General features: G+C 41.0%; 60 protein-coding genes and 1 pseudogene (1 of these 61 cut by a window edge). 35 read left to right on the top strand and 26 right to left on the bottom strand.

The window, feature by feature from the left end; all coding sequences use genetic code 11:
• Positions 1-799, bottom strand: the 5' portion of a protein-coding gene (locus U3A58_RS14775; RefSeq protein WP_323824580.1) for an efflux RND transporter periplasmic adaptor subunit. The gene continues 272 nt to the left of window position 1, outside the view; only the first 799 of its 1,071 coding nucleotides appear in the window; the start codon lies at positions 797-799; its stop codon lies off the left edge, out of view.
• 304 nt (positions 800-1,103) lie between these two features.
• Here U3A58_RS14775 and U3A58_RS14770 point away from each other — a divergent pair, with 304 nt between their 5' ends.
• The 6 genes from U3A58_RS14770 (at position 1,104) to U3A58_RS14745 (ending at position 7,972) form a co-directional block, all read left to right on the top strand.
• The gene (locus tag U3A58_RS14770; RefSeq protein ID WP_416377308.1) at positions 1,104-1,796 is read left to right on the top strand and encodes an arylesterase; all 693 of its coding nucleotides are present in this window, start codon (positions 1,104-1,106) and stop codon (positions 1,794-1,796) included.
• Between the two features lie 138 nt (positions 1,797-1,934).
• Positions 1,935-3,677 (top strand): GMC family oxidoreductase, encoded by a 1,743-nt coding sequence (locus U3A58_RS14765; RefSeq protein WP_323824576.1) that lies wholly within the window; start codon positions 1,935-1,937, stop codon positions 3,675-3,677.
• A gap of 3 nt (positions 3,678-3,680) precedes the next feature.
• Positions 3,681-4,388, top strand: a complete 708-nt coding sequence (locus tag U3A58_RS14760) for a gluconate 2-dehydrogenase subunit 3 family protein (RefSeq protein ID WP_323824574.1) — start codon at positions 3,681-3,683, stop codon at positions 4,386-4,388.
• 88 nt (positions 4,389-4,476) lie between these two features.
• Positions 4,477-5,661: a hypothetical protein gene (locus U3A58_RS14755; RefSeq protein ID WP_323824572.1), complete on the top strand. Its 1,185-nt coding sequence runs from the start codon at positions 4,477-4,479 to the stop codon at positions 5,659-5,661.
• On the top strand, positions 5,658-6,797 hold the full coding sequence (locus U3A58_RS14750; RefSeq protein ID WP_323824570.1) for a hypothetical protein: 1,140 nt from the start codon (positions 5,658-5,660) through the stop codon (positions 6,795-6,797). Before U3A58_RS14755 ends, U3A58_RS14750 begins: the two co-directional genes overlap by 4 nt.
• Positions 6,794-7,972 carry a hypothetical protein gene (locus tag U3A58_RS14745; protein WP_323824568.1) on the top strand — a complete coding sequence of 393 codons (1,179 nt, stop codon included), beginning with the start codon at positions 6,794-6,796 and terminating at the stop codon, positions 7,970-7,972. The genes U3A58_RS14750 and U3A58_RS14745 overlap by 4 nt, the downstream gene beginning before the upstream one ends.
• Before the next feature lie 63 nt (positions 7,973-8,035).
• Here U3A58_RS14745 and U3A58_RS14740 read toward each other — a convergent pair whose 3' ends face one another.
• The 10 genes from U3A58_RS14740 to U3A58_RS14695 all read right to left on the bottom strand — a co-directional run bounded on the left by U3A58_RS14740 (position 8,036) and on the right by U3A58_RS14695 (position 17,210).
• Entirely contained in the window at positions 8,036-8,626 is a 591-nt protein-coding gene (locus U3A58_RS14740) for a porin family protein (protein ID WP_323824565.1), read from the bottom strand.
• Positions 8,627-8,773: 147 nt separating this feature from the next.
• Complete coding sequence (locus tag U3A58_RS14735; RefSeq protein WP_323824562.1) at positions 8,774-10,159, bottom strand: sodium-dependent transporter; 1,386 nt, start codon at positions 10,157-10,159, stop codon at positions 8,774-8,776.
• 41 nt (positions 10,160-10,200) lie between these two features.
• Entirely contained in the window at positions 10,201-11,136 is a 936-nt protein-coding gene (locus U3A58_RS14730; protein WP_323824560.1) for an SDR family oxidoreductase, read from the bottom strand.
• Positions 11,108-11,953 (bottom strand): peptidylprolyl isomerase, encoded by an 846-nt coding sequence (locus U3A58_RS14725; RefSeq protein ID WP_323824558.1) that lies wholly within the window; start codon positions 11,951-11,953, stop codon positions 11,108-11,110. Before U3A58_RS14725 ends, U3A58_RS14730 begins: the two co-directional genes overlap by 29 nt.
• Entirely contained in the window at positions 11,950-12,879 is a 930-nt protein-coding gene (gene hemC, locus U3A58_RS14720; protein ID WP_323824556.1) for a hydroxymethylbilane synthase, read from the bottom strand. The genes U3A58_RS14725 and hemC overlap by 4 nt, the downstream gene beginning before the upstream one ends.
• The gene (gene rimK, locus U3A58_RS14715; protein ID WP_323824553.1) at positions 12,876-13,781 is read right to left on the bottom strand and encodes a 30S ribosomal protein S6--L-glutamate ligase; all 906 of its coding nucleotides are present in this window, start codon (positions 13,779-13,781) and stop codon (positions 12,876-12,878) included. Before rimK ends, hemC begins: the two co-directional genes overlap by 4 nt.
• Before the next feature lie 321 nt (positions 13,782-14,102).
• Positions 14,103-14,540, bottom strand: a complete 438-nt coding sequence (locus U3A58_RS14710; RefSeq protein WP_323824551.1) for an ATP-dependent zinc protease family protein — start codon at positions 14,538-14,540, stop codon at positions 14,103-14,105.
• 1 nt (position 14,541) lies between these two features.
• Complete coding sequence (locus U3A58_RS14705) at positions 14,542-15,684, bottom strand: DNA polymerase III subunit (RefSeq protein ID WP_323824549.1); 1,143 nt, start codon at positions 15,682-15,684, stop codon at positions 14,542-14,544.
• 11 nt (positions 15,685-15,695) lie between these two features.
• Positions 15,696-16,892 (bottom strand): GlmU family protein, encoded by a 1,197-nt coding sequence (locus U3A58_RS14700; protein ID WP_323824547.1) that lies wholly within the window; start codon positions 16,890-16,892, stop codon positions 15,696-15,698.
• 69 nt (positions 16,893-16,961) lie between these two features.
• Complete coding sequence (locus U3A58_RS14695) at positions 16,962-17,210, bottom strand: type B 50S ribosomal protein L31 (RefSeq protein ID WP_323824544.1); 249 nt, start codon at positions 17,208-17,210, stop codon at positions 16,962-16,964.
• A gap of 285 nt (positions 17,211-17,495) precedes the next feature.
• Between U3A58_RS14695 and U3A58_RS14690 the strand changes: the two genes are divergently transcribed.
• The 8 genes and pseudogenes from U3A58_RS14690 to U3A58_RS14650 all read left to right on the top strand — a co-directional run bounded on the left by U3A58_RS14690 (position 17,496) and on the right by U3A58_RS14650 (position 25,624).
• Entirely contained in the window at positions 17,496-19,196 is a 1,701-nt protein-coding gene (locus tag U3A58_RS14690; RefSeq protein ID WP_323824542.1) for a hypothetical protein, read from the top strand.
• A 60-nt stretch (positions 19,197-19,256) separates the two neighbouring features.
• Complete coding sequence (locus U3A58_RS14685) at positions 19,257-21,089, top strand: ABC transporter ATP-binding protein (protein ID WP_323824540.1); 1,833 nt, start codon at positions 19,257-19,259, stop codon at positions 21,087-21,089.
• A gap of 29 nt (positions 21,090-21,118) precedes the next feature.
• Entirely contained in the window at positions 21,119-21,487 is a 369-nt protein-coding gene (locus U3A58_RS14680; RefSeq protein ID WP_323824538.1) for a hypothetical protein, read from the top strand.
• Between the two features lie 61 nt (positions 21,488-21,548).
• Complete coding sequence (locus U3A58_RS14675) at positions 21,549-23,087, top strand: YifB family Mg chelatase-like AAA ATPase (RefSeq protein ID WP_323824536.1); 1,539 nt, start codon at positions 21,549-21,551, stop codon at positions 23,085-23,087.
• Between the two features lie 36 nt (positions 23,088-23,123).
• Positions 23,124-24,011 carry a restriction endonuclease gene (locus U3A58_RS14670; protein ID WP_323824534.1) on the top strand — a complete coding sequence of 296 codons (888 nt, stop codon included), beginning with the start codon at positions 23,124-23,126 and terminating at the stop codon, positions 24,009-24,011.
• Positions 24,012-24,029: 18 nt separating this feature from the next.
• Positions 24,030-24,469: pseudogene (locus U3A58_RS21860) on the top strand (DUF2214 family protein).
• Between the two features lie 42 nt (positions 24,470-24,511).
• Positions 24,512-24,661 carry a hypothetical protein gene (locus U3A58_RS14655; protein WP_323824530.1) on the top strand — a complete coding sequence of 50 codons (150 nt, stop codon included), beginning with the start codon at positions 24,512-24,514 and terminating at the stop codon, positions 24,659-24,661.
• A 228-nt stretch (positions 24,662-24,889) separates the two neighbouring features.
• Entirely contained in the window at positions 24,890-25,624 is a 735-nt protein-coding gene (locus U3A58_RS14650; protein WP_323824528.1) for an MBL fold metallo-hydrolase, read from the top strand.
• 57 nt (positions 25,625-25,681) lie between these two features.
• On the opposite strand, the gene U3A58_RS14645 is transcribed toward U3A58_RS14650, so the two are convergent.
• Entirely contained in the window at positions 25,682-26,782 is a 1,101-nt protein-coding gene (locus U3A58_RS14645; protein WP_323824526.1) for a trans-sulfuration enzyme family protein, read from the bottom strand.
• Positions 26,783-27,035: 253 nt separating this feature from the next.
• Here U3A58_RS14645 and U3A58_RS14640 point away from each other — a divergent pair, with 253 nt between their 5' ends.
• Genes U3A58_RS14640 through U3A58_RS14630 form a run of 3 tightly spaced genes read left to right on the top strand, consistent with a single transcriptional unit; the run spans position 27,036 to position 29,033 of the window.
• Entirely contained in the window at positions 27,036-27,566 is a 531-nt protein-coding gene (locus U3A58_RS14640) for an RNA polymerase sigma factor (protein WP_323824524.1), read from the top strand.
• Positions 27,563-28,246 carry a hypothetical protein gene (locus tag U3A58_RS14635; protein ID WP_323824522.1) on the top strand — a complete coding sequence of 228 codons (684 nt, stop codon included), beginning with the start codon at positions 27,563-27,565 and terminating at the stop codon, positions 28,244-28,246. Before U3A58_RS14640 ends, U3A58_RS14635 begins: the two co-directional genes overlap by 4 nt.
• 28 nt (positions 28,247-28,274) lie before the next feature.
• Positions 28,275-29,033, top strand: a complete 759-nt coding sequence (locus U3A58_RS14630; RefSeq protein WP_323824520.1) for a hypothetical protein — start codon at positions 28,275-28,277, stop codon at positions 29,031-29,033.
• 126 nt (positions 29,034-29,159) lie between these two features.
• Here the strand turns inward: U3A58_RS14630 and U3A58_RS14625 are convergent, their stop codons facing one another.
• Positions 29,160-29,636 carry a DUF4293 domain-containing protein gene (locus tag U3A58_RS14625; protein WP_323824518.1) on the bottom strand — a complete coding sequence of 159 codons (477 nt, stop codon included), beginning with the start codon at positions 29,634-29,636 and terminating at the stop codon, positions 29,160-29,162.
• 102 nt (positions 29,637-29,738) lie between these two features.
• Between U3A58_RS14625 and truA the strand changes: the two genes are divergently transcribed.
• The 6 genes from truA to hemE all read left to right on the top strand — a co-directional run bounded on the left by truA (position 29,739) and on the right by hemE (position 35,177).
• Positions 29,739-30,497, top strand: a complete 759-nt coding sequence (truA, locus tag U3A58_RS14620) for a tRNA pseudouridine(38-40) synthase TruA (RefSeq protein WP_323824516.1) — start codon at positions 29,739-29,741, stop codon at positions 30,495-30,497.
• A 6-nt stretch (positions 30,498-30,503) separates the two neighbouring features.
• Positions 30,504-32,276 (top strand): ABC transporter ATP-binding protein, encoded by a 1,773-nt coding sequence (locus U3A58_RS14615; protein ID WP_323824514.1) that lies wholly within the window; start codon positions 30,504-30,506, stop codon positions 32,274-32,276.
• Between the two features lie 38 nt (positions 32,277-32,314).
• Entirely contained in the window at positions 32,315-32,896 is a 582-nt protein-coding gene (locus tag U3A58_RS14610; protein WP_323824512.1) for a hypothetical protein, read from the top strand.
• 2 nt (positions 32,897-32,898) lie between these two features.
• Positions 32,899-33,414 (top strand): hypothetical protein, encoded by a 516-nt coding sequence (locus tag U3A58_RS14605; RefSeq protein WP_323824510.1) that lies wholly within the window; start codon positions 32,899-32,901, stop codon positions 33,412-33,414.
• Between the two features lie 80 nt (positions 33,415-33,494).
• The gene (locus U3A58_RS14600; RefSeq protein WP_323824508.1) at positions 33,495-34,031 is read left to right on the top strand and encodes a hypothetical protein; all 537 of its coding nucleotides are present in this window, start codon (positions 33,495-33,497) and stop codon (positions 34,029-34,031) included.
• A 123-nt stretch (positions 34,032-34,154) separates the two neighbouring features.
• Positions 34,155-35,177, top strand: coding sequence for a uroporphyrinogen decarboxylase (gene hemE, locus U3A58_RS14595; protein WP_323824506.1), 1,023 nt, complete (start codon positions 34,155-34,157; stop codon positions 35,175-35,177).
• Between the two features lie 31 nt (positions 35,178-35,208).
• Here the strand turns inward: hemE and U3A58_RS14590 are convergent, their stop codons facing one another.
• On the bottom strand, positions 35,209-36,015 hold the full coding sequence (locus tag U3A58_RS14590; RefSeq protein ID WP_323824504.1) for an MOSC domain-containing protein: 807 nt from the start codon (positions 36,013-36,015) through the stop codon (positions 35,209-35,211).
• 437 nt (positions 36,016-36,452) lie between these two features.
• On the opposite strand from U3A58_RS14590, the gene dnaK reads away from it, so the two are divergent.
• Together dnaK and U3A58_RS14580 are read left to right on the top strand one after the other, a co-directional pair.
• Positions 36,453-38,378 (top strand): molecular chaperone DnaK, encoded by a 1,926-nt coding sequence (gene dnaK / locus U3A58_RS14585; RefSeq protein ID WP_323824502.1) that lies wholly within the window; start codon positions 36,453-36,455, stop codon positions 38,376-38,378.
• A 127-nt stretch (positions 38,379-38,505) separates the two neighbouring features.
• Entirely contained in the window at positions 38,506-38,880 is a 375-nt protein-coding gene (locus tag U3A58_RS14580) for a co-chaperone GroES (RefSeq protein ID WP_323824499.1), read from the top strand.
• Positions 38,881-38,933: 53 nt separating this feature from the next.
• On the opposite strand, the gene U3A58_RS14575 is transcribed toward U3A58_RS14580, so the two are convergent.
• The 6 genes from U3A58_RS14575 to rocD form a co-directional block, all read right to left on the bottom strand.
• The gene (locus U3A58_RS14575) at positions 38,934-39,299 is read right to left on the bottom strand and encodes a hypothetical protein (RefSeq protein ID WP_323824497.1); all 366 of its coding nucleotides are present in this window, start codon (positions 39,297-39,299) and stop codon (positions 38,934-38,936) included.
• 293 nt (positions 39,300-39,592) lie between these two features.
• Positions 39,593-40,777, bottom strand: a complete 1,185-nt coding sequence (locus U3A58_RS14570; protein ID WP_323824495.1) for a porin — start codon at positions 40,775-40,777, stop codon at positions 39,593-39,595.
• A gap of 92 nt (positions 40,778-40,869) precedes the next feature.
• Positions 40,870-42,168 (bottom strand): ammonium transporter, encoded by a 1,299-nt coding sequence (locus U3A58_RS14565; RefSeq protein ID WP_323824493.1) that lies wholly within the window; start codon positions 42,166-42,168, stop codon positions 40,870-40,872.
• Positions 42,169-42,688: 520 nt separating this feature from the next.
• Positions 42,689-43,657: a porphobilinogen synthase gene (hemB, locus tag U3A58_RS14560; protein ID WP_323824491.1), complete on the bottom strand. Its 969-nt coding sequence runs from the start codon at positions 43,655-43,657 to the stop codon at positions 42,689-42,691.
• Positions 43,658-43,660: 3 nt separating this feature from the next.
• Positions 43,661-44,314 carry an HAD family hydrolase gene (locus U3A58_RS14555; protein WP_323824488.1) on the bottom strand — a complete coding sequence of 218 codons (654 nt, stop codon included), beginning with the start codon at positions 44,312-44,314 and terminating at the stop codon, positions 43,661-43,663.
• A 104-nt stretch (positions 44,315-44,418) separates the two neighbouring features.
• Complete coding sequence (gene rocD / locus U3A58_RS14550) at positions 44,419-45,654, bottom strand: ornithine--oxo-acid transaminase (RefSeq protein WP_323824486.1); 1,236 nt, start codon at positions 45,652-45,654, stop codon at positions 44,419-44,421.
• Positions 45,655-45,729: 75 nt separating this feature from the next.
• On the opposite strand from rocD, the gene U3A58_RS14545 reads away from it, so the two are divergent.
• The 9 genes from U3A58_RS14545 (at position 45,730) to U3A58_RS14505 (ending at position 49,903) form a co-directional block, all read left to right on the top strand.
• Positions 45,730-45,891, top strand: a complete 162-nt coding sequence (locus U3A58_RS14545) for a DUF5522 domain-containing protein (RefSeq protein ID WP_416377307.1) — start codon at positions 45,730-45,732, stop codon at positions 45,889-45,891.
• 99 nt (positions 45,892-45,990) lie between these two features.
• Positions 45,991-46,233, top strand: a complete 243-nt coding sequence (gene rpmB, locus U3A58_RS14540; protein WP_323824484.1) for a 50S ribosomal protein L28 — start codon at positions 45,991-45,993, stop codon at positions 46,231-46,233.
• A 31-nt stretch (positions 46,234-46,264) separates the two neighbouring features.
• Positions 46,265-46,447: a 50S ribosomal protein L33 gene (gene rpmG / locus U3A58_RS14535; protein ID WP_057939355.1), complete on the top strand. Its 183-nt coding sequence runs from the start codon at positions 46,265-46,267 to the stop codon at positions 46,445-46,447.
• A gap of 37 nt (positions 46,448-46,484) precedes the next feature.
• Positions 46,485-46,637: a DUF4295 domain-containing protein gene (locus U3A58_RS14530; RefSeq protein ID WP_323824482.1), complete on the top strand. Its 153-nt coding sequence runs from the start codon at positions 46,485-46,487 to the stop codon at positions 46,635-46,637.
• Between the two features lie 91 nt (positions 46,638-46,728).
• On the top strand, positions 46,729-47,688 hold the full coding sequence (gene ftsY / locus U3A58_RS14525) for a signal recognition particle-docking protein FtsY (protein ID WP_323824480.1): 960 nt from the start codon (positions 46,729-46,731) through the stop codon (positions 47,686-47,688).
• A 117-nt stretch (positions 47,689-47,805) separates the two neighbouring features.
• On the top strand, positions 47,806-48,657 hold the full coding sequence (locus tag U3A58_RS14520) for an SPFH domain-containing protein (RefSeq protein WP_323824477.1): 852 nt from the start codon (positions 47,806-47,808) through the stop codon (positions 48,655-48,657).
• Between the two features lie 5 nt (positions 48,658-48,662).
• The gene (locus U3A58_RS14515) at positions 48,663-49,151 is read left to right on the top strand and encodes a hypothetical protein (RefSeq protein WP_323824476.1); all 489 of its coding nucleotides are present in this window, start codon (positions 48,663-48,665) and stop codon (positions 49,149-49,151) included.
• 3 nt (positions 49,152-49,154) lie between these two features.
• Positions 49,155-49,334 (top strand): type II toxin-antitoxin system antitoxin, encoded by a 180-nt coding sequence (locus tag U3A58_RS14510; protein ID WP_323824474.1) that lies wholly within the window; start codon positions 49,155-49,157, stop codon positions 49,332-49,334.
• A 218-nt stretch (positions 49,335-49,552) separates the two neighbouring features.
• Positions 49,553-49,903, top strand: coding sequence for a hypothetical protein (locus tag U3A58_RS14505; RefSeq protein ID WP_323824472.1), 351 nt, complete (start codon positions 49,553-49,555; stop codon positions 49,901-49,903).
• 9 nt (positions 49,904-49,912) lie between these two features.
• On the opposite strand, the gene U3A58_RS14500 is transcribed toward U3A58_RS14505, so the two are convergent.
• Positions 49,913-51,406, bottom strand: a complete 1,494-nt coding sequence (locus U3A58_RS14500) for a TolC family protein (RefSeq protein WP_323824470.1) — start codon at positions 51,404-51,406, stop codon at positions 49,913-49,915.
• A gap of 182 nt (positions 51,407-51,588) precedes the next feature.
• On the opposite strand from U3A58_RS14500, the gene U3A58_RS14495 reads away from it, so the two are divergent.
• Entirely contained in the window at positions 51,589-52,353 is a 765-nt protein-coding gene (locus U3A58_RS14495) for a class I SAM-dependent methyltransferase (protein ID WP_323824468.1), read from the top strand.
• Here U3A58_RS14495 and U3A58_RS14490 read toward each other — a convergent pair.
• The 5 genes from U3A58_RS14490 to U3A58_RS14470 are packed head-to-tail and all read right to left on the bottom strand — an operon-like array spanning position 52,350 to position 56,583.
• The gene (locus U3A58_RS14490) at positions 52,350-53,312 is read right to left on the bottom strand and encodes a glycosyltransferase family 2 protein (protein WP_323824466.1); all 963 of its coding nucleotides are present in this window, start codon (positions 53,310-53,312) and stop codon (positions 52,350-52,352) included. The two genes, U3A58_RS14495 and U3A58_RS14490, sit on opposite strands and share 4 nt — an antisense overlap.
• Complete coding sequence (locus U3A58_RS14485) at positions 53,312-54,274, bottom strand: glycosyltransferase family 2 protein (protein ID WP_323824463.1); 963 nt, start codon at positions 54,272-54,274, stop codon at positions 53,312-53,314. The genes U3A58_RS14490 and U3A58_RS14485 overlap by 1 nt, the downstream gene beginning before the upstream one ends.
• Positions 54,275-54,277: 3 nt before the next feature.
• Positions 54,278-54,826, bottom strand: coding sequence for a DUF4199 domain-containing protein (locus U3A58_RS14480; protein ID WP_323824461.1), 549 nt, complete (start codon positions 54,824-54,826; stop codon positions 54,278-54,280).
• A gap of 7 nt (positions 54,827-54,833) precedes the next feature.
• On the bottom strand, positions 54,834-55,346 hold the full coding sequence (locus U3A58_RS14475) for a DUF4199 domain-containing protein (protein ID WP_323824459.1): 513 nt from the start codon (positions 55,344-55,346) through the stop codon (positions 54,834-54,836).
• A complete protein-coding gene (locus U3A58_RS14470; RefSeq protein WP_323824456.1) occupies positions 55,339-56,583 on the bottom strand; it encodes a dihydroorotase in 1,245 nt (414 codons plus the stop codon). The genes U3A58_RS14475 and U3A58_RS14470 overlap by 8 nt, the downstream gene beginning before the upstream one ends.
• Positions 56,584-56,692 lie beyond the last annotated feature (109 nt).

Below are 56,692 nucleotides of genomic sequence, written 5' to 3'. Positions count from 1 at the left end.
TTTTATTTGCAGCCAACGTAATAGAAACTTGCACGAGTCCGCTTTCATCTACTTTTGGATTGATTCCGGTGACTCTGCCGGTCAAGGCTGTTTGCGTATCAGAAATCGGATAAACTTCCGCTTTTTGGTTAATGGCTATTAGGCTTATATCTGATTCCAGCACCTTTACTTTAAGAATAAATTCACTGGTGCCCAAAATCTGGCAAAGCTCTGTATTTGCAGCGACCAAACTTCCAGCCTTATACTTGAGGTCAGCCACTTGGCCTGAAATTGGTGCCTTCACCACACTTCGGTCAAAACTCATCTGGGCTTCTTTGAGTTCTACCTCGCTTAGAAAAAGACCTGATTTGGCACGGAGCTGCTCATCCACCACAGCTTTTTGATCAGAATTATCTGACTCGAACAAAGTCCCAAAACCCATCTTCATGGATTCATATTCTGCATTTGCATTGCGGAGAGAAATCTTTGCTTTTTCTAGCCTAAACTCCGCTTCAGTAGGATCTAGTCTGGCAATGATATCACCTTTCTTGACGTACTGTCCTTCCCTGACATTTACCTCAAGTAGATAGCCAGCTTGCTCTATCACAGCTAGGACTTCAGCGCCAGCTTCAAGTTTGCCTGTGGCGGGGATCAAATAATCGAAGGTTTTGCGCTCAGCAGTAGCAATATTTACTTCTGTGGCGGTAACTTCATTTCGAAAGGATTCAGTGGGAGCTTCTTCGACCTTTACCTTATCTTCTTGACAGGCAGAGAATAGCACTATTAAAAAACCGAAAAGTAAGAGAGTAGATTTTTTCATTTAAATAGTAGTTTCAGACATTAAGAAACTAATTAATTCTTCAATGTCAAAATCTTTATTTTCTAATGGTTGTTAAAAAAAGTCAATTTTAGAAAAACGTAATGTGTTGTCGGTCAACAGCTACGAATTTTGGATAATTTGAAAATTTACAAATACGCACTTACTTTCAAGGATTTTACCAGCTTCTTTCGATAATTGCCTGAGTGATTTTAATCTAAGCAGACTAAAACTCTACTTATTCCTGAACCTTTTCCCTTAAAATCCTTTTGGGTATATAGTTTTACATTTCACCTCAATTAAGATGATGAACTTGAATTTCAAAGCTCTTATTACCCCCGCATTCCTTTTTATTTTCGCCTTTATAGTGGCCTCTTGCTCTGAGAAAAAAGCGGAAACTTCCCAAAGAGAGGCTGTCGCTGAAAAAACTTCAGAATCGAAATCTGATCAAAAAATCATTCTTTTCTTTGGCAATAGCTTGACTGCTGCCTATGGGATCGACCCAGAAGATGGGTTTGCAGGTTTGACCCAAGATAGAATAGATAGCCTGGGGCTAAACTATAGCGTAATCAATGGTGGACTTTCGGGCGAAACTACCGCGGGCGGTCTTAGTAGATTGGATTGGTTTCTTGAGGACAAGCCGGATGTTTTCATACTCGAGCTTGGAGGAAATGACGGTCTGCGTGGGATCAAACTGACTGAGACAAAAAGCAACCTGCTCAAAATCATCGATAAAGTCAGAGCAAAATTCCCTGAAACCAAAATCATCTTGGCAGGTATGCAAATTCCGCCTAATATGGGTCAGGAATACGCCAGTGAATTCTCTGCCATGTACCCTGCTGTTGCCAAGGAAAAAGAGGTAACCTTGATCCCTTTCCTCTTGGAAGATGTAGGCGGAATCCCTGAATTAAATCTCCCTGATGGAATACACCCTACTGAAGAGGGACATGAGATCGTATTCAAAACGATCTGGCCATATATTGAAAATAGCATCAATTAATTAGTAGGAATGCTTTCATAAAGAAGATCTTGCTAGAATAATTACAGATAGCGAGTTTATAGTCGAGGTTGTAGCGGTTGAGTTTCATTGATCAAATTTTTTGCGCTATATTTTAACCTTCATTAAAATTTTTAGAAAATGAGCTTTCAAATCAAATCTTCCGGGGATACTTACGATGTGATAATTGTAGGGTCTGGGGCTGGTGGCGGAATGGCCTCCAAAATCCTATCTGAGGCCGGACTCTCAGTAGCAGTAGTAGAAGCTGGAGGGGATTTCGACCCAGCCAAAGAAGAAGATCGAACCCAGCTTAGACCCCCTTGGGAATCTCCACGAAGAGGTGCCGGCACTCAAATCCGCCCTTTTGGAGATTTTGATGCTGCTATTGGAGGTTGGGAAATTGACGGTGAGCCTTACACTAGAAAAGACGGCTCAGAGTTCGACTGGTTCCGATCCAGAATGGTAGGCGGTAGAACCAATCACTGGGGTAGGATTTCTCTACGTTTTGGGCCCAATGATTTCAAAAGAGCAAGCATAGATGGCTTAGGTGATGATTGGCCTATTGGCTATGATGATGTCAAACCATACTATGATAAAGTCGACAAGCTGATTGGCGTTTATGGCACCAAAGAAGGCATGTATAATGAACCGGATGGTTTTTTTCTTCCCCCTCCTAAACCAAGGCTTCATGAACTTTACCTGAAAAAAGGAGCTACAAGCGCGAGCATCCCAATGATTCCATCAAGGCTTTCCATACTCACGAGGCCAATCAACAAAGACAGGGGGGTTTGTTTTTTCTGTCGCCAATGCAATCGTGCCTGTCAAGTATACGCGGATTTCTCTGCAGGAACATGCCTGGTGCATCCCGCAATGAAGCAGGGAAAAGTCGATCTTTTCACCCACAGCATGGTAAGGAAAGTCACTACGGATGACTCTGGCAAAGCAACAGGAGTTTCTTTTGTCAACGTAAAGGACATGAAAGAATATAAACTCAAATCCAGAGTAGTTGTACTGGGCGCTTCTGCCTGTGAGACTTCTAGGATTATGCTAAATTCTAAATCAAAGACGCATCCAAATGGAATAGGTAATAGCTCAGGTGTATTGGGTCATTATTTGCACGATTCTACCGGAGCAAGTAGATCAGGTATTATTCCAGATATGATGGGCCGCGAGCGATACAATGAAGATGGCACAGGTGGTATGCACATGTATACTCCTTGGTGGTTGGATAACAAGAAACTGGATTTTGCGAGAGGCTATCATATAGAATATGGCGGCGGCATGGGGCAGCCTGGTTATGGAGCTGGAGGAAATATGGACTCCATGAGAAAATACATTACTGATGAATTCGGCAAGCCAAGTCCAAATGGGGGCTATGGTGAAGGCTTGAAAAAAGACATTCGCCAAATCTATGGCTCCACGGTCGGTATGTCTGGACGTGGAGAAAGCGTCCCAAGATTTGACAATTACTGCGAGATCGATCCAAATGTGGTGGACAAATTCGGTATTCCTGTCCTTCGATTTAATTACAAATGGACTGATCAGGAAATCAACCAAGCCAAACACATGCAGGATACTTTCGAAGAAATCCTGACAGGAGCAGGGGCACAATTATTTGGCTCAAAACCTGGCGCAGATACGCTTTACGGTCTTGCTGCTCCGGGAAGAATCATTCATGAAGTGGGCACGGCCAGAATGGGTAACGACCCTAAAACTTCTGTGCTTAATTCCAATTCTCAAGCCCATGACTGCAAAAACCTATTTGTGGTGGATGCGGGATCTTTCGTGTCTCAAGCTGATAAAAACCCAACTTGGACAATTTTAGCTTTGAGTTGGAGAACCTCAGATTACATCGTTTCAGAACTAATAAAGAAAAATATTTAAGCCATGAATAGAAGAGAAAACCTCAAACTACTCTTTACTGGTTCAGTCGGTACAGGTTTACTATTAACAGGATGTTCACCGGAAGAGCAAGCCTTACCAGAAAATGCGCTGTTGGCTGGGGGCACTATCGGCGGGAGAACTCAAGAAGAAAAACTACGCGATCAGGAATTGCTTTCAGAGACATTTTTCACCGACGATGAGCGTAAGAAGTTAAGCACTTTGGTGGATATCATTATGCCAAAAGACAATGAATCACCCGCAGCCACTGAAATTGGAGTAGTAGATTTCATGGAGTTTATGATGAAAGACCAGCCTAGGAATCAAACGCCAATGAGAGGTGGACTGATGTGGCTGGATTTCGAAGCAGACGAGAAATTCGCCAAAGGATTCAATGAACTGAGTGAATCAGAAGTGATGCAAATTGTGGATGAAGTGGCTTGGCCCGACACTGCAAAACCAGAATATGAAGGTGCGGTTCGCTGGTTCAACATGCTTAGAAACCTGACCTGCTCGGGCTATTTCTCCACCGAAGCCGGCTGGAAATACATGGGCTATGTAGGCAATACGCCCAATGCTTGGGATGGAGTTCCACAAGAAGTAATGGCGAAACATGGATTCAAACTTGAGGAAAAATACCTACCCCTTTATCTCAAACCTGAAGATCGAGGTACGGTCATCCAATGGGATGACGAAGGGAATGTCACCGGATAAAAAAACTTAAAACTCAGTCTTTCGGGCTGAGTTTTTTTGTTTAAAAATATTAACTACTATCTTATTACCTTTTCCCAACTTACTGTTTATGAAAGCCTTTTCAACTTTACTGTGCTCTGTACTATTTATTAGTTCATGTTCAGAAAAATCTGAGCAAGTTGCAGAAGAACCCTTATCCTACGAATGGGAGCTGGTAGATTCTCTGGATTTGGAATTTCTTGGAAATCCCATGCTTTCGGATGTAAACAAAGATGGGACGTCATTACTCTTCTTTGATTATCCGAGTCAAAAAATCATTACATCCGACGCTATAGGAAATATAAAGCACAGTTTCTCTAAGGGCGAAGACACTCCAGATTCTTATGGGTTCATGTTAGAAAGACCAGGTTTTTATGGGGAAGATCAACTGGCAATCTATGGAAGAAATGGTTTGTTCCTTTTTGACTTGGATGGGAATATGCAGAAGAAAATCCCTCACCCTGAATCTTTGGGAGCATCTGGGTCAAACACTGAAATAGGGAAATCAACAGAATCAGTGAGATTGAAAGGAAAAGATTATTTACTTCCCAAATCTGTTCGCCCGAGGAATTCATATCCAGGAGAGCAGGAATTCTATGATACTTATAGAGCTCTGGAATTGGTGGACATAGAAAGTGGAGCTATGACTGAACTAATCCCTTTTGAAGAAGGTAGTCAATTCTTGAACGGCAAAGGATATATTCAAAGCGACTATACTCCCGCTTTGGAGGCACTAAACGACAAATTGTTTTGTGTTCACGGAGGGGATCCCCAACTCTATGTATATCAGTTAAATGCTAATGGTGCGCGTTTGGATACAGTGATCCATCTAGAAATACCCTCATTTATTATTCCCGAAGGCCGAGCAAGAGGCGAATTTCAGCAAGGTCATGTTGAAATCAATGGAGGGACTGCATCCATTCGAAACATCCATGTGCTGGATGATTTACTATTGCTGGACTATTACTCAGGAATGGATCCCAAGAAATCAGTAGAAGCTGAGGGACTATGGAAACAGGGAAAAGAGGATGAAGCGAAAGCCATGTACATAAAACTTGAAGACGAAATTCCGAAGGGCACATTGGTATATAAGTTAGCTGACCTAAGCTATGTGGGGGATGTACCTTCACCTGCCAAAACCGGAGGAAGATCTTATGCCTCCGGGGGCGGATATGCTTGGTTCCAAAAGCTTCCCGATCCTGATGTAGAAGAAGATTTTTTGAGAGTTTATAAAATGAAATTGACTGAAAAATGAGGTACAGACACTTTTTAACAACCTTTTTAGCGTGCAGTTTTCTAGCATGTTCCTCTTCAGAAAAGTCCAAAGAGGAATCCACTGAGACTTCCAATGAATGGGAACTCCAAGTCCTAGATTCAATTCAGGTAAACTTTTTGGGAAACATATCCACTGGAGATTTTAGAGACGGAATAGGTTTGCTTTATGACTACAAAGCCAACGCAATAGTCAAAATCGATTATGAAGGGCAAGTGCTCACCACCAAAACATTCCCCAAAGACGGACCAAATTCAATTTCTTTTATCAATACAGTCAAATTTGATCCCAATGGCAATCCCTATATCGGGCACTACAGGGGAGACTATTTTGAGTTAAACGAGGACCTTTCTATTAAAAGAAGGATCGAAATGCCATTTCAATCCCAATCTTTCGGGGGCTTGATGGATGACAAATCATTTGAGTTTTGGGAGGATAAGATAATCTTTCATTATCCAGGAAGAGATGAAGTAAGCCCTTATACCGAAACCTATCTAAGAGATAATTTCTTGCTCGAAAAGTTAAACCCTTCTACTGGAGAAAGTAGTCCCTTAATCAGAACACCTGAAACATCAAAATTCAGCACTGGATTACTGTATGAAAGACCAACTATATCAATTGAGATATCTGAAAATGATTTACTTCTTTATTTCAACAATGAGCCTAAAATTCATAAATATAGTCTGCTGGATTCAGGGAAGTTTATTGAAACAATTGACATTCAGCCTGAGAATTTCATCCAAGCTCCAGAGTTAAAAGATAAGACAGAGAGATACAGTTACGAAAGATTGGTCGAAGGTAATATTTATGGAGTATTTTTAGATAAGGATCAAATTGTAGTACACTATTCAGAAGGGATTTCAGAGGATGTTTTCAGCACACACGAATTCACTTTTCCTGAGGATTTTCCAAAACTGATTGAACTAAACCTATCCTATTTTAAAATCTATGACACAAAAAAAGGTTGGTCAAATGAGATTCCCATTCCTAAAGAAATAGATAAAATCTTTGCTATGGAGGATCCTACCCAACCGTTTTTCGCCCTCCGAAACGATGAATATTTAGGCGAAGAGCAGGATTATTGGACTTTTTATAAACTGCAATTGGTACAGAAATGAGAAACCTATCCTACCTATCTATCCTCCCATTTGCTTTTATCTTAATAGCCTGCTCAGCTGAAAAGGAGGAAACGACCAACTCAACTCCACTTTCAGAGCAAGATTTAGAATTTGAGATTTACGATTCTCTCGTGGTGGATTATTTGGGGAACCTGTATTTGGCAGATTTAACAGAAGACGGCAAGACCTTTCTACTACTTGACCAGCGCAGTGACACACTTTTCGTCACAGATCGGGAAGGATCAATTCTGAGTAAATTCAATAGGCTTGGAGATGGACCGGGGTTCTATAAGACCTCCCGTCTAGGCCTACCCAGCTTTCTGGGCTCAAAAGAGATCATCGTACCTGCCTACCGAGGCTTTTATTTGTATTCACTTTCAGGTGAACCTACCCGTTCTTTTCTACCCGAATTTGTACCCACCATTTCTCTCATTGACATGTTCAACAATAATCTGGTCATACACGGCGACCAGGTCATCTTTCCTTGGGAAGGCAGGCTCTCGGATGAATTGGGAGTGGATGGAAAAGAATTCCAAATGGCAACCCGTCAGGTCGAAGTATTGGATTTAAAAAGTGGCCAATTTAGCCCATCCATACCGTTCCCAGGCTCATCCAAATTCAGAACTGAAGAAAAAACCTACCTGAATGTAAATTATCACACCCTTATCGCATCTAGTTCTGACACGCTGTACGTCGCCTTCCGCAACGAACCGGTGGTATACGGCTATTCATTTTCAGACTTAACCAACCCAGCATCTATTCAACCCATTCCTTTTGAAGAGTTTATTCAAAAAGAACCAAAGGAGGAAGCACATTATGGTACTTACGACATGAAGGACATCTATGTGGGAATGATTCAGAACCTCCACCCAACAGAAAAACAACGGTTTTTGCTCACGTATAACAGAGGACTGACAGATCAGGAATACGACGAAATCTTTGCATTGGAAAATTCAGACCCGGAAGAGTTTAGTCGCAAGCGCAACAAAACAAACACGAATGGACAGGTTCTATTTGACGGAAAATCAGTCTCTAAAGTGATCATGAAACCGGAATCTCTAGGATTCACCTTCAAATTCATCTCTGAAGAAGAAATCTGGTTTACACCAAATTTTGAACATATCGAAAAAGACTACTCCGTCTTCTACAAAACCCGAATAGTGGCAAAAAAGTAATCATAAAAAAAGCCCGATTGATGAAGTTTATCAATCGGGCTTTTCTACATCCTTTCAAGTCGCTTAGAATAATCTAAAACCTACGGAAAGAATCCACTGATTCGTTCGCTGATCTGTCTCAAAGTTCCCCACATTACCGGAGATCCTATTCAAAGAACTTTCGTATTTGGCATCTATTATAAGGTTCCCTATATCCAGTCCAAGACCGGCCTGATAGCCGATGGTAGCATCTTTATAGTCCGCATCTTGGACTGTATCCATCGCATCTTTAATCTCAGAATTGATATTAATACTGGCAATTGGTCCTGCCTGCACTCTTAATACCTTGAAAAACTTAAACCCTACCATCAACGGTATATCCAGACGGTTGAAATCAGCTTCATATTCCTTGATGGGCTGATCATCCGAATCGAAAGTAAATTGACCTTGGGTTTGCGTGTAAAGCACCTCTGGCTGCAGGTATAAAGGGCCAAGACCTATTCTGGCAAAAACCCCGACATGGTACCCAAATTTGGATTCCCCATTTTTGAATTGATCACTTTTAAGATCCAATTGTGTTTGGCTAAGGCCTACTTTTGGGCCCAAAGAAAATCCCTGCGAATAGCCCGTAAGTGCAAATGCCAACAGGACAAATGATAGAATGAGTTTTTTCATTTTTCTATAGTTATTGGTTTAGTATGCTTAGTAACGACAGATTTTAAGAAAAATTAGCAATACCCTTGCCAATAAAAGTTTTTGCACAAAAACTAAAAAAGGAAGCCCGAAGACTTCCTTTTCAATTATCAATGCAATAAATATCTCTTACGCAGCTTGAGCTGTACCAAACACACCTACCATATTGAGAATCAGTAGGATGATCACCACTGGACACACCCACTTAATGAAGAACATCCATCCAGCTTTGAACGGGCCTTTGAAACCAGGTGCTCCAGAAGACAATTCATCTGCATAATCCGAGATTTTGGATGCCCAGCCTGTGTATAGTGCAAGCATCAAGCAGATCACGATCACTGCAAACGTACCGAACACAAAATCCATAATCCCGAAGAAACCTTCCAGCCTATTTCCGAAGAAATTGATATGCAGATTAGCAAAGAAAGTACCTGGGATCTGAGAAAGTGCTGAAGGAACAGAAAGTACCATAGCTGCGATACCCACTGTCCAAGTTGCCCGCTTTCTGCCCCACTTTTTATCATCGATCAAGAATGCAACGGGAACTTCCAACATAGAAATAGTGGAAGTCAAGGCTGCCACCATCAATAAGATAAAGAAAAGCCCCCCAACTATATTACCACCTGGCATGGCATCAAACACTTTTGGCAACACATCAAAAACCAAGGCTGGACCTGCAGCAGGATCTTTGCCTGGAAGTAACGCGAATAATGCAGGGAACACCATCAAACCTCCCAAAAGAGCGACTGAAGTATCCATCCCAGCTATCCATCCAGAAGACTGGATTATATTAGCTTTTTTGGGCAAATAGGAGCCAAAAGTAATCATTAATCCCCATCCAACTGACATAGAGAAGAAAGCCTGACCAAGTGCCTGAAGCACTACTGCTCCGTTTATTTTGGAGAAATCCGGTTTCAAATAATACTCTATCCCTGCTGATGCTCCTTCAAGTGTAACTGATCTTCCAGCAATGAATATGATAATGATAAACAATACTGGCATCAGGAATTTAGATGCTTTTTCTATACCTCCGGATACCCCTCCTAATACAATTATAATAGTCATTAATATAAATACGAATGTCAATGGAATGACATACATAGGAGTCTTTACAAAAACAGCAAAATCAATAGGTATATCAATGATCTCAGTGAAAATATAACCTACCGTCCAGCCTGCAATCACTGAATAATAACTGAACACAAAGAAGCAAACTATCACACAAAGGACTCCCGTCAACTGCCAGAAGCCATTGCCTCCGGTCTCTCTGATCGCTCCTATTGGGTTTTTTCCTGATTTTCTTCCTAAGGCAATTTCATTGAATAAAAGTGGTAATGCGATTAGCAACACGCAAACTATATAGACGAATACGAAGGCTCCGCCTCCATTCTCACCGACCAAATATGGGAACCTCCATATATTCCCCAGTCCTACTGCGGATCCTGCTGCGGCCATGATAAAGCCGAGACTCGATCCCCATTGGCCTCTTTCTTCGGTGTCGTTGTTAACTGCCATAAATGATTCTCAAGTTAAATTAAGGGTGTATAAACTACTTTTTAAGAGCGGGCTAAGATAATTTGTTTTGCTAAAATACCAATTGCCGTTTGGAAAGTTTTAGGCTCAAAACCAAGCTCTTCCCGGGCTTTTGTGATAGTTAAACCTGTTATCAAAGGTCTTTTTGCAGGCTGTGAAAAGGTACTGGAATCTGCTCGCTTGATTAATTTCTTGTCAAGCCCAAAGTAGTCTGCTGTGATTATTGCCATATCATAAGCAGACAAAAAGTCTGGCCCACTAATGTTAAATATTCCCTCTGCTTCCTTTTCTGCAAGCAAAATGCAACCTGCCGCCAAGTCCTCTGCAAGTGTAGGCGTACGGAACTGATCATCTACTACTTGGATTTCTTTCCCTGCTTCCAAAGAGGATTTTACCCAAAGCACAATATTGGTTCGGCTCATATCATGCGCGATTCCAAATACCAAAACTGTTCGTGCAATTGCCCATTTGGTTTTAGAGTTCATGACCATCTGCTCGCCTTCGAGCTTCGTTTCTCCATAATAATTGACTGGGGCAGGACTAGCATTTTCGTCCAGAGGCCCTTCCTCTCCAGAAAAAATAAAATCCGTGGACACAAAAATAAAATGCGCTTTTGCCTCCTCAGCAGCTTTGATCAAATAGGCAGTAGCATTGACATTAGCATCGTAGCAGGCCTCCTGATTCAATTCGCATTGATCCACATGAGTCATAGCTGCACCATGGATGATGATATCCGGCTTGATACTAGCCAAGGTTTTTTCTACCTCAGTCGCTTTGGTGATATCCAGAGTCACAAATTCAAATCCCTCACCTGGCAATCTGCATTCACCTTTTCCACTGGCGACAACCTGGAACTCTCCTTTTTCCACCAATTGGTTAACGAGCTTTTGTCCAAGCAAACCATTGGCACCAGTGATCAACACTTTCTTCTTACTTGTCATCTGAGTAGTTGTAGCCATATTCTTTTTCGATTTTCTTTCGGGACATTTTTTCAACTTTCACGGTCATATAAACCGGCTCATTAGGTCTGTCTCTATACCCAGTAGGAATTTTGGATATCTCTTCAGCCACTTCCAGTCCTTGGATCACTTCTCCAAAGACCGTGTATTCCTGGTCCAAATGCGGTATCCCACCAACAGAGGTGTAAGCTTCAATTTGCTCCTTAGTGAAATTCTTGGTCAAGTTCATGTTCAGCGAAGACTCCAATTCATCCCGCTTGGAAAGAAGCAACGTAGTCAAACTGTCATATTTTTGCTCATTATACATGCGTACATAGGTGTTTTTTAATTCTTCCTGGCTACCTAGCTCAATGTATTTCATAAACGCTTTTTGCAAAAGAGCCATATCCGTGGTAAGCTCAAGCACATCATAGACTTTCCCGATTGCGATGTAGAATTGAGAACCATTTGAGCGCCGCTCAGGATTAATGTCGTCAGGTTGGCGGGCTGCCGCTATCATTCCTTTCTTGTGATAATAATTCGGTCTGATTTCGGCTGGAAAGGTTGGCCACTCTTGTGGGGGAAGATTCTCTTTCGTAAAAACGTCTCCTCCCTGAATCATGAAATTCTTCATGACACGCTGGAATTCGGTAGAATCAAACCTCCCAGCTTCCGCCAATTTTATGAAATTGGACTTATGCTCAGGCGTATCGTCAAAGAGAACAGCCACGATATTTCCGTAACTGGTCTCTATGGTAATCACGTAATCTTTGTCGCCTGCGCAGGCAAATGAGCTCGCGCAAAGGAAGAAAAAAAGTAAGGCTCTCAGAAATCTCATTTATTCAAAGTTGTTTTGATTTGATCCAATATTACTTTCCCGCCTGCGGCGAAAACTTGGTCAGCCAGAGCTTGTCCTAGTTTTTCTGGCTGATCAGCATTTCCTTCTACCACAATGGAAATGCGTTCTTTCCCATCTAAACTCACTATGCCGCCTTTTAGACTGAGTTGGCCGTCTGATAGATTTGCTAGGGCAAAAACAGGAATACTACAGCCTCCTTCCAATACGCTAAGATATGCTCTTTCGGCACGAAGCCTCAAGGAGGTTTCATGATGATTACAGGCTAATGTGATTTCAGACTTCAATTTCGGAGCTAGTTTTTTCGCCACTTCTATAGCCACGGATCCCTGCCCCACAGCTGGAGTGAACTCATTCAAATCCAATTCCTCCACGATCATGTGGTCATATTCCATTCGGTGCGCACCTGCGTAGGCCAGTAATAAAGCATCACATAGTCCTTCTTCCATCTTGCGGATCCGAGTTTGTAGGTTACCCCGAACTTCCACCGTTTTCACATGAGGATAAAAATGCTTCAAAGTAGCAACCCGACGCGTCGATGAAGTACCTAGGACAATGTCTTTCTTTAGGGAAATTGATTTGTCATGAGAGACCAGCACATCATTTTCCTTTTCACGTTCCGTAAAAGCAATTATTTCAAAGCCATCCGGCAGCTTGGACTGCATGTCCTTTGCGCTATGCACAGCGATATCAATTCGTCCATCCAGCAATTGATCTTCCAGCTCCTGTGTGAAAACGCCTTTACTCCCAATCTTGGCAATGGAAACATCAAGGATTTGGTCTCCTTTGGTATCTATGATTACAATCTCTGTGCGCAGTCCTGCTTGTTGCAAAAGCTCCTCCACATGGTACGCCTGCCAAAGCGCTAATTTGCTTCCCCTCGTACCTATTTTTACTAACTGACTCATTGACTGGATATTTTCATAGGGCGCTTATTCACCCCTTCTTCAATAAATTTCACGATGGCAGCAGCAATATCTATCCCTGTAGCTCTCTCTATGCCCTCCAGTCCCGGCGAGCTATTTACTTCCAAAATCAACGGCCCTCTTGCAGATTGGAGCATATCCACGCCGGCTACATCGAGTCCAAGAGCTTTGGCAGCGCCCAATGCCGCTTGTTTTTCTGCACGGCTCAGCTTAATAATGGTAGCTTTTCCTCCACGATGAAGATTGGATCTGAATTCGCCCTCTGCTCCCTGACGCTTCATAGCTCCGACTACTTTCCCATTCACAATGAATGCGCGTATATCAGCTCCTTTGGCTTCCTTGATAAATTCCTGAATAATAATTCTAGCCTTCAACCCGTGAAAAGCTTCAATCACTGATTGACTGGCTTTTCTAGTTTCTGCCAGAACAACCCCCAAGCCTTGCGTTCCTTCTAGTAATTTGATAATTAGAGGTGCTCCACCTACATGTTCGATGATTTGCTTCTCTCCGCCTTTGGAGAAGTTGGTGAAGGCTGTTTTTGGCATACCTAAACCGGCACTGGATAAGATCTGCAAGCTTCTCAACTTGTCTCTGCTTCTCACTATCGCTTGCGAATGCACCGCCGAAAAAGCTCCCATCAGCTCAAACTGACGGACCACGGCTGTTCCGTAAAAAGTAACCGAGGCACCAATTCTCGGTATCACAGCATCTATATCCGTGAGGTTTTCTCCTTTGTAGATGATAGATGGGCCTTCTTGCTCAATGATCAAGTCACAAATACTATGATTTACTATTATGGCTTCATGCCCCGCTTTCTGAATCGCTTCAAAAAGCCTCTTGGTGGAATATAAACTTGGGTTCCTGGATAGGATTGCAATTTTCATGTGATTATAATTTGTTTTTTAATGGTCACACCTGACTGCCGTCAGGCAGGTAGCCTGTCCCGTCCGCCGCGGCGGATCGGGAGAATCTCGCATGGCATGTAATCATCCCAGTATGTGTCGCTTGAGTCATGCTCGATTTCATCTGTTTATAATTGTTTTTCAAAGGTCATAACCTGTCCCGTGACGAAGGAAACGGGATGGAATCTCGCATTAAGGATAATCATCCCTCTGTGTGACGCTTGAGTAATGCTCGATTTCATGAGAAAATTTTTAGATGCTGTAGGTCCGTTTTAGGACCTGTGGGATAAATCGGTGATTTACTTACTTAGGTCTGTATTTTCTAGCCATATTGACTTTAGATACATCTACAAGAAAACGATTTCTTAGGATTTTTCGCCCGAGAAGAATGGCATTTCTCATGCTAGAACGATCCGAAAGGGTAAACTCAGCCGCGTAGGTTTCATCAGCTAGCTCAAAGGTAGTTTCGATCAAATAACGGACTTCAGTCTGACCGAAAGAATTTTTCACTTTTTTTTCTCTGAAATGCTCAAAAGCGACCACCTCCCCTGTGTGTAACTTGTGCCCAGGCAGCAAAGGCTGGAATTTCAGCACCCGCTTACCATTAACTTCGATTACTTCCAGATTCTCAGCATGAATACTACTTGTATATGCCCCGGTGTCAACTTTTGCCCAGGCCAACTTCAGACCTAATTCAGGAAGCGATATTTTTTCCTTTCTCCCAATAATTTTTTGATCCATATCAGCTGATTTTTGCCATCAATCTAGTCACATTCATAGATAGATCTGTGAAGATGAATTTAGCATTCCCATTTCTTTCTAAGTGATAATGGGCAGTGTTAAATTCAATATAGAGTTTGCCGACGTGCTCTTCCTTCAGGATTTTTCCACTTATTTTATTGACAAAATCGCGATCTTCGTCATGGGTACGAAGCAATTCATCCAAACCTGCATTCTTCAGCAGTATCTCTCGCAGGACATTCAGTCCTGTCAATACTAGTGATTTCTGTGCTTCCTTATCTGATTTGTGAAAATCTTCCGCTAGTCCAAAAATGCTTTTGAAATCTGCTTTGTAACAGGACAAAAACCATTCTCTGATTTTTCTCACCTGCATGTCTTCTACCTGATCCACTAATCTGTATGCCTCCCGAAGATTACCATCAGCCAGCATAGCTATTTGATCAGCGGACGTTTCATCACAAAGTCCCTTTGCAATGAGATGGCTTTTCACTTCCTCATCTGAAAAACCTCGAATTGTCACCTTCTGAGTTCTGGAAAGAATAGTAGTCAGTAACTGATCAGCATGGCTAGTGACCAAAATAAAGAGCGTCTTAGGTTGTGGCTCTTCTAGGATTTTCAGCAAGGCATTGGCCGCCGCAGGATGAAGAAATTCCGGTGCCCAAATCATCATGATTTTGTAGCCTCCTTCGAAAGACATCAAAGATAGGGCTTGAATGATTTTGCGGGCAGCTCCCTTAGAAATATTTAATTGCTTCTTTTCAAAATTATTGAAATAGATAAAATCATGAACGTTACCGTAAGGTTGCTCGATGGCAAACTTCCTCCAGTTTGTCAGTAGATCAACCTTTTCGTCCTCCTCCTTTTCCTTATCATCATCTTTGTTCTTGGTAATGGTAGGGAAAGCAAAATTCAGATCCGGCAAAACCAATCGGCTCATTCGCTGGCAAGAAGTACAGCTTCCACAGGAATCTGCTGCACCTGGATTTTCGCAGTACAAATATGTACACAGCGCCAAAGCCATAGTCAAATTAGCTGAACCCTCAGGTCCATGGAATAGTAATGCATGCGCCAAATGATTGTTTTTGACGGCATTGACTAGATTTTCTTTGGTCTCGGGCAGTCCCGGTATATCTGCGAATTGCATGAATTAATTAATCAGGATGAGGTTTCCCAAATTCTATAGTTTTTGGACATTTCGAAAATGGTACGTAATACTTCTTGCTCCTCCATAGTCAAATCCAGCCCTCTTCGTGCCATCACGGCTTTTGCTGTTTCAAGAAATTTTGGAAACAAAAAGGTAGAGAATCCTTCTTCACCACCCCAAGCAAAAGATGGAATAAATTTACGTGGAAATCCTGGACCAAAAATATTGGAGCCAATTCCTACCACCGTTCCGGTATTGAACATGGTGTTTATCCCACATTTGGAATGATCACCCATCATTAGGCCACAAAACTGCAGACCTGTGTTGGCATAAGTACCTACTGTATAATCCCACAGCTTCACAGGCGAATAATTGTTTTTCAGGTTACTGGTATTGGTATCAGCGCCTATATTGCACCATTCACCGATCACAGAATTTCCCAGGAAACCATCATGGCCTTTGTTGCTGAAGCCCAAAACCACCGAGTTGGACACTTCACCTCCCACTTTGGAATGCGGGCCGATGGTAGTGTCTCCCTTTATTTTTGCGCCCATATTTACCGTAGAACTTTCGCCTAATGCAAACGGCCCACGTATCAATGCGCCTTCTTGGATCTCCGCATTTTTGCCAATATATATTGGCCCATTATCAGCATTCAACACTGCTGCACGAATTACCGCTCCTTCTTCTATGAAGATATTTCCTGATGAATACAGCGAGGTATGAGGGTCTATGATCGTTGCGGAAGTTCTCCCTTGAGTAATCAGTTTAAAATCCTTTCTTATTTCAGCTCCATTGAACTGGAAGATATTCCATGTTTTCAACAGGAGTGTTGGCTCAGATTCTATTTGTATTGTTTCCTTACTCTTCACTGTACCAAGATTCTTCTCAGTCTCACCGATATAGGTAGCAATGAGAGTTTTGCCGAAATAGAGTGCCTCATTAGCCGAAAGAGATTTTAATAATCCTAAACTAGCATCATCAGGAAGCCAGGCTCCATTTATAGCTAGGGAATTGCCTGATTTACGGGGAAATTTCTTTTGAAGGTAGTCTTGAGTGAGAAATGAAGCTGGTGCCCCGGTGATCTTTTCCCATTTTTCAGAAATCTTCAGAATTCCTACACGGATGTCCGCCACAGGTCTGGTAAAAGTAAAAGGAAGCAATGATCCGCGAATAGCAGGATCATCAAACAACAATATCGAATCCATGAGGCAAAAATAAAAAAGTCTCCCGGAATCCATGCTCCGGGAGACTTTTTAGCCTGAGATAAGGAAGAATTACTTCTTCTGAGCGTATCTTCTGTTGAATTTCTCAACACGACCCGCTGTATCAAGCATCATTTTCTTACCTGTATAGAATGGGTGCGAGTGTGAGCTCACTTCCACCTTAAACAAAGGGTATTCATTGCCATCTTCCCAAGTGATAGTTTCGCTTGTTTCGATAGTTGACTTAGTAAGAAATTTAAATTCGCTAGAAGTGTCGTAGAAAACGACGTCTCTATAGTTTGGATGGATATCAGCTTTCATATTATTGCTAGTTATATAGTACCTCTTTCAAATGAGGCACAAAGCTACCCTTTTTCAGAAAACCCACCAAATCTTTGTCAAGTATTTCTAAGTCAATTGGTAAAAAGGATATAAAAAGTGGATTACAGAACACAAAAGAAGGGCTTTTGAAGGAAAAATAAAATAGAAATGGTGGCCTTATGAATTCATAAATGCTAATTCACATTAGCCCAGTGGCTGAAACACTAGAATTTCAATCATCATTAAGAGTATTTCATTTTCAGGAATGTTTTTTAGATTTAGCCAATGGTAAAACCACACAAACACACCCTAAGCCTAAAACTGCTTATTTTAATAAGCCTATTTTTTCTTCCACTTTTTTCCATTGCTCAGGGAAGCTATATCCCATTTGATCGAGATTACTATCAGAAGATCGAACGATATGAGATTCTTCAGGGAAGAAATAATGTCAGTTTCCACACTGGAGCAAAGCCCTACAGAAGAGACAATGTGGCGGCATACTTGGATAGTCTAGCTAAAGATCCCGTCATCCGCTCTAGATCTGATCAGTTCAATCTGGCTTATTTGAGTCAGGACAATTGGGAGTTTATCAGCAGAGAAACACCTGAATCAAAAAAACCTTTCCTGAAAGGACTATACCAGCGACCGGGAGACTTTGCGCATTATTACAGTGAGGAATTTGACATACATGTAAGTCCTGTCATATACCTAAATGGTGGCATAGAGCCAGACAACGATCAAAACCCAAACCGGCTTTCCCGTGGAGTAGTTCTTCGAGGGTCAATTGATAATAAAGTGGGTTTTTACACCTATTTCACTTCTTCGGAGGTGTTTTTTCCAAGTTGGGTAAAAGGCTATGCCGCGCAAAATGGGGCTGTTCCGGGAGAGGGTTTTTGGAAAGAATATAACTCGGAGGGCTACAGTTATTTCTCAGCCCTAGGCCATGTAAGCTTCAACATCACCAAGCATATCCAAGTGGAAGTGGGACATGACCGCAACTTTATCGGAGAAGGCTATCGATCTTTTTTGCTGTCTGACTTTTCCAACCCTTATATGTTTGTGAAGTTCAATACGCAAGTATGGAAATTCCAGCTGACCAATATCTGGACACAGATGACTGCCGACGTGGATTATAATAGAGGAAGACCTACTGACGGTCGATATCCTCAGAAATGGTTTTCATTTCACCGGCTAGGTTTCAATGTTGGTGAAAAGCTTAACCTGGGATTCTTTGAGTCAGTGATGACAGACCAAGTTGACTTTAACTATTTCAATCCGATTGTATTCTACCGCTGGGTGGAGCAATCACTCGGCACACCGGACAAAGTGATGCTTGGGCTGGATGGGAAATGGAATTTTTATCCTTCCATGCAACTTTACGGGCAATTTGCACTGGACGAATTCGTCTTCTCTGAATTTTTTGGTCAAGACGGAAAAAACTCCAAGAGAAACAAATACGGGCTCCAAGCAGGTTTTAAATACATTGATATGTTTCAAGTAGCTAACCTTGACCTGCAGTTGGAATACAATTCGGCAAGACCCTATACTTTCCAGGAGAAAACCGATTATCAATCCTACAGCAATTGGAGGACTCCGCTTACTCATCCCCGAGGGGCGAACTTCCGCGAAATGCTGGGAATCATCCGATATCAGCCGATTCCTAAACTGAATCTTACTCTCCTCACCATGTACCAACTCTACGGAGCAGATCCGAATGAGATGACAAACTGGGGAGGTAATATCTTAAAAAACAGACTTCAGGGAAGCCCAACTGGATTATTTGGCAATGAAATCGGGCAAGGAATTGAAAACAAGGTAATCCAGACTAATCTAAATGCGAGCTACATGCTTCGTCATAATTTCTTTATTGATGCATCACATACTTTCCGAAGGAGAACTGCTCAGGATCTAGACAGCCCAGCAACCACCCAATACTTGCAGCTGGCCCTTCGTTGGAACTTTATCCGACCTGACTACAACTATTAAAGAGAAACCTCAGCGGTCATTTTTGCGTAACTTGCGTGATTATTCCACGAATATTAGTTTATGAATACTTACCTGCGAATACTTTCCTATGCCAAGCCTTTTGGGAAATTCGTGCCTGCTTATATTATTTACGCCTTTCTATCTATTGTATTTGGCCTACTCAATTTCACATTACTAAAGCCACTTTTTGATGTAATCTTTGAACAAGTAGATCCAGAGTCGCTTACACGATATGCAGATAAGCCTGAATTCAGTTTTTCGATTGAGTACTTCACCCATCTTTTCAATTATAATTTCCTTCAGGTCGCAGAAGAATATGGAAAAATGGGAACGCTTTTTTATGTCTGTATTATCATTGTTATTTCTGTTTTCCTATCAAATCTCTTCACCTATCTATCAGGAGTAGTATTAGCTAAAGTGCGGGCAATCGTCATCAAGCGCATGCGCATGGATATTTTTGAACATGTCAGCAGTTTACACATCGGCTATTTTTCCAATGAGCGAAAGGGAGACTTGATGTCCAAAATGACCAATGACGTGCAAGAAGTGGAAAACACGATTGTGCAGTCCCTTCGTGTGGTATTCAGGGAGCCTGCTACGATCATCCTTTACTTTTCTGTGCTGTTTTTCATGTCTGTGAAATTGACACTTTTCACCATTTTGATTATTCCTATCTCTGGCGCCATCATCGGTGGTATCACCAGAAGACTGAAGAAAAAGGCGGTGCAAAGCCAGCAATCTCTCGGTCGGATAGTAAATATCCTAGATGAAACCCTTGGAGGAATGCGCGTGATCAAAGCCTTCAATGCAGAAGGATTTATGAAGAAGAAATTTGATGGAGAAACTGACTTCTACGCAGATGTGAATGTAAACATGGCTCGAAAGAATGAGCTTGCCTCTCCTATTTCTCAGTTTTTGGGTGTATTCGTAGTTGCTGGAATTCTTGTGTACGGTGGTAGCATGGTACTGAGCGGCAGCTCAGATTTGGGAGCTTCGGATTTTATCACCTACATTATTATTTTTACTCAAGTACTGAATCCTGCCAAAGAAATCTCTAGGGCTGTCAGCAGCATTCAGAGAGGAATTGCATCAGCTGAGCGAGTCTTCACAGTAGTAGATACGCCATCGCAGATTACATCTCCAGCGTCGCCGTCGGTTTTGGATACGTTTGAGCATTCAGTTGAAGTCAAGGATGTGAATTTTGCTTACGAAGATCAATTGGTCTTGAAAAATATCAATTTTACGCTTGAGCGAGGGAAAACAATTGCCTTGGTAGGCCCTTCTGGAGGAGGAAAATCCACTTTAGCTGACCTTGTGCCTCGTTTTTATGATCCTAGCGCAGGCCAAATCTTGCTGGATGGAAGAAGTCTAATGGATTTCGATTTAAAAGATTTGCGCAGCCTTATGGGCATAGTAACCCAGGAATCAATCCTGTTTAACGACACGGTTTTCAATAACATCGCATTTGGAATAGAAGGGGCGACAGAAGAGCAGGTTCTGGAAGCTGCAAAAATCGCCAATGCACATGAGTTTATCGAGAAAATGGAGGATGGCTATCAAACTAGCATTGGAGAGCGGGGTTCTAAACTCTCTGGCGGGCAAAGGCAGCGCTTGAGTATAGCAAGAGCAGTACTGAAAAACCCTCCAATTTTGATTCTAGATGAAGCTACTTCTGCTTTGGACTCTGAATCAGAGCATTTGGTGCAGGAGGCATTGACCAAACTAATGAGCAATAGAACCACCCTGGTGATCGCACATAGACTCAGCACTATTCAGCATGCCGATGAGATCTTGGTGATAGATCGTGGAGAAATAGTGCAAAGAGGAACACATACCGATTTGAGTCAAATTGAAGGCTTGTATCAGAAACTTTCTAGTATTCAGTCGGTTTAGTATATTCGTTAAAACTAATTTTAAATCCCATGAAAAAACTTCACCAAATACTACAAATAGTCCTTTTGGCCTATTTTGGTGCTTTTCTTATTTTCTTCATAGCTTTCGATACCCTAGGTGGGCTCTTTGGCATGGAAGAAATCACTTCAGACTCCATGGTAACCATCATCCTGATTGGTTTGCTTCTTTTCCTTGCCGCTTGGGGAAGTAGCTATGCAGCTTACAGCAGCCTTTCGTCTCAGATCAAAAAAATGGAAAATGAAACCCATGCGCTTAAAGCTAAGATTTATGATTTCGAGCATCCTAAAACGACAGCAAATCCAGGTGCAAAACCCACAACTCCGTCCGAGTCAGACCAAAGTAATATTCCCCGAAGACAAAATTTTACTGATAAGTGAGATTTTAACTAGGTCAAACTAGTATATTGAGGAGACCAATAAGGTCTCCTTTTTTAATGTTATGGTAGCTAAAACTTTTGGAAGTGCAGTATCAGGCGTCGATGCCAATATCATCACAATAGAGGTAAATGTGGGGCAAGGAACCAACTTTTTCATGGTAGGCCTCCCTGACTCTGCCGTAAAGGAATCCCAGCAGCGGGTGGAAAGTGCCTTGAAGTACTTCGGGTATAGGATGCCACGCCAAAAAGTAGTGGTGAATCTGGCTCCAGCAGATATCCGAAAGGAAGGTTCTGCTTATGATCTACCAATTGCAATGGGGATTTTACAGGCTTCTGAGCAAGTAGAATTTCCTGCTCTGGGAGATTATGTGATCATGGGTGAGCTCGCTCTGGATGGTAATCTCAGGCCGATCAAAGGCGTGCTTCCCATTGCGATAGAAGCCCGAAAAAGGGGCTTCAAAGGTTTTATCCTTCCTGTGGAAAACACCAAAGAAGCATCGATTGTCAATAATTTGGACATCATCGGCGTGGAAACAATGCAACAAGCCACAGATTTTTTGATGGGAGACTTATTAATAGAACCTCTAGTTACAGATACCAGAGAGATTTTCTACCATTCCTTGGATGACATAGAATTTGACTTTGCTGACGTACAAGGGCAGGAAAATATCAAACGGGCAATGGAAATTGCTGCTGCCGGTGGACATAATGTGATCATGATAGGCCCACCTGGAGCTGGCAAGACCATGCTTGCAAAAAGATTACCTTCGATTCTTCCACCGCTGACTTTGGTGGAAGCCCTAGAAACTACAAAGATTCATTCTGTCGCAGGGAAGCTTGGTAAAAACGGCTCCCTCCTTGCCAATCGTCCATTTCGATCGCCGCATCACACGATCAGCGATGTGGCTTTAGTCGGCGGTGGCGGAAATCCTCAGCCGGGAGAAATCTCACTAGCCCATAATGGCGTACTTTTTCTAGATGAATTGCCTGAGTTCAAGCGCACCGTATTAGAAGTCATGCGTCAGCCGCTGGAAGAGCGCAGGGTTACGATATCCAGAGCTAAAGTCTCGGTGGATTTCCCCGCCAATTTTATGCTCATCGCCAGTATGAATCCATGTCCATGTGGCTATTACAATCACCCAGAGAAAGAATGCGTCTGCGGACCGGGAATCGTACAGCGTTATTTGAACAAAGTCTCAGGGCCACTCCTGGATCGAATTGATCTGCATGTGGAAGTGACGCCTGTCAAATTTGAAGAAATGACCTCCACCCGTAAAACTGAATCCAGCAAGGAAATTCGTGAACGTGTGATTCAAGGCCGCGAGCGCCAAAAGGAAAGATTTAAGGATAATCCAGAGGTTTTTTGCAATGCTATGATGCCTTCGCACATAACGAAGCAAATCTGCCAGATCAATGAAGCAGGTAAAATGCTTCTGAAAACTGCCATGGAGCGATTAGGCTTATCTGCTCGAGCTTATGACAGAATATTGAAAGTAGCCAGAACCATCGCCGACATCTCAGGCAGTGAAGAGATCAAAGTCGAGCATCTTGCCGAAGCGATACAGTATAGAAGTCTGGATAGAGAAGGATGGGCAGGGTGAGAAGGAAGTTTGAAACTTAAAATTAGAAATTTGAAAATGGGAAAATTAGAAATTCCGAAGTTCCACGAAACATTCAATCCTATCTTAGAAATTCTCAGTGATGGGAAATCTATCCATACACGTGAGTTAATCAGAAAAGTAATAGAAAAATATTATTCACACCTTCCAGAGGAAGTGCTAAATGAGAGAACAAAAAGCGGAGAGATCCTAATTCAAAATAGAATTGCTTGGGGTAAATCATATCTTAAAAAAGGTGGCTACCTTTTTATCCCAGAAAGAGGAATGACCCAAATAACTGATAAAGGTCTTGTTCAGAAAGACACCCTTTCTCTTAAAGATATCCAAGATGACTCAAACCTTTTTGAATTTTACTCGGAAGAAAAATCAAAAGGGATTTCAAAAGAAACTGAAATTCAAAGCTCTACTCCTCAAGACTTAATAGATAAAGGGTTCTCAGAAATTGAAACCCAAACAAAAACCGATTTACTGGATAAGTTAAAAACTATAGATCCTTACTATTTCGAGAAAGTCATTTTAATACTCCTGAAAAAGATGGGGTATGGAGACTTTATTGAAACCCCCAAATCGGGAGATGGCGGTATCGATGGAATAATTAATGAAGACAAATTAGGATTAGATAAAATATATATCCAAGCAAAACGGTTTGAAACAAATAAAGTGCGTGAGAAAGATATTAGGAATTTTATAGGCGCCATGAGTGGCGATACTACCAAAGGTGTTTTTGTAACAACCTCTCAATTTGATAAAGGAGCTGAAGAAAAAGCCAAATTTGCTCATCACAATTTAATTTTAATAGATGGTGAAAAACTTGTGAGTCTAATGCATGAATATAATGTTGGTGTTCAAATCAAATCAACATATGAAATCAAGCAGCTAGATGAAGATTTTTTTGAAGGACAATAATCATTTAATATCTTACCTATGACCCCTGAAATCCTCCTCCGCTACCTTCATTTTATCTGCATATTTGCGATTGTGGGAGCGCTGGTTTCTGAACATATTTTGAGAAAGAAAGAGCATTCACGAAAAGAAATCGAGAGAATAGCCAGTATGGACGGGGTTTATGAAATGCCCGCTCTGTTGCTATTGTTGGACTTACGCTCTGGCTGGGAGGATATGGTAAGCCGTCTGAGTTTTATACCCAAAATTTCATATTCCATATCAAAATCACACTCTTTGCGACGATAGGAATTCTTTCCATTTACCCGACGGTATTCTTTATCAAAAACAGAAAAGGAAACCCAGATGAAGTCGTGTCTATTCCAAAAACAATCTTTATGCAGCTAAGTTTTGAACTGCTGCTGTTATTCATTATTCTGCTTTTGGCAGGGTTGATGGCAAAAGGAATCGGAAGTTTTTGAAAATTATTCTTAAATTCCTTTTAAGATCAACTACCCTTCATTATGAAAAGAATCACAAAAAGAGATTTAGTATTCTTCGTGCTTGGACTATTTGCTTTCTTTTTGTTTGAAACAATCTATGATTGGGAAGAAAATGTAAAAGCAATTAAAGCAGGATATGAAGATGGCTATAACAGCTTTAACGAACAGTGAAAGTCAGGATCAAATTGAAATCAAAAACGATCACACCCTTAAAGTAAAATCATCAAATTCCATTCTGGCACCAATCTTTGCCTCGCATCTAAACTAACATAATCGCTCATGAAATCGAGCATGACTCAAGAGTCACACATTGTGATGATTATAAATCCTGCAAGATTCCATCCCGTTTCCTTCGTCACGGGACAGGTTATGACCTTTGAAAAATAAAATTATAACCATATGAAATATCTCACTTTTCTTCTTCTATTTATCTCATTTGGTGTCTTTGCCCAGGATATAATTCCCGCCAATAACGGAGACATCACTATCAATCCCATCACCCATGGCACTTTGGTCTTGGAGCATGGGGATCAGATTATCTACGTTGACCCTTATGGAGGTGCTGACTCTTTCAAAGGTCAGAAAAAACCTACTTTGGTATTGATTACGGATATCCATGGCGATCATCTTAACCAAGAAACGTTGGATGGATTAGATCTTTCGGGTGCAACAATTGTCGCCCCTCAAGCAGTTGCGGATAAACTGACTTCAGGTGCGGGTATGAAAGTAGAAGTTATCGGCAATGGTGAATCTAAAACCATTAATAAAATTAATATTAAAGCGATCCCAATGTACAACCTCCCAGAAACTGAGGATAGCCGCCACCCAAAAGGACGGGGAAATGGATACATTGTAACTTTAGGCGGAAAGCAAATCTATATCTCAGGTGACACTGAGGACATTCCTGAAATGAGAGCACTGAAAAATATCGAAGTAGCTTTTGTCTGCATGAACCTTCCTTATACTATGGATGTGGATCAGGCGGCTAGTGCAGTTTTGGAATTGCAGCCTGCGATTGTATATCCATACCACTACAGAGGGACGAATGGGCTAAACGATGTGGAAAAATTCAAAACACTTGTAAATCAGTCTGCACCAACCGTGGAAGTACGCTTAAGGAATTGGTACAAGTAGGACAAAAACCGTGTGGAGAAAAGGGGAGTATAGAGTCATTTCTATTCTCTCTTTTTTTTATTTAAGTGCCTCCTCCATGTCTTCCAGTAAATCATACAAATGCTCCAATCCCACCGACACCCGGATTAAGTTCTGGGGAGTCAGAGTTTCTGGCCCTTCTGAAGCAGCTCTGCGCTCGATCAAGCTTTCTACCCCCCCAAGGCTGGTCGCATTGGTGAAATACTTGAGTTTGGAAATCACGCGATCTGCATCCGCCGCTTCTCCTTTTACCTGAAAAGAAACAATGCCTCCAAACCCTGTCATCTGATTTGCTGCAATCAAATGCCCTGGATGAGCTCTCAGGCCGGGATAATAGACCTTTTCCACAGCTTCATGGGTGGAGAGAAAATTAGCCAAGACTATTGCATGCTCCGCATGACCTTTCATGCGATAAGGCAGAGTTTTGATACTTCTGCACAGATAGTAGCAATCCTGTGGCGATGGCACAGCACCTCCACCGATTTGTACGTTTTTCACTTTCGCCCAAAATCCATCTGCTTCTTTGGTAATCAAGGCACCTCCTAAGATATCCGAGTGTCCTCCTAAGTACTTCGTACTGGAATGCATCACAAGATCCGCCCCCAATTCGATGGGATTCTGAAAGACTGGAGTGGCAAATGTATTGTCACAGGCTAGCATGGCTCCTTTTTCCTTAGCCAATTTTGCGACAGCACTGATATCTGTAATCTTCAACAAGGGATTCGATGGCGTCTCCACCCAAACCACTTTTGTATTAGACTGGAAGGCACTTTCTACCTCTTCCAAATCAGTCATATCCACAAAAGTGGTTTCCAAAACTCCTTTGAAAATGGAAAGAATCGCATTTTTCAACCCATGATACATATCATCAGGCGCGATGATATGGGAACCAGGCTCCAATGCTTGGAAAACCGCCACTGCTGCCGAATTTCCCGAGGAAAAAGCCGCAGCATCGGCACCTTTTTCCAAACCAGCCAAAAGCTGCTCTAGCGCATGTCGATTAGGATTATTAGCCCTCGCATAGGTCATCGACTCTGGATGATGAATAAAGGTAGTGCTCAGGGTGATCGGCTGAACGACCGGCCTTTCAGAATCCGTAACGATATTTCCTCCGTGGATAGCGAGTGTTTCGAGTTTCATATGATTATAATTTGTCTTTTAAAGGCCATATGGAATCTCGCATGGTTGATAATCATCCTTCTGTGTGTCGGTTGAGTCATTCTCGATTTCATATGCTGATTGTTAATACTTGCAAAGGGCTGAGCTTGAAATTACCAATATTTCGGTGGACCCCGAAAAGAATTTGTAAAATGCCTCGAAGTCTGAAAAAAACTTTGAGTTCCCTTCCAACCTTTTACCTACCAAGTAACTCTTTTCAGTACAAGCCAATTCAATGAGTCCTCAAAAGCTAGACACCAAACTGATATCAAATGTACTCCAAGGCGACAGGTCTGCGCAGTTTCAGCTTTTTGAACTGACCAAAGGAATGCTTTATTCGATTTGCTTCAGAATAGTCAATGATGAGGATGAGGCAAACGACGTACTTCAGGATTCTTACGTGGAGATTTTCCAGAAAATCCACTCGTTGAAACATCCTGAAGCTTTGTTGTCTTGGATGAAGACGATCACGATTCGCAAGGCAATTGCGCAGACTAGAAAGAAAATCCATTTTGAACCGATCGAAGATGCGGAAAAGGAAACCAACGACACGTTTGATTCTTGGTTTGATGCCGAAATGCTTGATCAGGCTATAGCAAGCTTGCCTGCCGGGGCGAGAGCAGTATTTCTACTTTTATCAGTAGAAGGTTATTCTCACCGGGAAGCTTCTACTATGCTGGGGATATCAGAAAATACATCGAAATCTCAATTGAACTATGCCAAAACGCTCTTGAAAAAGCGAATTACTAAACTTCTGCAAGCATGAAATATAGCCTAAAACCAGATTTATGGAGTAAGATTCAGCAGCGGAAGGATTTTGATTCGCAGGTAAAAGAGCATGCGCAAAACCTTCCTGAGAGTATGCCTAAAATGGATCTTTGGAATGCAATAGAACATGAACTTGACCGAAAAACACCTGTAATCCCACTATGGAAATATGGAAGGGTGGCAGCTTCTGTTGGATTGATACTGGTGCTTTCTGGAATTGCTTATTTACAGTTTGGCGAAAAAGATGTGGGAACTCAAATGGTCACTGAGGTAGATGTACAAATTCCCGAAGTCAATTTACTTGATCAACAAACGAAAATTCAGCCAGAATCCTCAGTGGAGAAATTCAAACAAATTGAGCCAGATAATCCTAAACCGAACATAATTCAAAAGAAGTTAAGCGACAGAGAAACAACTGATCCTATCGTGTTTCCTAAGTTGGACTTACCTGATTTGGATACAAAAAATAAATTTGTTTCAAAATTAATAATTGCTCATTCTCTAGAAGCAGAGGAACCCGAGACATTGCACAAAGTCCGGATTTCTTGGGGAATACAGGAAAAAAGTAAAATCAGAACAACCTTCGGCGCAAGTGATCCAGAGCAAATCACTTTTCAACAAACCGGCAGAGCAGATCCTTCAAAGAATTCGATAAAAATCAAATTTCAAAAGCAATAATTCACTGAAACTTCTATAAGAAAATATTATGAAACGACTATTATTAGTTCCTTTCCTGGCATTGCTATGTGCTTCTCAAACCATGGCTCAACAGGTAGAAAACGAAATTTCAAATTCAAATCAAGAATGGCTGGATAAGGATTGGCCAATAACAGACACCTTGGTATTTGATTTCCCAAATGAAAGTGCCTTAGTGCTATATTTCAATGCCACGGAATTCACAGCAGTTGAATTGACTGAAGAGTTTGAACCTTTGCTTCGCAAAGCAACAGACTTTCCTGAGTTCACCACTCTTGCTTATAGAATTGGGGAGAACTTTACACCCACAAGTCTAAAAACTGTAAAACATCAGATTGAGAAAAAGTACGTCCCCTACATAGACAGTTTGGAATTGACTTTCCCAGTCGGATTGGACTATACAGGAGGGGACTTCACACCGGTAGTCGGATTCCGGGCACATGTCAATTGGCGCAATTTCTCACTTGGCGGTTCCATCACCAATACGATTTATTTTCCTGAGCGGGTGGAAAACAACGTTAAGGTGAACAGTAATTGGTTTGCAAATGCAGAATTTGCCTGGGAATTTGGAAACCTGCAAGACCCGCGCAGAAATACATTTGGTGTAGGCTATTTGATCAATGAAAACAAAAGCCAATTATTCAGCGGAACCACCATGCAGGCATATTACAATAGAAAATTGAGCAAACATATTTCTATACAGGTAGGTGTGATCAGCACCGAGAACTTCCAAACCTTCTATCCTACTGTGGGAATCAGGTTCTGGTAATATGATCGAAGTATAAAACCAAAAAAGCCAGCGATTTGCTGGCTTTTTTGGTTGGAATATTTAATGAGATTGCTTCGCTCCTTCGTCGCTCGCAAAGACGTGAACTTCTGTCACCCAACTTAGGGCTTATCTAATTCTATCCACGGATTTAAGCAAAGCCACATCTTTTCTTATAAACCGATTGGCGAGCATATTGCAGACCATCGCTGCCAAAATCGCCCAAAAGCCAATTTGATAGTCGCCATTATCTGCTGAGGCGATTTCCTTATTTACACCATTTGTAGTCAAAAAAACAATCACAACAAGCCCTACCATCAACAGGGAATTGACCATATTGATCATCATCTGTCTTCCAAGATTTCTATATTGGAAGATCGAAATAATAGCCAAAAGACCTACAAATGATGCCAATGCGGCGACATACCAGTTTGAAGAAGATTGAAGGATTTCACCTGTAGCACTACTTTGCTCTAAAAACAATGCGTTGAGTTTCCAGCTATCACCGGAATCTGCCATTACTTGTACCCAAAGGTCTAAGCCCAAAGTCAATCCCATGGCCACAGCCACTAGGAGAAGGAAAATTGATTGTAAGCGCTGGATCATTTCTTTCTGATTTTTTGGCAAAGAAAAGGTCTTATGACTTCATTACCAAGGAAAGCAGGTTTCTCCATGTGAATTGATTGGGAATAGTATCTTTGCAGCCGTATGTGTGAGCGCAAAAGATATTTCCTGGATATTAGTTACAAAGGTACGCGCTATCATGGCTGGCAAATCCAGGAAAATGCATTTACTGTCCAAGAAGCTCTGGAAGCTGGACTTTCTGCTTATTTCAGAAATCCAATCTCCGTGATGGGAAGTGGACGTACGGATACCGGCGTGCATGCAAGCATGCAAGTCTGCCATTTTGATACTGAGCAGGAAATAGATAGAGACAAGTTTCTTCGGGCTATCAATGGCATTTTGCCAAAGGACATTTCGGTTAATTCCATCCGTGAAGTAAAAGTAGATGCACATGCGAGATTCAGCCCCAAAAGCAGATCTTACATTTATCGGATGATTTTGCAAAAAAGCCCGTTTATTGAGGACTATGTCTGGAGACATTACTTCAATCCAGATATAGATAGAATGAATGAGGCTGCCAAAATCCTGTTGGAACACCATGATTTTGAGTGCTTCAGCAAAGTCCATACGGCGGTAAAACATTTCCGATGTGAAATAAAATCAGCTCATTGGGAACAAAAAGACGGGGAATTGCAATTTCATATAACTGCGAACCGATTTTTGCGTGGAATGGTAAGAGCAATTGTGGGAACACTTGTAGATATTGGCCTAGGCAAAATGGATCCCGGGGAAATGCATGCGATCATCGCATCACGGAATCGAAAGAAGGCGGGGAAATCAGCACCTGCTAGCGGCCTGTTTTTAAGCAGAATTGAATATTCAGAAGACATTTATTTAGATTAGTTTACCTTGAGCCTAGAACAAGAAAAATCATCATCCGGCGAAATCGTCGATTCGAAAGTACTCAAGCAGCTATACGGCTTTGTAAAACCTTACAAAGCCCAGTTCTATTTTCTTATCCTTCTTACCATCGCTCTTGCCATATTGGCGCCCACTCGGCCGTATTTTATACAAATAGCGATAGATGATTATATCGCTGTGGGTGACGCAGCAGGACTTTTGAAAATCATTTATTTGCTCATAGGATTAATGATTGTCCAGGCTTTTGTGCAGTGGGCACATACGTTTTATTCAGGCTGGATTGGTCAGATAATTATCCGTGATATTCGGGTAAAGCTTTACAAGCATCTACTCAAGCTCCGCTTAAAATTCTTTGACAATACGCCAATCGGCAGACTGGTCACCAGAAATATTTCTGACATAGAAACGCTCGCCGATGTATTTTCTGAAGGTTTGGCTGCAATCATCGGCGATCTATTGCAACTTGTAACTATCCTTGCTGTGATGTTTTACATCGACTGGAAGCTTACCTTGGTGAGTTTAAGCACCTTGCCGCTGATGATTATTTCCACGTATGTGTTTAAGGAAAAAATCAAAGTAACCTTCAATGATGTCAGAAACGCTGTTTCCAATTTGAATTCCTTTCTGCAAGAGCATATCACGGGGATGAACATCGTGCAGATATTTAATCGGGAAGAAAGGGAATTTGAAAAATTCAAAACAATAAACAAGGAGCACAGAAGAGCTCATATCAGGTCTGTCCTTTATTATTCGATTTACTTTCCTGTTGCGGAAATCATCCAAGCAATAGGGATTGGCTTAGTGGTGTGGTATGGAGCCGTTGGGGTGTTAGGAATGGATATTGAGATCGGTGTGTTGATCTCTTTCATCATGTACTTGCAGCTTTTCTTCAGACCAATTCGGATGATTGCTGACCGGTTCAACACGCTACAAATGGGCGTAGTAAGTTCTTCCCGCATTTTCAGGCTGCTCGATAGCGATGAGCATATCGCCAATGAGGGGAATTATAGCCCTGCCAGAGTCAAAGGCAACATCAAATTAGAAAATGTCTGGTTTGCTTATGTGGACCAAGACTACGTGCTCAAAGACATCAGTTTCGAAGTAGAGTCAGGCCAGACAGTCGCTTTAGTAGGCGCTACGGGAGCAGGCAAATCTTCCATAATCAATTTGATCTCTAGATTCTATGAAATCAATAAAGGTCATATTTCTATCGATGGCCATGATATCCGGGAATTTGAACTAGACACTTTGCGCAAGCATATAGGAGTAGTCCTTCAGGACGTTTTTCTTTTTTCCAATACAATTTTCTACAATATCACGTTAGGTAATCCAAGTATCACGCGTAAGCAAGTGATGTACGCAGCAGAGCTGGCTGGCGCAAAAAGATTTATAGAAAGGCTTCCCGGCGGGCTTGATTACAATGTAATGGAGCGTGGCGCTACACTTTCTGTAGGTCAGCGACAATTGATTTCTTTTGTAAGGGCGATGGTTTACAATCCCGAAATTATCATTCTGGATGAAGCTACTTCATCGGTAGATACAGAAACAGAAGAATTGATCCAAGAATCTATTGAGACTATGATGACTGGAAGAACTTCCATCGTAATTGCCCATAGACTTTCCACTATTCAAAAAGCGCATAAAATCATTGTCCTTAATAAAGGGGAAATTGTAGAGACGGGCACTCATGATTCTTTACTAGAATTAGGCGGTTACTACACCCAATTGCATCAGATGCAACTCAAGACAATGGCGATCTAGCCTGATTTTTGATTTCTATTCTAAAAACCATATATCAAGTGAAATACAGATTAATTACCCTATTGGTATTATTACCATTTATTAGTTTTGCCCAGGAAAGAGGAATCGGAATCCGTCTGGGCGAGCCTCTTTCCATTACCTACAAGGACTTTCTCAGCGAATACATTTCCATCGAAGGAATGATCGGGGTAGCCGGAATCAACGGGGCAAGCTATTATCAAAAAGACTTCGAAAGTAACCTGCCTGAGTCCAACGCATTTTATATTTCTCACAGTGCCAAAAAAGGAATCTCTTTCAATGTACGCTCAGCTTATCATGAAGATATCACAGACATTTTTGGAATTACAGAAGGATATCTGCTTGCCTATGCTGGTGCAGGGATTCAACTGAGAACGACCAAAGTCACTTATACTTATAGAAATGGACAGAATGCTTCATTTTTACAGAATGACAGCCGAACTAATGTCGATTTTGGGCCAGAGGCGTTCATTGGGGCTGAGTATTATTTTGATGATGTCCCTATTTCTGTTTTTGGTGAGGCGGGCTTTTTCCTAGAATTGATTGACCGCATTGGTCACATCAAAGGGCAGGGAGGTATTGGCGTCCGCTATATTTTCTAAGAATGAAAAAAAAAATTGTACTAGCCATCGCTTCTCTAGCAATCCTGGCATTTGTAGGGTTTTGGGGATTTCAGAAATTAGGTGGAAATGCACCCATCGATATTCAGCTTATCCAAAGCAAACCTGAAAACCTGGTGGGGATAACCTATAGAGGAACTCCAGGAAATGAGGAATTGGGGAAGGTTTTCGAGAAGATGGAAACTCAGAAGGGGATGCACCCCGGTAGCTACCTTCATACTATCTATGAAGTGGAGCCCGCTGGCAAACTAGACACCATGATCGTTTTTGTAGGAATCAATCAAAACCTGCCGAGTACTGATTTAGAATTTCGAACCTTCGATAATAGCAGGTACTTACTTGCCAAAATCAAAAGCAATAAATGGGTAATGCCCAGTCCAGAAACTGTAAAAGAAAGACTGAGAGAATTTGCTCAAGAAAAGCAGCTGGAATTAAGTGGTGTTTTTATCGATAAGATCATCTCCGAAGAGGAAGTTCAGGTCATTGCGCCAGTTAAGTAAAAAATTGTTTAGGATTTTTAACCAACCATTTAATGGCACAATTCGTGAAAACAACTTACTAACCTTAACAAACTACTCCTATGAAAAATATCAACACATTAATTTTGGCTCTTTTCGGGCTGGTTGTATTCCAAGCATGTGAAGGGCCTGAAGGACCACAGGGGGCTCCCGGTTTTGATGGGGAAGATGGCGTCAATATCGTTTCAGAAGTTTTTGAAGTAGAGGTTGATTTTACTGCTGCCAATGACTATAGCGAGATTTTCTCATTTGACCCAATCATTGTTGAAAGTGATGTGGTTCTTTCATTCGTTTTATGGGAAGTTGACGGCCAAACGCCAATATGGAGAGCAATGCCACAAACTGCTTATTTTCAAGAAGGAGGCATTCTAGTATATAATTATGACTTCACTAGAAGCGATTTCAGTCTGTTCTTGGATGGGAATTTAGACCTTAGCACACTTAGTACGGACTGGACTGACAATCAGCTTTTCAGGGTAGTTGTACTCCCTGGAGATTTTACTTCCACTAATGCAAGGATTGATCTAACCGATTATGATGCAGTCACAAAACTTCTTGGGCTGAACGATGCTGACTTTAAGCGAATAGAATTGAAATAATTCATAAAAATATTAATCTAAACCAACTGATTACTACAAGCTGGATCTATGCGAGACATCGATCCAGCTTTTTTATGTGTCAAATATCCCAGCCAAAAATAATTTGGCGCTTATCTTTGCCCTATGCATTTGAAAAACGACCTCTTACTTCGAGCCGCCAAAGGCGAACCTACAGAACGAACCCCGGTATGGCTAATGCGCCAAGCGGGTAGAATTTTACCAGAATATAGAAAAGTACGCGACAGTGTGAGTGGATTTATTGAGCTTGCTCAGACTCCAGATCTTGCAGCCGAAGTAACTATTCAGCCTGTTGATTTATTAGGCGTGGATGCTGCCATAATTTTTTCAGACATTTTAGTGATTCCCGAAGCTATGGGATTGCCTTATGAAATGGTAGAGAAAAGAGGTCCTTTATTTCCAAGTACAGTCAGATCTGAAGCTGATTTAAAGAAACTACACATTTCTGATGGGGCCGAACTTCGCTATGTAACAGATGCGATTACTATCACCAGAAAAGCTTTGAATGGACGTGTGCCTTTAATCGGCTTTGCAGGCGCACCTTGGACTATTTTCTCGTATATGGTAGAAGGGCATGGAAGCAAAACCTTCTCTGCAGCTAGAGAGATGCTCTACACTCAACCTGCCTTTTCTCACAAGCTGCTCCAGATGATCACTGACAGCACGATCAACTACTTGAAAGCTCAGATCGAAGCAGGTGCGCAATTGGTTCAACTTTTCGACAGCTGGGCTGGAATCTTGGGGCCAAAGCAATATGCGGAATTTTCCTTGCCATACATCGCTCAGATCTGTGAAGCAATCACTACTGTACCAAAAACTGTTTTTGCCAAAGGAGCATTCTTTGCAAGAGAAGAAATGGGTAGATTGAATTGCGAAACGATCGGTTTGGACTGGAATATGGGAATCGCTGAGTCGAGGAAGTTGATCGGTGATACTAAAACATTACAGGGGAATCTAGATCCTGCGGCACTATATGGCACGGCCGATCAGGTGCGTGAAGCGACAGTTGAAATGATGGAGCAGTTCCGTGGTACTCGTCACATTGCCAACCTTGGTCATGGAGTTTATCCGGATATTGACCCAGAAATGGTCAAGGTATTCATCCAGACTGTAAAAGATTTTAAGTAATCAAAAGGAGCTTCAAGGCTCCTTTTTTATTTTATACCGGCTTAATCTCATCTCCTATTTTTAAAATCCCACTTGAAAATGCGACCATATTTTGTCCAAAAAGTATTTTGTTACTCACTTTTCTATACGTCGCCAAAGTTTTCAGTGGTTCGGTAGCTTTTACTCCTGTATCTTGATCTACAGTAGTCATTATACAGCGTGCACAGTGTTTGACTACCTGAAAGTCTAACTCTCCTATCTGTATTTTACCCCAAGAATCCTCGGCAAATGGATTTCCTCCCGAAAAGACAATGTTTGGCCGAAAGCGGTTCATAGGTACAGGAGCTTCTAATCGGGAGTTAAGATCTTGAAGCGATTCCTGGCCAATAAGTAGGTAGGGCATTCCGTCGGCGAAACTCACCGATTCTCCATTCACAGCATATCTTGGATCTACTTTTCGTTCCGTCGAAAGGGGCATTTTCACTAATCGTACATGCATACCCAGCACCTTACTAAACCAACTATCAATTTCCAGATTGACCAGCCGTGCTGGCATCTCATCATCCCATACTGTCACGGAAGAGATTTCGTCTCCTTCCTCAGCGATTGGGATATGTACAAAATCGTCTGGCTTCGAAATATGGCATACGGAAAGGTAATCGACCCCAATTGTAACATGCAGCCTTGCCATATGCGGAAAAGTACGCTGAGACAGAAATTGACCAGTTTTATCCACCAACATCCAACGGCGATCGAGTTCAAATCCCCTTTCTTCTACTTTGGCTTCCGTGAGGCGCACGCCGGCGAGAGATTTAATTGGATAAATATATAGGTCTTGAATAACTAGAGGTTCTGGCATGATCTAAAAATAAGTCTCTATGCTAGAAAACTCCTTCTTCAGATGAAAAAATTTTTAACGACAGAAACAAATCTTTAAAATGAGTCGACATCGAAGCTCCTAGTTCAAATTCTCTATTGACTGTGAGTATAGCTACTCCCAGCAAAATCACTAAGCACCATCGACATCGTTCTCCCCTATTTCCCTTTAAAAAAAGCTTCATTCTATCTAATAGATGCAGAAGTCAGCTTACAGGTTGCAAAGGCAAAGAGATTTTTCTAAAAACTGTCAGTTTGGAGATTTCACAAGAACAGAAAAATGACAATTCAGTAGTTTTCTGCCCCTTCTATTGTCAAATCATCTGCCAATGTGACACAAAATCACATGATTTTCCAGATGGCACATCCATTGAAGAAAGGGAGATGTATCAATTTGAAATAACTTAAAAACATATAATCATGGGAAAAATCATCGGCATTGACTTAGGAACAACCAACTCCTGCGTAGCAGTAATGGAAGGTAATGAACCGGTAGTCATTCAAAACAGTGAAGGAAGAAGAACCACACCTTCAATTGTGGCTTTCCTTGACAACGGAAACGGTGAGCGTAAAGTAGGCGACCCTGCAAAGCGACAAGCAATTACTAACCCTGCCAACACCATTTCCTCAGTTAAAAGGTTTATGGGCAAAAGATTCTCTGAAGTTTCTGAAGAGAAAAAACATGCCTCCTATAAAGTAGAAAAAGGATCCAACGACACTATTGTAGTGAAGATTGGTGACAGATCTTATACCCCACAAGAACTTTCTGCAATGATCCTTCAGAAAATGAAGACTACAGCAGAGGATTTCTTGGGACAGGCAGTGACAGAAGCAGTAATTACTGTACCTGCATACTTCAATGATTCTGAGCGTCAAGCTACTAAAGAAGCTGGACAGATCGCCGGCCTTGAAGTGAAGCGTATCATCAACGAGCCTACAGCTGCGGCTTTGGCATACGGTATGGACAAAAAGCACAAGGACATGAAGATCGCTGTGTATGACCTTGGCGGCGGTACATTTGATATTTCAGTACTAGAACTTGGCGATGGCGTATTTGAAGTAAAATCTACCAACGGTGATGTACATCTAGGTGGAGATGATTTTGATCAGGTTATCATGAACTGGCTCGCTGATGAGTTCAAGTCTGAGGAGCAAATCGATCTTAGACAAGATCCAATGGCACTACAGAGATTGAAAGAAGCTTCTGAAAAAGCTAAAATTGAACTTTCTAGTTCTGCATCTACAGAGATCAACTTGCCTTATATCACTGCTACTCAGACAGGTCCTAAACACTTGGTGAGAACCTTGAGTAGAGCGAAATTTGAGCAACTTTCTGAAGATCTGGTAAGAAGGTCTATGGAGCCATGTAAAAAAGCTTTGGCAGATGCCGGCTTGAGCCCTTCCGATATAGATGAAGTGATCTTGGTAGGTGGTTCAACTAGAATCCCTAAAATCCAGGAAGAAGTTGAGAAGTTCTTTGGTAAAAAACCTTCTAAAGGTGTAAACCCTGATGAGGTGGTAGCAATTGGCGCTGCAATCCAAGGTGGTGTACTTACTGGCGAAGTAAAAGATGTTCTTCTATTAGATGTGACTCCTCTTTCACTGGGTATCGAAACAATGGGTGGAGTATTGACCAAATTGATCGAGGCTAATACTACTATTCCTACCAAGAAATCCGAGACATTCTCTACTGCTGCAGATAATCAACCAGCTGTGGATATCCACGTACTTCAGGGTGAAAGACCAATGGCTAAGGATAACCGAAGCATTGGTAGATTCCAGCTTTCTGACATTCCACCAGCTCAAAGAGGAGTACCACAAATCGAAGTGACTTTCGACATCGATGCTAACGGTATCCTAAATGTATCTGCAAAAGATAAAGGAACTGGCAAAGAGCAGAAGATTAAGATTGAAGCTTCCTCAGGACTTTCACAGGAAGAAATAGACAGAATGAAGTCTGAAGCTGAAGCAAATGCTGCCACTGATAAAGCGGAGAAAGAGAAAATTGACAAGCTGAACCAAGCTGACAGCTTAGTGTTCCAAACTGAGAAGCAGTTGAAAGAATACGGAGACAAGCTTTCCGAAGGAAACAAAACGGCTATCAGCTCAGCTTTGGAGGCATTGAAAACTGCTCATCAATCTCAAAACCTTGAGGGGATCGACTCTGCAATGGAGGGGCTGAACAAAGCATGGGAAGCTGCTTCTACAGAAATGTACAATGCAGCGGGTGCTGAAGGTGCAGGTGCAGCTGGAACTGATCCAAATGCCGGAGCAGGCTCTGCTGATACTGGTGATGGAGTTTCTGATGTCGATTACGAAGAAGTAAGCGAAGAAGAGAAAAAATAATAGCTTGCTAAGCTAAACCAACTCAAAAAGGCATCTGTGTAAAAGCAGGTGCCTTTTTAGTTACATAGTTAAGATTATTGCCTCAAGACTCTAGGTACCCATATTTTAATTGTAGAAATCTAACGCCATGCAATTGACAGCTGATAACAAACTAAAGAAACTCATAGTAGTAGGTGACCGCGTTTTGATTCGGTTGAAAAAGCCGAATGAAAAAACAGGTTCAGGTTTATACTTACCACCTGGGGTTCAAGAAAAAGAAAAAGTCCAGCAAGGTTATATCATCAAAGCTGGCCCAGGCTATCCTATTCCAATGCCAGTTGAAAATCAAGAGCCGTGGATGGACAAAGAAGAACAAGTAAAATACATTCCACTACAGGCAAAGGAGGGTGACTTAGCCATCTTTTTACTATCTGGTGCGCATGAAATAATTTATGAAAATCAAAAATATTTCATTGTTTCTCAAGGAGCTATTCTTATGCTCGAAAGAGAGCAAGATCTGTAAAGTAAAAAGCTCGGAACCTACCGAGCTTTTTGATTTCTATTTCTTATCACTACTTAGTGCCACCAGAATTTTTTAGGCCGCATTGATTTTGGGATAACATAGCTTGCTTTTGATCCAGAAACAACTAATTCAGGATCCTCCCAAACCTTACTATTCTTAGCTTTTAATCCTTTTGGATTGTTAACATTTTCACGGAAACTTACCATTTTATAAATTCTTCTTTCTGCTTCATTCCAGACCTTGGCATTTTTAGCCGCTGGCCCTTTCGGTGTAAGTGGCGTTTGTTGATAGACTACTGCAATAGACCTACTTGTCTTTTGACTGAGCTTAGCATTTTTTGCTTTTGGCCCAGTTACATTTTGTGAAAATGCAAATGTGGAAATCATCATAAAAGTGATAAGGAATGTTGACCTTCTCATTAGTTGTATATTTGGATTGTTCCTATTGAAATATACTGAAATGATAAGGATAGGTTACAAATAATCAATATTTCTTATATCTTTTTGGGTGAAATATGAAATTTTATTCTTTAAAAGTTCAATTGACCAACTAAAATAGGTGTGATTAAAAGGCTCAATTAGCTCAATCAACACTAGTATTGCAAAAAAACAACTAAAATTAAATCCGAATTTTACGATAAAAACATAGAATCAAAAAAACCGGGATGAAATTCATCCCGGCTTAATTTTAACAATATACCCTGCTTATATTTTTAGAATGCAAACACTGCTGCCAGCATAAATGAGGCTAAACTTTTGCTTGGATTCAAATCCTTATTCATAAAGAAATCTTCTCCCATCGAATCTAATCTTAACTCAGGGATTAAAGTTAGGTTTTTGTGAACTTTTGCATTTCCTGAAAGAGTTACTGCAAACACGTTTCCATCACCATTTCCATCCACCCCAACTACACCCTCAAGGCCTCCGTTGAATACACTGAAGTACTCTCCACGAAGTCCCAAAGCAAATTTCTCTGAAGTAGTCGCTTGCAAATAACCTGCAAAACCGTAAAAACCAGATCCATCTCCATCAGTATCCTGTACATCAGACCCACTGAAAATTTCACCTGAAGAAGTGGTATTGTAAGTAGTATTCACCCCTATATATACTGCATCAGAAACATTAAAACCTGTCGTCAAATCAACCTGGAACGTATTCCCCATAGAAGTTGCACCTGGAATTAATCCTCCGTTATCTACATCCAGCCTTCCGTCTTGATCGCCATATACAAAATTCAAGTACGTACTTCCTGCATCAGTAGAATATCCCAATTGAGCTCCCAGTGTATAGGTTCCAGCTAAATTGAACTCCGTCATATCTGTAGGATTCATCACTGCTGCCATCAATGACCAATTATCAGAAAGTTCGAAATCAGCTTTCAAACCAGTATGAGAAAACGGGCCATATGAGAACATGTAAGATGTAGAATAGTTGAAATTACCCGTTGGAGAAATCACTTCGTAACCCAAGAATGTATTGAAATTACCCATCGTTAAAGTAACTACATCAGATACATTCCAATACACATACAATTGATTCACTATTTGCGAACTACCTGCCATACCGCCAGCATATAACGGAGAACCAAAAACGGCATCTTCACCCCTAGGGCCAAACACCAAATCAGCTACTGCACCTATTTTCTCTCCTTCATAGGTGGCAATAATATTTGCCATACCTAACGAAAAGCCTGGAAGATTACCAAAGGATGAAGCTGGCGCTTGAAAATTATCACCTTTGTTAGGTGCGTTTAAATTGGTCCGGAAATAAGCATCTACAGAACCAGAGAATGTAAACTTGGACAGTTCCTCTTCTTCAACTGTAGTAGCCTCTTGGGCAAATGTATTTGTTACACCAAAAAGCAAAATTGCTAGTATAAATTGTTGAATTTTTTTCATGTTTTTATAGGTATAGGATTATAAATAATAATTAGTTTTTAATGATGCCAAAGAATTAGGAATTCCTAATCTATGGCAGGTAGTAGATTGGTCTATTCGTCATACACTATGGTATAGCCGCGTATTCCATGTTCGTGCGAATCCAGGCCACCACGCTCATGCTCTTCAGAGACACGAATACCCATCGTCTTTTTAAGGACATAAAAGATTGTGAAAGCCGCTGAGAATGCTGCAGCTCCGCAAATAGCCACACCCATTAATTGAGTAAAGAAACTATGCTCAGGATTGGTGGAAAAAATACCGACTGCCAAAGTACCCCAAACCCCACATGTCAAGTGGACAGAAACAGCGCCCACCACATCATCGAGCTTGAGTCTATCCAGCAATACTGCAGAATACACTACTAAAATCCCGGCTACGAAGCCTACAAATACAGCTGCTAGTGGATTGATCACATCAGCACCTGCAGTAATCCCTACCAAGCCTGCCAGCACACCATTAAGAACCATTCCAAGATCAAGACGCTTAAAAACCAAGTTTCCAGCGAGAAATCCTCCGATGCCACCGGCACATGCTGCCAAGCAAGTAGTAACTAAAACAAAGGATACTAATGCTGGATCTGCAGATAGCACAGAACCACCATTAAAACCAAACCAGCCCAGCCAAAGCAAAAACACACCAATAACTGCCAACGGAACACTTGATCCTGGCTTATCAACTGTTTTCCCATTCACATATTTACCAATTCTCGGGCCGACTAAAATCACACCTGCCAGCGCTCCCCATCCACCTACTGAGTGAACCAAAGTACTTCCCGCAAAGTCATAAAAGCCCATAGCATCTAGTGCTCCTCCACCCCATTTCCAGCTACCGATCAATGGATAAACTATACCTACATATAGTAAAGTAAATACCAGATAAGCCCATAATTTCACTCGCTCTGCTATGGCTCCAGAGACGATTGTAGCTGCAGTGGCAGCAAACATCGCCTGAAATAGGAAATCCGTCCAATAGGTATAGCCTCCTTTCGCGTAGCCAGTAGTCACGTCTGCATCTCCCGGGGAGAACCAAAACATGGTCCATCCAGCTGAATCAAAGGAAAACCACCCCGGAGTTTCAAAACCTGGATACATCAGATAAAATCCCACAAAGGCATAGGATAAAATACCGATAATGGGAGTAATCGTGTTTTTGAATAAGATGTTGACTGTGTTTTTGGCTTGGCCAAATCCAGCTTCTACTCCAGCAAATCCCAAGTGCATAATAAATACCAGGGCGGTAGAGAGCATCATCCAGACATTGTTTGTTGTGAGGAGATTTTGTGCAATCTCGGCTGACAAATCCATTGTTGTGGCCACATCTTGAGCCAACAGTGTTGCGAAATACTTCATAGGTTAGATATAGTTAAAAGAACGATATTCAGAATTTACGATAGGTTTGATGAATTAATTTGAAATCGAATGTAATTATATTATTGCTAATAAAACAAATCAATTTTTACATTTTAAACATTAATTCCTGATTTTGACTATTATTTACAACCCATTTTTTACATTTTTTGCAATAAATAATAGATTATAGGTCTCATTAAGAACTTATTACTAAATAAAATAATATTTGGTTTATATCTATAAAATTCTTCGAAACCGACTGCTAAACCGGATATTCAAAATTTTGGTAAAAAAAACACTGGACTTATGGAATATTATTTGTAAAAAATTGAAAAAACAGGATTTTAAGTCAATTGATAGATTTTACGAAAAATATAAAATTTTACTAATGAGATATTTTTTATACCCAACTTTTAAGAAAAGAACAGTTTTCCTGACAATACAGATGATTTTTAAGATCAATGGGCATAAAAAAACCGGCATATGCCGGTCTTACAATCAAAATAGAAATAGCTGGACTCTACTTCACCAAACTTGCATATTCTTTGGCAAAATAGGTGAGGATTACCTTGGCTCCAGCACGTTTTATACTCAGCAAAATTTCAAGCATAGCTCTATCATTGTCTATCCATCCTCTTTCCGCAGCAGCCTTTACCATACTATACTCACCCGACACATTATACGCTGCTATCGGTAAGGGGAAGTTTTCTTTTAAAAGGCTAATAACATCCAAATAGGATAGTGCAGGCTTCACCATTAGAAAATCGGCTCCTTCATCAGTATCTAAATCTCCTTCGATCAATGCTTCTTTCGAATTAGCAGGATTCATCTGATAAGTCTTTTTATCCCCAAACTTGGGTGCAGAATCCAACGCATCTCGGAAAGGCCCATAGAATGCACTGGCGTATTTAGCAGTATATGACATGATGGAGGTCTCCGTAAATCCATTTTCATCTAATAATTCACGTATATAGCCTACTCGTCCATCCATCATATCCGATGGGCCGAGGATGTCTACTCCAGCATCTGCCTGTGCTAATGACATTCTGGCCAAAATCTCCAAGGTCTCATCATTCAAGACTTTTCCATTCTTCACCAAACCATCATGGCCATCACTACTATATGGATCCATCGCCACATCAGACATCAGACAAACTTCAGGAAATTCCCTTTTGATCTCACGAAGCGCCTTCAAATAAAAAGTCTCAGGATTATAGCTTTCTGAAGCTATTGCATCTTTCAAACTATCAGGATAAGCAGGAAAGACATCAAAAGCTTGGATTCCAAGCTTCAAACAGCTTTCGATTTCGCTAAGCATGGTATCTATGGAATACCTATAGATACCAGGCATGGAATCTATCACAATCCTCTTCTTCATACCATCCACCAAAAACATTGGGAATAATAAATCCTTGACAGAAAGACTAGTCTCTTCTACAAGATTTCTAACAGCTTCGGATTTTCGATTTCTTCGAGGTCTACGTAACATAGCTTAATTGAAAAGTTGATTAATCTGGATGATATTCAAGTTTTGATAATCCTCAATATATAAGTCACAATTGGGTAATTCTTCTTTCGCATGGCTGGAAAGCACGCCAACGACTTTCATCCCTGCATTTATGCCAGCGCTTGCTCCAGAGAAAGAATCTTCAAACACTAAGCAGTTTTCAGGATTCACACCAAGTCTTTTCGCACTCTTCAGGTACACCTCAGGATCCGGCTTATGTTTTGCCACATCTTCCGAGGCCAGCTGTGACTGCATCTGACTGCCGATCCCAAGAGTGCTTATAATCAACTCAAGATTTGCCCTTGGGGCAGAAGTTGCAACAGCAGTAAGTAAATCTTCTGATTTCAGTTTTTCAAAAAAGTCCATAAATCCAGTAATTGGGTCAACTTCCGATTTGTAAATCTCTCTGAAAAGCCCTTCTTTCTCTTCCTCGAGCAAAGCCAGCTCGTCCCCTTCTATCTTCCTGCCTAAAAAATGACTCAAGATATACCCGTTATTTTTTCCGTACATATGCTCAGCGTACTCTGCTTGTGTTGGATTAAGATTTCGCTTCGCAAAAAATTGTTGGAAGGCAATAGAATGAAATGGATTGGTATGACAAATCACCCCGTCCATATCAAAAATGACAGCTTTTAACATGTATTGGTTCAGTTTTTTAAAGTAGCAAAATTAAACAAAAGACACTAAAAAACCCTCCCAAGTTCCAAAAACACAGGAGGGCTAATTCAATCAAATCCCTATCTCTACTTTTCAAAGGCAGCTATTGTCCTTTCTATAATATCACTACACTCATGAATCTGCTCTTCTGTCATGACCAAGGGGGGAGCAAAGCGGATGATATTACCGTGGGTTGGCTTGGCCAACAGACCATTGTTTTTCAACGCCACACATATATCCCATGCTGTGCTGCTCTCTTCCGAATCATTGATAACTACGGCATTTAACAGGCCTTTACCTCTCACAAGCTTTACCAGATCTGATTTATCCACGAGCTTTTGCATTCTTGTTCTGAAAACCTCTCCAAGCTTCAGTGCATTATCAGCCAATTTCTCATCTTTCACTACCTCCAGAGCAGTCATCACAATTCGGGCACCAAGTGGATTACCACCGAAGGTCGAACCATGCTGCCCAGGCTTGATTACATTCATCACTGGATCATCTGCCAAAACAAGAGATACCGGATAGAATCCCCCTGAAACGGCTTTGCCTAAAATCAAGATATCCGGTCTTACGTTTTCATGATCTACCGCAAGCAATTTGCCTGTTCGTGCTATTCCGGTCTGAATCTCATCCGCAATGAAAAGCACATTTTGCGACTCACACGCAGCTTTAGCTTCCTTCAGATAATTTAGGCCTGGCACATGCACTCCAGCCTCGCCTTGAATCGGCTCCACCAAGAATGCCACCACATCTGGATCGGCTAAAACGGTCTTTAATGCATAAATATCATCAAAAGGGATCTTGACAAATCCAGCTGTGTAAGGACCGAAGTTTTTCCGTGCATTCTCATCGCTGGAGAACGAAATGATCGTGGTAGTCCTTCCATGAAAATTATTCTCGGCTACTACGATTTTAGCACGATTTTCATCCACACCTTTTTTCTCGTATCCCCATTTTCGGGCTATTTTAATTGCCGTTTCCACTCCTTCTGCGCCCGTGTTCATAGGAAGCACTTTATCATAACCAAAATAGTCAGTGACATATTTCTCGAAAGGGCCGAGCACATCATTATGAAAAGCTCGGGAAGTCAACGTCAGGGTGCTTGCCTGCTCGATTAACGCATCCTTAATACGGGGATGACAATGTCCCTGATTAACAGCAGAGTAGGCTGACAGGAAATCATAATAGCGCTTGCCTTCCACATCCCAGAGGAAAACTCCCTCACCTTTGGCTAGCACCACTGGCAATGGGTGATAATTATGCGCTCCATATTTATCTTCTAATTCTATTGCTTGCTTACTGGAAATAATAGTCTGCATGTTTTTCGTAATTTTGTATACTATATAAATAAATAGCCGTCAAGGCCAAATATAGTAATTGCCTTTGCCCTAACCATGAAAGATCCAAAGAAGCCTCACCCTACCCCGATATTGAGTATGGGGGACTTTTATTACAATGATCGAGGACTAATGGTTTTTACTAAGAAATATCACTTAAAACGTGGGCATTGCTGTGGGAATGGTTGCAAACACTGTCCCTATTCTGAAGCCCAATAGAAATAGGAATATTTTTGAAATGCTTTGTTGCAATTCACCAAAAAGTTCCGATATTTGCAGACTCATTACAGAAACGGATACAATTTACTATACATTACCATGGCAAAAGTTTGTGACATTACCGGAAAAAGACCTCGAGTAGGTAACAACGTCTCCCATGCAAACAACAAAACTAAGCGTAGGTTCTACCCAAATCTTCATAAGAAGACGTTCTACGTTCCAGAAGAGGATGCATGGATCACTTTGAAAGTTTGTACTAAGGCATTGAAGACTATCAATAAGAAAGGTATCACTGCGGTTTTGAAAGAAGCTCAGGAAAACGGGATGATTGTAATCAGATAATCAAGGTCACGACCCTTAAACCAATACAAAGATGGCTAAGAAAGGCAATAGAGTACAAGTGATTATGGAATGCACGGAGCATAAAGCTTCTGGCTTGCCAGGTACTTCAAGATACATCACTACCAAGAATAGAAAAAACACTACGGAAAGATTGGAATTGAAAAAATTCAACCCGATCATGAAGAAAGTAACTGTTCATAAAGAAATTAAGTAATCTAGCTCGGAAGCAATTCCGTTAAAACAACAAGACCATGGCTAAGAAAGTAGTAGCAACCCTTAAAAAAGAAGGTGGCGTGTCTTACGCCAAAGTAATCAAAGCGGTAAGATCTGAGAAGACTGGTGCTTATACCTTCAGAGAAGAAATGGTTCCCTCCCCTTTGGTACAGGAAGCTTTGAAAAAATAAGTTGCGATTCGCAACATAAGTCATTCTAGTCCCTCTGTCCATCGGTCAGCAGGGACTTTTTCGTTATATTCCACTTTTAAAACGCACAAGCATGGGAATCTTTGGTTTCTTTTCTAAAGACAAGAAAGAAAGCCTTGATCAAGGTCTTCAGAAATCAAGCGAAAATATTTTTTCCAAACTCAGTAAAGCCGTAGTAGGCAAGTCCAAAGTGGACGATGAGATTTTGGATGAATTGGAAGAAATTCTAATCACCTCTGATGTGGGTGTAGATACTACTATCAAAGTAATCCGAAGAATTGAAGAACGGGTAGCCAAAGACAAATATGTCAATACTGGTGAGCTTGACATCATTCTTAAAGAAGAAATTGAAAACCTATTAAGAGAAAACAACTCACAAGATCTCCTGGACTTTGATCTACCTGAAGGAAAAAAACCTTATGTAATCATGGTGGTCGGAGTAAATGGAGTAGGCAAAACAACCACCATAGGCAAACTTGCCAATCTTTTCAAAACAGCTGGAAAGTCAGTAGTCTTGGGCGCAGCAGATACTTTTAGAGCAGCTGCTGTCGAACAGTTGATTCTCTGGGGTGAAAAAGTCGGAGTACCCGTAGTTTCCCACGGAATGAATACAGATCCTGCATCAGTTGCATTTGATGCGGTAAAGCAAGGAGTAGATACTAATGCCGATGTGGTAATCATCGATACTGCAGGAAGACTCCATACTAAAGTGAACTTGATGAATGAGCTGGGAAAAATCAAACGCGTGATGCAGAAATTTATCCCGGATGCTCCTCATGAAATACTATTGGTATTGGACGGGTCCACGGGGCAGAATGCATTTATTCAGGCTAAAGAATTCACTAAAGTGACCGAAATCACTTCCTTAGCCATCACCAAGCTCGATGGCACTGCCAAAGGCGGTGTGGTGATCGGCATCTCAGATCAATTCAAAATCCCTGTCAAATACATTGGCGTAGGCGAAAAAATGACAGACTTACAGATTTTCAACCGAAAAGAATTTGTCGATTCGCTTTTCACTAAGAAGAAATAGTAAATCTCACGCTATTAGATACTCCGCCCACAATCGGGGTATTTTTTTTTCGTAAATCTAAACTATATCCAAACTTTACTGTAATTTAGTATGATATCATTTTAACATCATACTAATATGGAAAAGGTAACTAAACCTATGTCGGGATATTTCATGATCCTATTCGTTCTTGGGCTTATCATTTTTGCAGTAGCACTTTTTATCCAGCAAATCATGATAGTAGTAGGTATTTTATCAGTGATAGTAGCTTTAATCTGTCTAGGTGGTTTTTTCATTGTGGAGCCCAACAAAGCAATGGTCTTACTGCTCTTTGGTGATTACAAAGGAAGTGTGAAAGCCAATGGTTTCTACTGGGTCAACCCATTCATGACAAAGAAAAAAATATCACTTCGAGTGAGGAACTTTGAAAATAAGCCTGTAAAAGTCAATGACAAAATCGGTAATCCTGTCATGATAGGAACCATCGTCGTATGGCAGGTGGAAGACACATTCAAAGCTACTTTTGATGTAGATGACTACGAAAACTTTGTCCATTTGCAATCTGATGCGGCTATTAGAAAGATGGCTGGACTGTATCCATACGATAATTTTGAAGCGGAAGAAGCAGAAATTACATTGAGATCTGGGGTTGAAGACGTGAATCACTCCCTTGAGCAAGAAATCAGTGAGCGGCTTCATCATGCAGGAATTAGGGTGATTGAAGCGAGAATATCACATCTCGCCTACTCTTCGGAAATCGCTTCTGCTATGCTGCAAAGACAACAAGCAACTGCTATCGTAGCTGCTCGACAGAAGATCGTGGAAGGCGCAGTAGGAATGGTAGAAATGGCTTTAGCTGATCTTAAGTTAAAAGACATCATAGAATTTGACGATGAGAAAAAAGCGGTGATGGTATCCAACCTAATGGTAGTCCTTTGCTCGGACAAGAGCGCCAGCCCAGTGCTTAATGTCGGGACATTAAATCACTAGCCAAAATGGCCAATAGGATTTTCAAAGAAAGCCAAACTTATGTGGGCACTTGGATCATGTATGTCATGATTTTGACAGAGGTACCTGTTCTGATCCTGATGATTGTACTTTACGCCACTTCTGATGAAAAACAAGAAATGGCTATTGCCTTGGGAGTAGTAATGGGTTCATTAATCTTAGTGTTCGCTCTGATTTTCAACTTGAAGCTAGAGACAAGGATTGATGATAAAAGCATTTCTTTTAGATACATGCCTTTCATCCGCAATTGGAGACAATTCCCAAAAGAAATCATAAAATCCCACGAAGTGATCAAATACAACCCAGTCACAGACTATGGTGGTTGGGGATTTAAGGGCAATAGAACAACCAAGGCATACTCTGTGCTTGGTGATGAAGGACTTCTTTTGGACGTGGGAGAAAAGAAAAAAATATTGATAGGAACAATGAAGTCAAAAGAATTGACAGACTTCTTGGAAAACTGGAGAGAGGAATAAGTTATGCCCAAAAAAAAAGCATTTGCACTGAGGTTGGATGAGAACATGATGAAAGCGCTTGAAAAATGGGCAGCAGATGAGTTCCGCAGTACCAATGGCCAACTCGAATGGATCATCCGAGAATCTTTGAAAAAGGCTGGTCGCTTACCAAAAGGAGATGCTAATAATACTAGCTTGGAATAAAACCGGGAACTCAACCCAAAAATAAAGTTTTGTGCCATAATAGAAAACACTAGGTGTATAGCCTATTCCACTTCTGAGGTAAAATTAGCATGTGACTAAAGACGACGGCAAGCCAACTTCGTCCTCCTCGTCTCCCTGCACTTTTGGGAATCCTAGCCTAATAAGCAAGGAGATTGGACTGACAACATTACAGAAAATCATCATAACCAATAAAAATCATGAAAAAACTCATTCTATTATTTACAGTTTTAGTTGGTTTGATTTGCCTATCTACCCCTGAAGTAGTGGCGCAGACAGTTAGCACCATTGGGATAGATGCTAAAACCCATGAAAAAGTCGAAAAGGCAAAAGTAAAGCTCATAAAATACAAAGAAGATCACCGGAAAGCTTTAGAAAAACGTCAAGACTTAAGAGTGAATTTTGAAAAGAAAAACTCTGCTGGCAAACTTTCTCCAAATGACATTGAGAAAATCACCAAGAAAATGGAAAAGCAAACTAAGTCCATCGAGAAGCTAGAGAAAAAGATGCGTAAGCTGGAAGAATTCATCAAGGAAAACGCCTCAATCTAAATTCCCCAATTAGTCTAACTCAGGTCTATAAAGTAATTCACTCTGTTCGAAATCATATAAGGTAAGCGATCTAAGTTCATAATACGCCACCCAAAAATCACGTAAAGATGCGTAAAAGGCTCTTTTATTAGAGTCTTTTTCATTTTGGGCAATATTGAGATTGGTTATGGTAACATTACCTGTCTGATATCTTTTAATCGCAATATCGTACCGTCGCTGGGCTACATCGTCAGCTACTTTTGTGACATTTAATCGCTGCTTGATCATCAGGAAGTTTTTCACCATAGTAAAAATTTCTTGCTGAAAATTAATCTGCTCCTGCTCTACTGTATAGTTTATTAACTCCTGATTTGCCATTGCCATAGACATTCTGGCTTTATTTCTACCCCAATCTAAGATAGGGACCGACAGCCCCAAACTAACCAGGGCTTGAGTGTTGGGTTTCTGATAGAGGTCGGGGAAATTAAAAGCAGCATTATTGTACCCATACCTAGCATTTAGCTGAACTTGGAAGCGCTGTCCTTTGGCCTGCGCTACCTGAGACTCTGCTTGAGCTTTTTGTCTATCAAATCCAATGGACTCTGCTCTGTTTTGAAATGCGAGGTCAATAGCTCGCTCAACATCAACTTCAAACTCAGGAATAGTAACAGGGGAAATCAGATTCAACTTAGAAGTTTGATTCAAGCCTATAAAGGAATTCATCGCAAATGCAGCACTTTCTAAGGAAAGCTGAGCCTCTGCCATCGCCTGTTGCGCATTAAGTACCGTTAATTCAACTTGCAGTAGATCATCCTCAGGAGTTATTCCTCGCTCATTTCTGCGCTTTTCTATCTCAAAAATATTTTCTGTATTCTTGAGATTTGTGGTGGCAATCTCGGAATTAACTTGGGCTGTCAAATAATCAAAATACAATTGCGTGACGTAAATAGAAACTTCCTCCATCTCCTTTACAAATTCCCGCTTACTCTCTTCAAATAATAAAGGCTCAATCTTTTTATCCCATTTGAATCGATTGTATGCAAAAATCGGCTGTTGCAATGCCACACTGATTGGCACACCAGAGTATCTTGTCTGAGGGGTTCCAGGATTCGAAAGAAAATTATCAAATCTATTCGTAGATGTACTCACCGAAACGGCCCCACCCGTTACCCCGATCACTTGCTCCAAACCCAATCCCAAATCCATAAAGTTTTGCTTCACCTCGATAAACTCGATGGAGCCATCGGGCTGAGTGATGTTGTTGTACTCCTGATAGTATTGGGGAATTGTACCAGTCAATCGAAGTTGTGGGTTATAATTAGACTTGAATAGCCTGTATTGCCAATAACGATTCTCTCTTCGCGTCTTTGCCCTAAGTGCTACTGGAGAATTATCCTTTGCCTGCTGCACCAGCTCCTTTAGGGTAAAAGTTGGCGTGTTTTGCGCATTTGAAAAATTGAAAGTTGTACCCAAAGTAAGTAGTACTAAAAGATACTTAAAAAAAAATATTGTCTGGATCTTCATAAAGGCAATTTTTTGGATTCAAAAAGGCAATTTATTCCTATCAACTAAAATACTGATTGATTCTTCACAAACAAGAATTTTATTGCACTTCAATTCCTAAAAAATCTAAAAAAGTAAAAGATTAATATTCCTTACGCTCTTTTTACCCCTTTGAGTAACTTGCTACTTGATTCCGACCAACCATGAAGACCATTATCAGTTTCGTTATTCGCTACATCCCTAGACCATTATTACAGCGAGTAAGTCCTATTGTAATGAGATTTTTTGCGCAGATGAATTCTGGCAAAGATGTCACCTGCCCAGTTTGTGAGCATAGTTACAAGAAATTCCTGCCATATGGACGGATTGCAAGAGCTAATGCACTTTGTCCAACTTGTTTATCTCTGGAACGTCATCGACTGATGTGGCTTTACCTTAAGGAAAAAACAGAATTTTTCACAGCCCCACTTCGAGTGTTGCATGTCGCACCAGAGCATTGTTTTATTGAGCGGTTTGAATCTTTAACAAACTTAGACTACATCACCGCAGACATTGAATCACCTCTGGCAAAAGTAAAAATGGATGTACATGATATTCCATTTCCTGAAAATAGTTTTGACGTCGTCTTTTGCAACCATGTCTTGGAGCATGTAGAAGATGACTTAAGAGCCTGTGCTGAGTTCAATCGTGTATTGAAGCCAAGTGGATGGGGAATACTCCAGTCACCTGTCTATGCTATCGAAAAGACCTTAGAAGACAACAATATTACTGACGCCGCAGAACGCGAACGTGTCTTTGGACAGCGGGATCATGTGCGCAAGTTTGGTAAAGACTATGCAAAACGCCTTAGAAAATCAGGGTTAGTTATCGAAGAGAATTTATTTGTAAAAGAGCTCTCTCCTGAACAAGTAAAGCAAAATGCACTTCCCTCAGAAGAGGTGATCTTTATATGTAGAAAAGGGAATTAACCTTTACTCCATTTCCTCAATAGCTCCCACGGCAATCCTATCCCATAAGACCAAAGTTGGATGATAGACGTGATCCAGCTCAGAAATCCAACTTTAGCAGATTTATATTGAATCGCCGACGAAAGTATCACGCCGGCGCTCCAGATTAATAATAACGTTGCAGTGAGTTGGAATAGCGATTTATTCACAAAATAGAAAAGCGGTATAAAAAGACAAAAAAGCAAAAAAGCTGTAGGTAACCAATGGACAAGTTTGATAGCACCGGGGTGAAATCTCGATACATTCACTCGATTCTTACCAAATGAAAACGCTTGCCTAGCAAAGGAAGCAACCGTATTTTTTCGCTTGTGGTACACAAAAGCTTCGGGAACTAATTCAAGTTTGAATCCAGCCATCTTTATACGGATGCTCCACTCTATATCTTCTCCTTGGTTTGGATCTGCAAATCCTCCAGTCACTTGAAATACTTTTCGTGAAACCCCCATATTGAATCCACGGGCTTGATACTTGGATGGATTTTTCATTTTACCACGAATACCACCAGTAGTCCATAAGGATGTCATGGCAAAATCCATCGCTTTTTGCAAAACCGAAAAATCCTTATCAGCAGCATCTGGCCCTCCAAAAGCATCAAGCATACGGCTTTCTATTGCTGTTGATAGCTTTTGCAAATAATCATCGGGCAATATCACATCAGAATCCAGAATGACAAAAAATTCTCCTTTGGCTGTTTTCATTCCATTGTTTCTGGCAAATCCTTGCCCCGTGTTGGGTTGTACCAAATATTGAATTTGAAGTTTATCGTTGAAATCTGTAATAACACCACCAGAATCATTCATAGAGCCATCTTCTATCACTACGATTTCAAAGTCTGAGAAGGCTTGCTTAATAAGACTTTGTAATAATTCGCGTAACTCTTCTGGTCGATTATAAACCGGTATGATTACCGAGAACTTCATCAAAAGTCGAAGTTTATCTCTTCATCAATTTTATACTCAGTCTCTTTGGATTGATTGGAAGTCATCAACTCAGCAATGAACCCTGTCACAAATAACTGAACTCCGATAATCAAGGCAACTAATGCTAAAAAGAATAAAGGCTGCTCAGTGATTTCCCGTACTTTATGACCTTTGCTTAACCCATATACTTTTTCGACAATCAACCAACAAGTGATAATAAAACCTGTCAAAAACGAAAAACTTCCCAAAAACCCAAAGAAATGCATGGGCTTCTTTTTGTAGCGATGCACAAAAGAGACAGAGATCAAATCCAGAAATCCATTCAAGAAACGTTCAATCCCAAATTTGGAATAGCCAAACTTTCTTGCCTGATGCTGAACTACTTTTTCACCTATTTTGCCAAATCCGTTCCATTTGGCAAGTAAGGGGATGTATCTGTGCATCTCTCCATAGATTTGGATATTTTTCACAACCTTGAGACGATAAGCCTTCAACCCGCAATTGAAATCATGGAGCTTTATTCCGGAGATCCATCTAGTTACTCCATTAAAAAACCGGGAAGGGATAGTCTTGCCTATTGGGTCATGACGCTCCTTTTTCCAGCCGGATACCACATCAAACTTTCCCTCTATTATCATCCCATACAACCCAGGGATTTCCTCCGGGCTATCTTGCAGATCAGCATCCATAGTGATCACTACATCACCACATGCCTTTTTGAACCCTGCATCCAGCGCAGCTGACTTCCCGTAGTTTCTGGTAAAATTGATCCCTTTCACCTCATTAGAATCATGAGACATTGAATTAATAACTCCCCATGAGCTGTCAGAACTACCATCATTTATAAAAATCAACTCATAAGAAAAGCCGTGATCATGCATGACACGGCTAATCCATTGCGTTAATTCAGGCAGAGACTCCTCCTCGTTAAATACAGGAACTACAACTGAAATCTGGGGCATAATTTAATAATCGAGAGACTTGTCTCTTTTCTTTAGGATTGCTCCCAAAATTAAGGCAATAATTGCATACACAATGAGTCCAAACCCAAAGTTCTTTAGCTGCCCAACCATTGTAAAGCTACTGGCTGTATCAGATCTTATTTTGTCCAGGACCGCAGGGTCCATGGCATCTGGATCCTGCCCAAAACTTTCCATCATGGATATGCTTGTCTCAAAAGCTTGGTCAGCCAATACTCCAGCCAATGAAGGGTCAATGACTTGAAACAAAAGGATTTGACCCGCCAAACCCACTAAGCCGGAGATTACGATGGCGATAAAGCTAAAATTGAAGGCCGTTCCAAAACTCATAAACCCACCCAATTCAGCTCTATACTGCTTGCCAAAGTAGATCATCAAAACAAAGAATATGATAATAGCCACAAGTCCAAACCACGGTGAACCTAGAAGCGTAGAATCAATAAAATACGCTATAAAAGTAAGTGCCAAAGACACTAAGCCAATTGTAAGCCCTGGCTTGATAGCTGCCTGAAAAGGTGATTGATGCTCTTCCATGAGTTCGTTAGTTAAGATTTTTCCTCAAAATAATAGATATAATAATAGTAAAAAACAGACCGGGAATGATTTTCCACAACGAATCATTCAACGCGATGTCAAATGGAACCATATTTCTGATGCTTTCCAAGGTCAAATCAAATGAACTTTCACCTACCTGGGCGATTATAGAAACCTTGCTTTCTGCTAATACATCAAGCTTAGAAAGTTTAATTTGATAAAATAAATCAGGATGTATTATTAATAGAATCCATATGCCAACTAGTGAAATTACTGATTCTAGCACATAGGTTACAAACCCTACTGACATACCCTCTGCAAATGATAAATAGTCATTATTGCTGTAATCTTTGAAAAATTTGATAGCCATAAAAATAGCGATCGGGGTAATAACATACCCGAATATCAAATTTAAATTAGTAGGGTCTGGATATAAGAATGATAGTGTGATGAAAGCAAGGATACTTAATACACCCGCAATACTTCCAAATTTGTAGGCTGAACTAAAGTACTTATACATCTACTTCTATTAATTGACCTTTTTGGATCACATATTTTACCTGGCCTTTTAGATCTTTTCCATACCAAGGTGAATTAGAAGAAAGAGATCTATTTGTCCGCTCATTATAAATCCATTCAGCTTCTGGATCAAAAATTGTCCAAGACTGAGTTAGTTCATATGGTATTATTCCCTTAGGCCCAGTTGTGATTTTCTCAATTAAAAGAGACCAACCAAGTTCTTTTTCAAGAATAACCATTGCCGGTAGAAATGTTTGTAAACCTACCATTCCAAAATTTGCCAAATCAAATTCCATAAACTTAGAATCTAGATCTTCTGGCTGATGGTTACTTACCAATGCATCGATTGTCCCATCCTTGAGGCCTTCAATCAAAGCTATTCTATCTGTATCTCCTCTGAAAGGTGGCAATACTTTAAGATTTGGGTCAAAGTCCATCAAATCACCATCTGAGAAAATCAATTGAAAAATCGATACGTCCGCAGTTACATTAAGGCCTTCAGCTTTTGCTTGTCTGATTAGATTTACACCCTTAGCAGTATTGATTGTTTGAAAATGAACACGTCCTCCAGCATATCGGAGAATCTCTAGATTTCTTTGGATTGCAACATCCTCAGCTAGATTAGGAATCCCTTTTACACCTAGCATCGTAGAGTTTTCTCCCTCATGCATATGCCCAAAAATTGCTAGCAACGGATCGTATGCATGATCAAAAAGCACTCCATTAAATTTCTGGAGGTACTGCAATATCTTCATATATCGGTCTCCATTGGCCAAAGGCTTCAACCCTTCTCCAAAAACAGAAACACCTGACTGATGATGCATATCAAGGATCTCCGTGAAATTTTCACCATCAGTATCCTTCGTTACAGCACCTTGAATCAAAAATTCTGGAGTATACCTTTTGGCTCGGTTAAGCACAAAATCCACATCCCCTTTGGACTGAATAACTGGAAGAGTATTCGGCAGTATTACAGCTGCTGAAAAACCACTTACTGTTAAGGATTCGGCTAAACTTTCAATAGATTCCTTATACTCTAGCCCTGGCTCCCCCATACCACACCTAAGGTCAATCCATCCTGTTGATAAAAGCCATTTAGAGGCATTTATTTCCTGATCAAATTTTAATGTATTGCTGGAAGAAGCAAGTTTAACTTCTCCATTTTCAAAAATATAATCCTTTGATTTTTCTAAACCATCAGAATGAATACTACGGAGGCCTTTAAATAGAATAGACATTAAAATTTACTTTGATGCAAAGCTGCAATAATATTCCAAAAATGAAAAATAGTATTTCAAAATAAGGTTTCTATAAAACGAAAAAAGCCAGCTGTTCAAGCTGGCTTTA

Source organism: Algoriphagus persicinus (assembly GCF_035156415.1).
In the GTDB taxonomy this organism is placed as follows: domain Bacteria; phylum Bacteroidota; class Bacteroidia; order Cytophagales; family Cyclobacteriaceae; genus Algoriphagus; species Algoriphagus persicinus.
The sequence above is the reverse complement of the archived record's forward strand: the minus strand, read 5'-3'. Positions and strand labels throughout refer to the sequence as shown.

Bases quoted from the DNA above. Each gene is read 5' to 3' on its own strand.
- U3A58_RS14770 (WP_416377308.1), top strand. From the start codon at position 1,104: ATGAACTTGAATTTCAAAGCTCTTATTACCCCCGCATTCCTTTTTATT.
- U3A58_RS14765 (WP_323824576.1), top strand. From the start codon at position 1,935: ATGAGCTTTCAAATCAAATCTTCCGGGGATACTTACGATGTGATAATT.
- U3A58_RS14760 (WP_323824574.1), top strand. From the start codon at position 3,681: ATGAATAGAAGAGAAAACCTCAAACTACTCTTTACTGGTTCAGTCGGT.
- U3A58_RS14755 (WP_323824572.1), top strand. From the start codon at position 4,477: ATGAAAGCCTTTTCAACTTTACTGTGCTCTGTACTATTTATTAGTTCA.
- U3A58_RS14750 (WP_323824570.1), top strand. From the start codon at position 5,658: ATGAGGTACAGACACTTTTTAACAACCTTTTTAGCGTGCAGTTTTCTA.
- U3A58_RS14745 (WP_323824568.1), top strand. From the start codon at position 6,794: ATGAGAAACCTATCCTACCTATCTATCCTCCCATTTGCTTTTATCTTA.
- U3A58_RS14740 (WP_323824565.1), bottom strand. From the start codon at position 8,626: ATGAAAAAACTCATTCTATCATTTGTCCTGTTGGCATTTGCACTTACG.
- U3A58_RS14735 (WP_323824562.1), bottom strand. From the start codon at position 10,159: ATGGCAGTTAACAACGACACCGAAGAAAGAGGCCAATGGGGATCGAGT.
- U3A58_RS14730 (WP_323824560.1), bottom strand. From the start codon at position 11,136: ATGGCTACAACTACTCAGATGACAAGTAAGAAGAAAGTGTTGATCACT.
- U3A58_RS14725 (WP_323824558.1), bottom strand. From the start codon at position 11,953: ATGAGATTTCTGAGAGCCTTACTTTTTTTCTTCCTTTGCGCGAGCTCA.
- hemC (WP_323824556.1), bottom strand. From the start codon at position 12,879: ATGAGTCAGTTAGTAAAAATAGGTACGAGGGGAAGCAAATTAGCGCTT.
- rimK (WP_323824553.1), bottom strand. From the start codon at position 13,781: ATGAAAATTGCAATCCTATCCAGGAACCCAAGTTTATATTCCACCAAG.
- U3A58_RS14710 (WP_323824551.1), bottom strand. From the start codon at position 14,540: ATGGATCAAAAAATTATTGGGAGAAAGGAAAAAATATCGCTTCCTGAA.
- U3A58_RS14705 (WP_323824549.1), bottom strand. From the start codon at position 15,684: ATGCAATTCGCAGATATACCGGGACTGCCCGAGACCAAAGAAAATCTA.
- U3A58_RS14700 (WP_323824547.1), bottom strand. From the start codon at position 16,892: ATGGATTCGATATTGTTGTTTGATGATCCTGCTATTCGCGGATCATTG.
- U3A58_RS14695 (WP_323824544.1), bottom strand. From the start codon at position 17,210: ATGAAAGCTGATATCCATCCAAACTATAGAGACGTCGTTTTCTACGAC.
- U3A58_RS14690 (WP_323824542.1), top strand. From the start codon at position 17,496: ATGGTAAAACCACACAAACACACCCTAAGCCTAAAACTGCTTATTTTA.
- U3A58_RS14685 (WP_323824540.1), top strand. From the start codon at position 19,257: ATGAATACTTACCTGCGAATACTTTCCTATGCCAAGCCTTTTGGGAAA.
- U3A58_RS14680 (WP_323824538.1), top strand. From the start codon at position 21,119: ATGAAAAAACTTCACCAAATACTACAAATAGTCCTTTTGGCCTATTTT.
- U3A58_RS14675 (WP_323824536.1), top strand. From the start codon at position 21,549: ATGGTAGCTAAAACTTTTGGAAGTGCAGTATCAGGCGTCGATGCCAAT.
- U3A58_RS14670 (WP_323824534.1), top strand. From the start codon at position 23,124: ATGGGAAAATTAGAAATTCCGAAGTTCCACGAAACATTCAATCCTATC.
- U3A58_RS14655 (WP_323824530.1), top strand. From the start codon at position 24,512: ATGAAAAGAATCACAAAAAGAGATTTAGTATTCTTCGTGCTTGGACTA.
- U3A58_RS14650 (WP_323824528.1), top strand. From the start codon at position 24,890: ATGAAATATCTCACTTTTCTTCTTCTATTTATCTCATTTGGTGTCTTT.
- U3A58_RS14645 (WP_323824526.1), bottom strand. From the start codon at position 26,782: ATGAAACTCGAAACACTCGCTATCCACGGAGGAAATATCGTTACGGAT.
- U3A58_RS14640 (WP_323824524.1), top strand. From the start codon at position 27,036: ATGAGTCCTCAAAAGCTAGACACCAAACTGATATCAAATGTACTCCAA.
- U3A58_RS14635 (WP_323824522.1), top strand. From the start codon at position 27,563: ATGAAATATAGCCTAAAACCAGATTTATGGAGTAAGATTCAGCAGCGG.
- U3A58_RS14630 (WP_323824520.1), top strand. From the start codon at position 28,275: ATGAAACGACTATTATTAGTTCCTTTCCTGGCATTGCTATGTGCTTCT.
- U3A58_RS14625 (WP_323824518.1), bottom strand. From the start codon at position 29,636: ATGATCCAGCGCTTACAATCAATTTTCCTTCTCCTAGTGGCTGTGGCC.
- truA (WP_323824516.1), top strand. From the start codon at position 29,739: ATGTGTGAGCGCAAAAGATATTTCCTGGATATTAGTTACAAAGGTACG.
- U3A58_RS14605 (WP_323824510.1), top strand. From the start codon at position 32,899: ATGAAAAAAAAAATTGTACTAGCCATCGCTTCTCTAGCAATCCTGGCA.
- U3A58_RS14600 (WP_323824508.1), top strand. From the start codon at position 33,495: ATGAAAAATATCAACACATTAATTTTGGCTCTTTTCGGGCTGGTTGTA.
- hemE (WP_323824506.1), top strand. From the start codon at position 34,155: ATGCATTTGAAAAACGACCTCTTACTTCGAGCCGCCAAAGGCGAACCT.
- U3A58_RS14590 (WP_323824504.1), bottom strand. From the start codon at position 36,015: ATGCCAGAACCTCTAGTTATTCAAGACCTATATATTTATCCAATTAAA.
- dnaK (WP_323824502.1), top strand. From the start codon at position 36,453: ATGGGAAAAATCATCGGCATTGACTTAGGAACAACCAACTCCTGCGTA.
- U3A58_RS14580 (WP_323824499.1), top strand. From the start codon at position 38,506: ATGCAATTGACAGCTGATAACAAACTAAAGAAACTCATAGTAGTAGGT.
- U3A58_RS14575 (WP_323824497.1), bottom strand. From the start codon at position 39,299: ATGAGAAGGTCAACATTCCTTATCACTTTTATGATGATTTCCACATTT.
- U3A58_RS14570 (WP_323824495.1), bottom strand. From the start codon at position 40,777: ATGAAAAAAATTCAACAATTTATACTAGCAATTTTGCTTTTTGGTGTA.
- U3A58_RS14565 (WP_323824493.1), bottom strand. From the start codon at position 42,168: ATGAAGTATTTCGCAACACTGTTGGCTCAAGATGTGGCCACAACAATG.
- hemB (WP_323824491.1), bottom strand. From the start codon at position 43,657: ATGTTACGTAGACCTCGAAGAAATCGAAAATCCGAAGCTGTTAGAAAT.
- U3A58_RS14555 (WP_323824488.1), bottom strand. From the start codon at position 44,314: ATGTTAAAAGCTGTCATTTTTGATATGGACGGGGTGATTTGTCATACC.
- rocD (WP_323824486.1), bottom strand. From the start codon at position 45,654: ATGCAGACTATTATTTCCAGTAAGCAAGCAATAGAATTAGAAGATAAA.
- U3A58_RS14545 (WP_416377307.1), top strand. From the start codon at position 45,730: ATGAAAGATCCAAAGAAGCCTCACCCTACCCCGATATTGAGTATGGGG.
- rpmB (WP_323824484.1), top strand. From the start codon at position 45,991: ATGGCAAAAGTTTGTGACATTACCGGAAAAAGACCTCGAGTAGGTAAC.
- rpmG (WP_057939355.1), top strand. From the start codon at position 46,265: ATGGCTAAGAAAGGCAATAGAGTACAAGTGATTATGGAATGCACGGAG.
- U3A58_RS14530 (WP_323824482.1), top strand. From the start codon at position 46,485: ATGGCTAAGAAAGTAGTAGCAACCCTTAAAAAAGAAGGTGGCGTGTCT.
- ftsY (WP_323824480.1), top strand. From the start codon at position 46,729: ATGGGAATCTTTGGTTTCTTTTCTAAAGACAAGAAAGAAAGCCTTGAT.
- U3A58_RS14520 (WP_323824477.1), top strand. From the start codon at position 47,806: ATGGAAAAGGTAACTAAACCTATGTCGGGATATTTCATGATCCTATTC.
- U3A58_RS14515 (WP_323824476.1), top strand. From the start codon at position 48,663: ATGGCCAATAGGATTTTCAAAGAAAGCCAAACTTATGTGGGCACTTGG.
- U3A58_RS14510 (WP_323824474.1), top strand. From the start codon at position 49,155: ATGCCCAAAAAAAAAGCATTTGCACTGAGGTTGGATGAGAACATGATG.
- U3A58_RS14505 (WP_323824472.1), top strand. From the start codon at position 49,553: ATGAAAAAACTCATTCTATTATTTACAGTTTTAGTTGGTTTGATTTGC.
- U3A58_RS14500 (WP_323824470.1), bottom strand. From the start codon at position 51,406: ATGAAGATCCAGACAATATTTTTTTTTAAGTATCTTTTAGTACTACTT.
- U3A58_RS14495 (WP_323824468.1), top strand. From the start codon at position 51,589: ATGAAGACCATTATCAGTTTCGTTATTCGCTACATCCCTAGACCATTA.
- U3A58_RS14490 (WP_323824466.1), bottom strand. From the start codon at position 53,312: ATGAAGTTCTCGGTAATCATACCGGTTTATAATCGACCAGAAGAGTTA.
- U3A58_RS14485 (WP_323824463.1), bottom strand. From the start codon at position 54,274: ATGCCCCAGATTTCAGTTGTAGTTCCTGTATTTAACGAGGAGGAGTCT.
- U3A58_RS14480 (WP_323824461.1), bottom strand. From the start codon at position 54,826: ATGGAAGAGCATCAATCACCTTTTCAGGCAGCTATCAAGCCAGGGCTT.
- U3A58_RS14475 (WP_323824459.1), bottom strand. From the start codon at position 55,346: ATGTATAAGTACTTTAGTTCAGCCTACAAATTTGGAAGTATTGCGGGT.
- U3A58_RS14470 (WP_323824456.1), bottom strand. From the start codon at position 56,583: ATGTCTATTCTATTTAAAGGCCTCCGTAGTATTCATTCTGATGGTTTA.